Annotated in this window: 55 protein-coding genes, 1 pseudogene and 1 riboswitch (1 of these 57 only partly in view); of the genes and pseudogenes, 25 read left to right on the forward strand and 31 right to left on the reverse strand. The window is 65.6% G+C overall.

Features of this window, described 5'->3' with window-relative positions:
* Positions 1-131: 131 nt before the first annotated feature.
* On the forward strand, positions 132-923 hold the full coding sequence (locus IF803_RS30995; protein WP_461194686.1) for an MOSC domain-containing protein: 792 nt from the start codon (positions 132-134) through the stop codon (positions 921-923).
* Between the two features lie 42 nt (positions 924-965).
* Here the strand turns inward: IF803_RS30995 and IF803_RS31000 are convergent, their stop codons facing one another.
* Positions 966-1,631 (reverse strand): TIGR02594 family protein, encoded by a 666-nt coding sequence (locus IF803_RS31000; protein ID WP_461194687.1) that lies wholly within the window; start codon positions 1,629-1,631, stop codon positions 966-968.
* Positions 1,632-1,862: 231 nt separating this feature from the next.
* Between IF803_RS31000 and IF803_RS31005 the strand changes: the two genes are divergently transcribed.
* Positions 1,863-2,735, forward strand: coding sequence for an alpha/beta fold hydrolase (locus IF803_RS31005; protein ID WP_461194688.1), 873 nt, complete (start codon positions 1,863-1,865; stop codon positions 2,733-2,735).
* Between the two features lie 91 nt (positions 2,736-2,826).
* On the opposite strand, the gene metW is transcribed toward IF803_RS31005, so the two are convergent.
* Together metW and metX are read right to left on the reverse strand one after the other, a co-directional pair.
* The gene (metW, locus tag IF803_RS31010; RefSeq protein ID WP_028341893.1) at positions 2,827-3,492 is read right to left on the reverse strand and encodes a methionine biosynthesis protein MetW; all 666 of its coding nucleotides are present in this window, start codon (positions 3,490-3,492) and stop codon (positions 2,827-2,829) included.
* Entirely contained in the window at positions 3,489-4,694 is a 1,206-nt protein-coding gene (gene metX / locus IF803_RS31015) for a homoserine O-acetyltransferase MetX (RefSeq protein ID WP_461194689.1), read from the reverse strand. Before metX ends, metW begins: the two co-directional genes overlap by 4 nt.
* An 85-nt stretch (positions 4,695-4,779) precedes the next feature.
* A riboswitch (SAM riboswitch) is annotated at positions 4,780-4,859 on the reverse strand.
* 174 nt (positions 4,860-5,033) lie between these two features.
* Between metX and IF803_RS31020 the strand changes: the two genes are divergently transcribed.
* The 5 genes from IF803_RS31020 to IF803_RS31040 all read left to right on the forward strand — a co-directional run bounded on the left by IF803_RS31020 (position 5,034) and on the right by IF803_RS31040 (position 9,614).
* Positions 5,034-5,882, forward strand: coding sequence for a chorismate mutase (locus IF803_RS31020; RefSeq protein WP_038385298.1), 849 nt, complete (start codon positions 5,034-5,036; stop codon positions 5,880-5,882).
* Between the two features lie 99 nt (positions 5,883-5,981).
* Positions 5,982-7,079, forward strand: coding sequence for a histidinol-phosphate transaminase (hisC, locus tag IF803_RS31025; RefSeq protein WP_461194735.1), 1,098 nt, complete (start codon positions 5,982-5,984; stop codon positions 7,077-7,079).
* A 4-nt stretch (positions 7,080-7,083) separates the two neighbouring features.
* Positions 7,084-8,016, forward strand: coding sequence for a prephenate/arogenate dehydrogenase family protein (locus tag IF803_RS31030; RefSeq protein WP_461194690.1), 933 nt, complete (start codon positions 7,084-7,086; stop codon positions 8,014-8,016).
* 90 nt (positions 8,017-8,106) lie between these two features.
* Positions 8,107-8,541 carry a VOC family protein gene (locus IF803_RS31035; RefSeq protein ID WP_461194691.1) on the forward strand — a complete coding sequence of 145 codons (435 nt, stop codon included), beginning with the start codon at positions 8,107-8,109 and terminating at the stop codon, positions 8,539-8,541.
* A 512-nt stretch (positions 8,542-9,053) separates the two neighbouring features.
* Complete coding sequence (locus IF803_RS31040) at positions 9,054-9,614, forward strand: hypothetical protein (protein ID WP_461194693.1); 561 nt, start codon at positions 9,054-9,056, stop codon at positions 9,612-9,614.
* Positions 9,615-9,649: 35 nt separating this feature from the next.
* Here the strand turns inward: IF803_RS31040 and IF803_RS31045 are convergent, their stop codons facing one another.
* The 4 genes from IF803_RS31045 to IF803_RS31060 all read right to left on the reverse strand — a co-directional run bounded on the left by IF803_RS31045 (position 9,650) and on the right by IF803_RS31060 (position 14,713).
* The gene (locus IF803_RS31045) at positions 9,650-10,639 is read right to left on the reverse strand and encodes a Bug family tripartite tricarboxylate transporter substrate binding protein (protein ID WP_461194694.1); all 990 of its coding nucleotides are present in this window, start codon (positions 10,637-10,639) and stop codon (positions 9,650-9,652) included.
* 307 nt (positions 10,640-10,946) lie between these two features.
* The gene (locus IF803_RS31050; protein ID WP_304557215.1) at positions 10,947-11,456 is read right to left on the reverse strand and encodes a hypothetical protein; all 510 of its coding nucleotides are present in this window, start codon (positions 11,454-11,456) and stop codon (positions 10,947-10,949) included.
* A gap of 212 nt (positions 11,457-11,668) precedes the next feature.
* Positions 11,669-13,237, reverse strand: a complete 1,569-nt coding sequence (locus tag IF803_RS31055; RefSeq protein ID WP_461194696.1) for a hypothetical protein — start codon at positions 13,235-13,237, stop codon at positions 11,669-11,671.
* Between the two features lie 288 nt (positions 13,238-13,525).
* Positions 13,526-14,713: a DUF2125 domain-containing protein gene (locus IF803_RS31060; protein ID WP_461194697.1), complete on the reverse strand. Its 1,188-nt coding sequence runs from the start codon at positions 14,711-14,713 to the stop codon at positions 13,526-13,528.
* 197 nt (positions 14,714-14,910) lie between these two features.
* Between IF803_RS31060 and IF803_RS31065 the strand changes: the two genes are divergently transcribed.
* A complete protein-coding gene (locus IF803_RS31065) occupies positions 14,911-15,516 on the forward strand; it encodes a gamma-glutamylcyclotransferase (RefSeq protein ID WP_461194698.1) in 606 nt (201 codons plus the stop codon).
* An 86-nt stretch (positions 15,517-15,602) separates the two neighbouring features.
* Complete coding sequence (locus tag IF803_RS31070) at positions 15,603-17,399, forward strand: caspase family protein (protein ID WP_461194700.1); 1,797 nt, start codon at positions 15,603-15,605, stop codon at positions 17,397-17,399.
* A gap of 30 nt (positions 17,400-17,429) precedes the next feature.
* Here IF803_RS31070 and IF803_RS31075 read toward each other — a convergent pair whose 3' ends face one another.
* A complete protein-coding gene (locus IF803_RS31075; RefSeq protein WP_461194702.1) occupies positions 17,430-17,936 on the reverse strand; it encodes an AAA family ATPase in 507 nt (168 codons plus the stop codon).
* A gap of 260 nt (positions 17,937-18,196) precedes the next feature.
* On the opposite strand from IF803_RS31075, the gene IF803_RS31080 reads away from it, so the two are divergent.
* The gene (locus IF803_RS31080) at positions 18,197-21,490 is read left to right on the forward strand and encodes an efflux RND transporter permease subunit (RefSeq protein WP_461194703.1); all 3,294 of its coding nucleotides are present in this window, start codon (positions 18,197-18,199) and stop codon (positions 21,488-21,490) included.
* A 153-nt stretch (positions 21,491-21,643) separates the two neighbouring features.
* Here IF803_RS31080 and IF803_RS31085 read toward each other — a convergent pair whose 3' ends face one another.
* Entirely contained in the window at positions 21,644-22,297 is a 654-nt protein-coding gene (locus IF803_RS31085; protein ID WP_028340392.1) for a hydrolase, read from the reverse strand.
* 128 nt (positions 22,298-22,425) lie between these two features.
* Here IF803_RS31085 and IF803_RS31090 point away from each other — a divergent pair, with 128 nt between their 5' ends.
* From IF803_RS31090 to IF803_RS31105, 4 genes and pseudogenes are all read left to right on the forward strand, one after another.
* The gene (locus IF803_RS31090) at positions 22,426-23,307 is read left to right on the forward strand and encodes a LysR family transcriptional regulator (protein ID WP_028340391.1); all 882 of its coding nucleotides are present in this window, start codon (positions 22,426-22,428) and stop codon (positions 23,305-23,307) included.
* 187 nt (positions 23,308-23,494) lie between these two features.
* A pseudogene (locus IF803_RS31095) lies at positions 23,495-23,806 on the forward strand (peroxiredoxin family protein); the annotation flags it as partial.
* Positions 23,807-23,926: 120 nt separating this feature from the next.
* A complete protein-coding gene (locus tag IF803_RS31100) occupies positions 23,927-25,408 on the forward strand; it encodes an aldehyde dehydrogenase (protein ID WP_461194705.1) in 1,482 nt (493 codons plus the stop codon).
* A gap of 162 nt (positions 25,409-25,570) precedes the next feature.
* Positions 25,571-26,794: an ABC transporter substrate-binding protein gene (locus tag IF803_RS31105; protein ID WP_461194706.1), complete on the forward strand. Its 1,224-nt coding sequence runs from the start codon at positions 25,571-25,573 to the stop codon at positions 26,792-26,794.
* A gap of 42 nt (positions 26,795-26,836) precedes the next feature.
* Here IF803_RS31105 and IF803_RS31110 read toward each other — a convergent pair whose 3' ends face one another.
* From IF803_RS31110 to ftsE, 4 genes are all read right to left on the reverse strand, one after another.
* Positions 26,837-27,595 carry a lysophospholipid acyltransferase family protein gene (locus IF803_RS31110; RefSeq protein WP_461194707.1) on the reverse strand — a complete coding sequence of 253 codons (759 nt, stop codon included), beginning with the start codon at positions 27,593-27,595 and terminating at the stop codon, positions 26,837-26,839.
* Between the two features lie 13 nt (positions 27,596-27,608).
* Positions 27,609-28,322, reverse strand: a complete 714-nt coding sequence (locus tag IF803_RS31115) for a YdcF family protein (RefSeq protein WP_028340386.1) — start codon at positions 28,320-28,322, stop codon at positions 27,609-27,611.
* 178 nt (positions 28,323-28,500) lie between these two features.
* Positions 28,501-29,472 carry a cell division protein FtsX gene (locus tag IF803_RS31120; protein WP_461194709.1) on the reverse strand — a complete coding sequence of 324 codons (972 nt, stop codon included), beginning with the start codon at positions 29,470-29,472 and terminating at the stop codon, positions 28,501-28,503.
* Positions 29,465-30,124 (reverse strand): cell division ATP-binding protein FtsE, encoded by a 660-nt coding sequence (gene ftsE, locus IF803_RS31125; protein ID WP_016845305.1) that lies wholly within the window; start codon positions 30,122-30,124, stop codon positions 29,465-29,467. The genes IF803_RS31120 and ftsE overlap by 8 nt, the downstream gene beginning before the upstream one ends.
* Positions 30,125-30,305: 181 nt before the next feature.
* On the opposite strand from ftsE, the gene IF803_RS31130 reads away from it, so the two are divergent.
* Entirely contained in the window at positions 30,306-31,172 is an 867-nt protein-coding gene (locus tag IF803_RS31130) for an MJ0042-type zinc finger domain-containing protein (protein WP_461194710.1), read from the forward strand.
* Between the two features lie 37 nt (positions 31,173-31,209).
* On the forward strand, positions 31,210-31,587 hold the full coding sequence (locus tag IF803_RS31135) for a response regulator (protein ID WP_028340383.1): 378 nt from the start codon (positions 31,210-31,212) through the stop codon (positions 31,585-31,587).
* A 10-nt stretch (positions 31,588-31,597) separates the two neighbouring features.
* On the opposite strand, the gene IF803_RS31140 is transcribed toward IF803_RS31135, so the two are convergent.
* The 4 genes from IF803_RS31140 to IF803_RS31155 all read right to left on the reverse strand — a co-directional run bounded on the left by IF803_RS31140 (position 31,598) and on the right by IF803_RS31155 (position 36,728).
* Complete coding sequence (locus IF803_RS31140; protein WP_283067727.1) at positions 31,598-31,975, reverse strand: TadE/TadG family type IV pilus assembly protein; 378 nt, start codon at positions 31,973-31,975, stop codon at positions 31,598-31,600.
* Positions 31,972-32,475, reverse strand: coding sequence for a TadE/TadG family type IV pilus assembly protein (locus IF803_RS31145; protein WP_461194712.1), 504 nt, complete (start codon positions 32,473-32,475; stop codon positions 31,972-31,974). The genes IF803_RS31140 and IF803_RS31145 overlap by 4 nt, the downstream gene beginning before the upstream one ends.
* Positions 32,476-32,486: 11 nt before the next feature.
* Positions 32,487-33,800, reverse strand: coding sequence for a TadE/TadG family type IV pilus assembly protein (locus IF803_RS31150; protein WP_461194714.1), 1,314 nt, complete (start codon positions 33,798-33,800; stop codon positions 32,487-32,489).
* Between the two features lie 309 nt (positions 33,801-34,109).
* Positions 34,110-36,728: a TIGR02302 family protein gene (locus tag IF803_RS31155; protein WP_461194715.1), complete on the reverse strand. Its 2,619-nt coding sequence runs from the start codon at positions 36,726-36,728 to the stop codon at positions 34,110-34,112.
* A gap of 172 nt (positions 36,729-36,900) precedes the next feature.
* On the opposite strand from IF803_RS31155, the gene IF803_RS31160 reads away from it, so the two are divergent.
* Together IF803_RS31160 and IF803_RS31165 are read left to right on the forward strand one after the other, a co-directional pair.
* Positions 36,901-37,281, forward strand: coding sequence for a carboxymuconolactone decarboxylase family protein (locus IF803_RS31160; protein ID WP_050629459.1), 381 nt, complete (start codon positions 36,901-36,903; stop codon positions 37,279-37,281).
* A 199-nt stretch (positions 37,282-37,480) separates the two neighbouring features.
* Positions 37,481-38,392, forward strand: coding sequence for an NAD(P)-dependent oxidoreductase (locus tag IF803_RS31165; RefSeq protein WP_461194716.1), 912 nt, complete (start codon positions 37,481-37,483; stop codon positions 38,390-38,392).
* A gap of 94 nt (positions 38,393-38,486) precedes the next feature.
* On the opposite strand, the gene lysA is transcribed toward IF803_RS31165, so the two are convergent.
* The 3 genes from lysA to argH all read right to left on the reverse strand — a co-directional run bounded on the left by lysA (position 38,487) and on the right by argH (position 41,611).
* Positions 38,487-39,752 carry a diaminopimelate decarboxylase gene (lysA, locus tag IF803_RS31170; RefSeq protein WP_461194717.1) on the reverse strand — a complete coding sequence of 422 codons (1,266 nt, stop codon included), beginning with the start codon at positions 39,750-39,752 and terminating at the stop codon, positions 38,487-38,489.
* 99 nt (positions 39,753-39,851) lie between these two features.
* Positions 39,852-40,121, reverse strand: a complete 270-nt coding sequence (gene lptM, locus IF803_RS31175) for an LPS translocon maturation chaperone LptM (protein ID WP_028340375.1) — start codon at positions 40,119-40,121, stop codon at positions 39,852-39,854.
* A gap of 92 nt (positions 40,122-40,213) precedes the next feature.
* The gene (gene argH / locus IF803_RS31180) at positions 40,214-41,611 is read right to left on the reverse strand and encodes an argininosuccinate lyase (protein WP_461194718.1); all 1,398 of its coding nucleotides are present in this window, start codon (positions 41,609-41,611) and stop codon (positions 40,214-40,216) included.
* Between the two features lie 115 nt (positions 41,612-41,726).
* Here argH and tlpA point away from each other — a divergent pair, with 115 nt between their 5' ends.
* A complete protein-coding gene (tlpA, locus tag IF803_RS31185) occupies positions 41,727-42,419 on the forward strand; it encodes a thiol:disulfide interchange protein TlpA (protein WP_461194720.1) in 693 nt (230 codons plus the stop codon).
* A gap of 133 nt (positions 42,420-42,552) precedes the next feature.
* Here tlpA and IF803_RS31190 read toward each other — a convergent pair whose 3' ends face one another.
* Positions 42,553-42,741, reverse strand: a complete 189-nt coding sequence (locus IF803_RS31190) for a putative motility protein (protein ID WP_069280209.1) — start codon at positions 42,739-42,741, stop codon at positions 42,553-42,555.
* 121 nt (positions 42,742-42,862) lie between these two features.
* The gene (locus IF803_RS31195) at positions 42,863-43,720 is read right to left on the reverse strand and encodes a LysR substrate-binding domain-containing protein (protein ID WP_461194722.1); all 858 of its coding nucleotides are present in this window, start codon (positions 43,718-43,720) and stop codon (positions 42,863-42,865) included.
* 158 nt (positions 43,721-43,878) lie between these two features.
* On the opposite strand from IF803_RS31195, the gene IF803_RS31200 reads away from it, so the two are divergent.
* Positions 43,879-45,060: a pyridoxal phosphate-dependent aminotransferase gene (locus IF803_RS31200; RefSeq protein ID WP_461194736.1), complete on the forward strand. Its 1,182-nt coding sequence runs from the start codon at positions 43,879-43,881 to the stop codon at positions 45,058-45,060.
* Positions 45,057-45,182: a hypothetical protein gene (locus tag IF803_RS31205; protein ID WP_461194723.1), complete on the forward strand. Its 126-nt coding sequence runs from the start codon at positions 45,057-45,059 to the stop codon at positions 45,180-45,182. The genes IF803_RS31200 and IF803_RS31205 overlap by 4 nt, the downstream gene beginning before the upstream one ends.
* Positions 45,183-45,193: 11 nt before the next feature.
* Here the strand turns inward: IF803_RS31205 and IF803_RS31210 are convergent, their stop codons facing one another.
* The 5 genes from IF803_RS31210 to IF803_RS31230 form a co-directional block, all read right to left on the reverse strand.
* Positions 45,194-46,075 (reverse strand): 3-hydroxybutyryl-CoA dehydrogenase, encoded by an 882-nt coding sequence (locus IF803_RS31210; RefSeq protein ID WP_461194725.1) that lies wholly within the window; start codon positions 46,073-46,075, stop codon positions 45,194-45,196.
* Positions 46,076-46,322: 247 nt separating this feature from the next.
* Positions 46,323-47,273, reverse strand: coding sequence for an electron transfer flavoprotein subunit alpha/FixB family protein (locus tag IF803_RS31215; RefSeq protein ID WP_028340368.1), 951 nt, complete (start codon positions 47,271-47,273; stop codon positions 46,323-46,325).
* The gene (locus IF803_RS31220) at positions 47,273-48,022 is read right to left on the reverse strand and encodes an electron transfer flavoprotein subunit beta/FixA family protein (RefSeq protein ID WP_461194726.1); all 750 of its coding nucleotides are present in this window, start codon (positions 48,020-48,022) and stop codon (positions 47,273-47,275) included. The genes IF803_RS31215 and IF803_RS31220 overlap by 1 nt, the downstream gene beginning before the upstream one ends.
* Positions 48,023-48,139: 117 nt before the next feature.
* Positions 48,140-48,712 carry a cob(I)yrinic acid a,c-diamide adenosyltransferase gene (locus IF803_RS31225; protein WP_069280212.1) on the reverse strand — a complete coding sequence of 191 codons (573 nt, stop codon included), beginning with the start codon at positions 48,710-48,712 and terminating at the stop codon, positions 48,140-48,142.
* Positions 48,713-48,791: 79 nt separating this feature from the next.
* A complete protein-coding gene (locus IF803_RS31230) occupies positions 48,792-48,986 on the reverse strand; it encodes a twin transmembrane helix small protein (protein ID WP_028340366.1) in 195 nt (64 codons plus the stop codon).
* Between the two features lie 166 nt (positions 48,987-49,152).
* Between IF803_RS31230 and IF803_RS31235 the strand changes: the two genes are divergently transcribed.
* Positions 49,153-50,013 carry a YihY/virulence factor BrkB family protein gene (locus IF803_RS31235; RefSeq protein ID WP_155262608.1) on the forward strand — a complete coding sequence of 287 codons (861 nt, stop codon included), beginning with the start codon at positions 49,153-49,155 and terminating at the stop codon, positions 50,011-50,013.
* On the opposite strand, the gene IF803_RS31240 is transcribed toward IF803_RS31235, so the two are convergent.
* Together IF803_RS31240 and gluQRS are read right to left on the reverse strand one after the other, a co-directional pair.
* Complete coding sequence (locus tag IF803_RS31240) at positions 49,940-51,286, reverse strand: ATP-binding protein (protein WP_461194727.1); 1,347 nt, start codon at positions 51,284-51,286, stop codon at positions 49,940-49,942. The genes IF803_RS31235 and IF803_RS31240 overlap by 74 nt on opposite strands.
* Positions 51,287-51,421: 135 nt before the next feature.
* On the reverse strand, positions 51,422-52,291 hold the full coding sequence (gluQRS, locus tag IF803_RS31245) for a tRNA glutamyl-Q(34) synthetase GluQRS (protein ID WP_461194737.1): 870 nt from the start codon (positions 52,289-52,291) through the stop codon (positions 51,422-51,424).
* Positions 52,292-52,423: 132 nt separating this feature from the next.
* Here gluQRS and IF803_RS31250 point away from each other — a divergent pair, with 132 nt between their 5' ends.
* Both IF803_RS31250 and IF803_RS31255 read left to right on the forward strand, forming a co-directional pair.
* Complete coding sequence (locus tag IF803_RS31250; RefSeq protein ID WP_028333626.1) at positions 52,424-53,077, forward strand: DNA-3-methyladenine glycosylase family protein; 654 nt, start codon at positions 52,424-52,426, stop codon at positions 53,075-53,077.
* 166 nt (positions 53,078-53,243) lie between these two features.
* Positions 53,244-54,806, forward strand: coding sequence for a glycoside hydrolase family 17 protein (locus tag IF803_RS31255; protein ID WP_461194728.1), 1,563 nt, complete (start codon positions 53,244-53,246; stop codon positions 54,804-54,806).
* Between the two features lie 9 nt (positions 54,807-54,815).
* On the opposite strand, the gene IF803_RS31260 is transcribed toward IF803_RS31255, so the two are convergent.
* A complete protein-coding gene (locus IF803_RS31260; protein WP_461194729.1) occupies positions 54,816-55,703 on the reverse strand; it encodes a LysR family transcriptional regulator in 888 nt (295 codons plus the stop codon).
* A gap of 25 nt (positions 55,704-55,728) precedes the next feature.
* Complete coding sequence (locus IF803_RS31265; protein WP_461194730.1) at positions 55,729-55,869, reverse strand: hypothetical protein; 141 nt, start codon at positions 55,867-55,869, stop codon at positions 55,729-55,731.
* A gap of 13 nt (positions 55,870-55,882) precedes the next feature.
* On the opposite strand from IF803_RS31265, the gene IF803_RS31270 reads away from it, so the two are divergent.
* Positions 55,883-56,019, forward strand: partial view of an NAD(P)H-dependent flavin oxidoreductase gene (locus IF803_RS31270; RefSeq protein ID WP_461194731.1) — the 5' portion only. It continues 835 nt past the right edge of the window; only the first 137 of its 972 coding nucleotides appear in the window; the start codon lies at positions 55,883-55,885; the stop codon falls past the right edge of the window.

Below are 56,019 nucleotides of genomic sequence, written 5' to 3' on the forward strand. Positions count from 1 at the left end.
GACGCCTTCACCTCCGAGGAATGTGCCAACTACCTCAAAAATTCAGGCTATCGAACTTAATGCCATCACGCTTTAGTACCTTCCCGCGGCCGGCAGTTCTCCTCGCCCGCCAAACAGGCTAGAGCGAGCGGATGGACAACGCACAACCCTCCTCCGCCAGGATCACCGGCATCTACCGCTACCCCGTCAAGGGCCTCACGCCCGAGTCGCTGCCGCACGCAGAGCTCAAGGCCGGCGAGACGCTCCGCTCCGATCGCCGCTATGCGATCGAGAACGGCCCGAGCGGTTTCGATCCCTCCGCGCCGAAGTGGTTGCCGAAGCCGCATTTCCTGATGCTGCAGCGGGACGAGTGGCTGGCGCCGCTGCGCGCCCAGTTCGACGATGACAGCCACGTGCTGACGCTGCGCCGGGATGGCGCGATGGTGGCCCAGGGCGACCTCGAGACCGCGGAAGGCCGCGCGGCCATCGAGCGCTATTTCGCCGACCGTCACACCGGCCAGATCAAGGGACCGCCCAAGGTGCTGGTCAGCCCGGGCCACAGTTTCTCCGACGTGCCGCGCAAGGTGGTCTCGATCATCAATCTGGCCAGCCTGCGGGCGATCGAGGAGATGGTGCAGGCGCCGGTCCATCCGCTGCGCTTCCGCGCCAATCTCTATGTCGAGGGCTGGCCGGCCTGGCATGAAGCCAGCCTGCTCGACCAGACCATTGCGATCGGCAGCGCACGGGCGAGGGTGGTGAAGCGCATCACCCGCTGTGCGGCGGTCAATGTCGATCCCGATACCGGCGCACGCGACCTCTCGGTGCCGAACACGCTGATGCAGCGCTTCGGCAACAATGAATGCGGCATCTATGCCGAGATCATCAGCGATGGCGGCGCCGCCGTCGGCGACACGATTGCCGCCGAGGGACCTGTCGCGTCGTAGGCCGGGCAAGGCGCATACGCGCCCTGCCCCGCTTTCGACGAGTCAGTTGGTCGGCATCACATAGGCGTAGATCCGGCCGCGCGAGACCGGCGTCTCGCGGACGCGGTGGCCGCTGTTGCCGGAGATCATGGTCGGATTGCCCTTGGCATCGACGCCGGTGATGATGCCGACATGGCCGCCGCCGCGGCGGCTCATCACGGCAATGGCGCCGACCTGCGGTCCCGAAACGCGCGTACCGTATTTGGCGAACGAGCTCGCCATGTCGGAGCCGGTGCCGCGATGGCCGGTGTGCTGCAGCACCATGTTCATGAAGCGTGCGCACCACAGGCTGGAGCGGTCGGTCGGATTGCCGCCGAGATAGCGGCGCGCCTCGGCCACGATGCCGGACGAGCCGAAGCCACCTGCCGCGCTGACGCCGCCGGTGTTGGGCACGGGGTCAGCGCTGCCGGGCAACGGCGCTGCGTTGGTTTCGATGATCCCACCCGGCTGCGCGAGCGCGCGGCGCTCGGCGCGCGACAGCCGCGCGGCGTGCCGATAGTGATGACGGGCATAATGACGCGCGTGATGGCCGGCATGGGCCGAATGCGCGTGACGTGAGTGGTGCGGACGGGCGGATGCCGGAGCGGCGGAGATCACTGCGAGAGTGAGCGAACACAGAGCCAGCGCCAAAACACGAAGCGACCGGCGACACGCAAGCAACTGAACCATACTTCACTAGATCCTCTGTAACGCCCCCCAACTCCCCGTCGCGTTCCCGGGGGAACGCGACGGTGGTTTTGAAAATCGGGATGGCGCGAGGAAGATTTCATGCGGCGCAGCGGGAACCATTTCTGGGTCATTCCGCGATGATTCGATGACGAGAAAGGAACCGGAACTGCCGCATTGCGGCCCTGAAAATTAACTGCAAATCTGGACGCGGCCAACGAGAGGAGAATTTCAATGCCCTACGCCACGACGAAAGATCATGTCCGCCTCCATTTCGAAGAGGCCGGCAGCGGAACCCCGATCATCTTCCTGCACGAGTTTGCCGCTGATCACACCAATTGGGAGCCGCAGATGCGCTACTTCGCGCGCGGCCACCGCTGCATCGCCTATTCGGCGCGCGGCTACACGCCGTCCGACGTGCCGCCGAGCGCCGACGTCTACACCTACCAGCACTTCTATACCGACGCGCTCGCGGTGCTCGATCATCTCGGCATCGCCAAGGCGCATTTCGTCGGGCTCTCGATGGGCTCCTATTCGTCGCTACAGATCGCGCTCAACGCGCCGGAGCGCGCGCTGTCGATGACGCTGGCCGCGGTCGGCTCCGGCTCGAGCCTCGAGAATCTCGATGCCTTCCGCGCGCAGTGCCGCGCCAATGCCGAGCAATACGAGACCATCGGCGCGGTCGAGGTCGCCAAGGTGACGCGCGAGGCGCCGAGCCGGATTCCGTTCCTGGTCAAGGATCCGCGCGGCCACGCCGACTTCTACGCCGCGCTCGCCCGCCACGACGCCAGGGGCTCGGCCAATACGATGCGCAGCTTCCAGGGCGGCCGACCCTCGATCTACACCATGACCGACGCGATCAGGCGCGCCGTGACGCCGGCGCTGATCCTGTGCGGCGACGAGGACGACAATTGCATCGCCCCCAGCATGTTCCTGAAGCAGCATCTGCCGGCCGCCGGGCTTTCCTTCTTCCCGAAGTCGGGTCACGTGCTCAACCTCGAGGAGCCAGCGCTGTTCAACGAGATGGTCGAGCGCTTCATCGCGCTGGTCGAGGCCGGCCGCTGGCCGGCGCGCGATCCGCGGTCGCTGGTGGCGGCGCCGGTGTAGTCCTGTCATTCCGGGGCGATGCGCAGCATCGAACCCGGAATCTCGAGATTCCGGGTTCACGCTTCGCGTGCCCCGAAATGACGCCATGACGTCACTTCCCCTGCCCACCCCGGCTGAGCAGGAACACGCCCTGCTCGCCGAACATGTTCCACACCCACCACGGCAGGTTGAGCGGCACCGGACGGCCGTAGAGATCGAGCGCCACCGCGCGCTCCATCTTGACATTGATCTCCTCGCAGAGCTGCACGAAATCCTTGATGGTGCAGAAATGGATGTTCGAGGTGTCGTACCAGCTCGCCGGCAAATTCTCGGTGCGCGGCATGTGGCCGCCGATCAGGAGCTGCAGCCGCATCTTCCAGAACCCGAAATTCGGGAACGAGACGATGGCGCGCTGGCCGATGCGCAGCAGATTTTCCAGCACCACCTTGGGCTGTCGCGTCGCCTGCAAGGTCTGCGACAAGATCACGTAGTCGAACGCATCGTCGGGATAGTTGACGAGATCGGTGTCGGCATCGCCCTGCACCACGGCGAGTCCCTTGGCGACGCAGCCATTGACGCCCTCGCGTGACAGCTCGATTCCGCGGCCGTCGATGCCGCGGCTCTCCAACAGCTGCAGCAATTCGCCATCGCCGCAGCCGACATCGAGCACGCGCGAGCCCGGCCGCACCATGTCGGCGACCAGGAGATGATCGGTGCGATGGCCGCCGGTCCGCTCCGGCGCGATACCCGGCAAGGGCAATGTCTGCTGCATGCTCATGACTGGCCGTCGTCCTTCAGTCCGCGCGCCTTGCCTGCGGCCAGCAGGAAGGCGCGGGAGATGTCGAGGAATTCGGGCACGTCGAGCAGGAAGGCGTCGTGCCCCCTGTCGGTCTCGATCTCGGCGAACGACACCCGCGCGCTCGACGCATTCAGCGCATGCACCAGCGCGCGCGATTCCGAGGTCGGAAACAGCCAGTCGCTGGTGAACGACACCACGCAGAACCGCGTCTGGATGCCGGTGAACGCCTTCGCCAGCACGCCGTTGTGGTCGGCGGCGATGTCGAAATAGTCCATCGCGCGGGTCAGATAGAGATAGGAGTTGGCGTCGAAGCGCTCGACAAAGGACGAGCCCTGGTAGCGCAGATAGCTCTCGACCTGGAAATCCGCATCGAACGAGAAGGTCGGCAGCTCGCGGTCCTGCATCCGCCGTCCGAACTTGCGATGCAGCGCGGCGTCCGAGAGATAGGTGATGTGCGCGGCCATCCGCGCCACGGCGAGCCCGCGATGCGGATGGGTGTCCTCGTCGACATAGCGGCCGCCGCGCCAGTCCGGATCGGCCATCACGGCCTGGCGGCCGAGCTCGTGGAACGCGATGTTCTGCGCCGAGTGGCGCGTCGAGCAGGCAATCGCGAGCGTCGAGAACACGCGCTCCGGATAGGCCGCGGTCCATTGCAGCACCTGCATGCCGCCCATCGAGCCGCCGACCACGCAGAACAGCGTCGTGATGCCGAGGCGATCGATCAGCATCGCCTGCGCGCGCACCATGTCGGGGATGGTGATGATCGGGAAATCGAGTCCCCACACCTTGCCGGTCGCGGGGTTCAGCGACGCAGGGCCGGTCGAGCCCATGCAGCCGCCGATCACATTGGAGCAGATGATGAAGTATTTATCGGGATCGATCGGCCGGCCGATGCCGACCATGGTCTCCCACCAGCCGGGCTTGCCGGTGACGGGATGGATGTTGTTGACGTGCTGATCGCCGGTCAGCGCGTGGCAGACCAGGATCGCGTTGGAGCGGTCGACATTGAGCTCGCCATAGGTCTGATAGGCGATCTGGAACGGTGCGAGATCGACGCCGCAATCGAGCTTGAGCGGCTGGTCCATCCCGAATTTCGCCACCAGTGACGACGGATGGTCGGCCTCATGGGCGCGATCATCGCTCGGGGTTTGTGGGCTCGGTATCGGACGCACGTTGCTCATCTAGGCGACCCTGCCTCCGCGCGGGAGGGCTCGACGGACCTCAGGCCAATAAAAAACCCGGCCTGAACAAAGGTTCGGCCGGGAGCTGATAAGGTCCCCGGCCTGTTTAGCGAGTTGTTTAACGTGGCTGCAAGCCGGCCGGCTCAAATGACCACGGGACGCAGGGAACGTAGTCCCCACGCCCCCCGGCGTCAAGACAGCCCTGCCCACGGCCAATTGGTTAACCGAATGCGCAAGGCACGCCTGCGACGTTTCTCTTTGCTTTCGCTGCCCGTCTTTCCTAATCAGGGACCCTGTCCGACGCGGCAACGGGCCGCCCCGACGACAAGGTTTGAGAGCATGTCCAACCCACCCCCGTCGCCGCCCTCGCTGCAGGATCTGCGCAAGGAGATCGATGCGATCGACGAGCAGGTTCACCGCCTGCTGATGGCGCGCGGCGATATCATCGACCGCCTGATCCAGGTCAAGAAGACCCAGGAGGTCGGCTCGGCGTTTCGCCCGGCGCGCGAGGCCAGCATGATGCGCGAACTGGTGCGGCGTCATCGCGGCATCCTGCCGCTCGACACCATCGAGAGCATCTGGCGCGTCATCATCTCGACCTTCACCTATGTGCAGGCGCCGTTCGCGGTGCATGCCGATGTTTCGGTCGGCGAGTCGGCCATGCGCGACTCGGCGCGGTTTCACTTCGGCTTCGTGGTGCCTTACGTCTCGCATTTCAGCGCACAGGCCGCGGTCGAAGCGGTGGCGAAGTCGAAGGGCGACCTCGCGCTGGTCTCCGCGATCGCAAGCCGCACGCCGTGGTGGAATGCGCTCGAGGCCAGTGGCGCGCCGAAGATCATCGCGCGGCTGCCGTTCCTCGAACGCGCCGACCATCCCGCTGCGCTGCCGGTGTTCGTGATCTCGCGGGTCGCCGACGACGCCATGGTCACCGAAGTGCAGACCTGGAGCGTGCGCGTCTCCGGCTGGAACGCCGATGTCGCCCGGGCGCTTGCGCCGCTCGCCGAGATCGTCGCGGTCCCCGACACCGCCTTCGACGGCGCGGCGCTCCTGGTCTCGGTCACCGGCCACGATTTCGAGGCCATCAAGCTCGCCCTGATCAAGGCCGGCGCCTCAGTGCGCTCGTCGGCCCTCGTCGGCAGCCACGCAACGCGCTATACGGTGCCCTCTAACGGATCGGCCAGGACCTGAAGTAGCAGCCGGCCGCTCGTCCAGGCTTTTGTTTTGACGCGTTTTCTTCACGCGAACCGGTGTCCACTTCGCTTGAAAACGCTCTGTTCGGAGTTGATGATGTCCCGCCCCGTGCCGAACCCCGGCATCCTCGATATTGCGCCCTACACGCCCGGCAAGAGCCCGGTGCCGGAACCGGGCCGCAAGGTGTTCAAGCTGTCCGCCAACGAGACGCCGTTCGGTCCGTCTCCGAAGGCGATCGCGGCCTACGAGGCCGCGGCTGACCATCTCGAGGACTATCCGGAGGGCACCTCGCGCGTGCTGCGCGAGGCGATCGGCCGCGCCTACGGGCTCGATCCCGACCGCATCATCTGCGGCGCCGGCTCCGACGAGATCCTCAATCTCTTGGCGCACACCTATCTCGCGCCCGGCGACGAGGCGATCTCCACCACCCACGGCTTCCTGGTCTACCCGATCGCCACCATGGCGAACGGCGCCAGGAACGTGATCGCGGCCGAGACCAATTTCACCGCCGACGTCGACGCCATTCTCAAGGTGGTGACGCCGCGCACGAAACTGGTCTGGCTCGCCAACCCGAACAATCCGACCGGCACCTACATCCCGTTCGACGAGGTCAAGCGCCTGCGCGCCGCGCTGCCGTCGCATGTGCTGCTGGTGCTCGATGCCGCCTATGCCGACTACGTCTCGCGCAACGACTACGAGCTCGGCATCGAGCTGGTCGCGACCACCGACAACACGGTGGTGACGCACACCTTCTCGAAGATCCACGGCCTTGCCGCGCTGCGGATCGGCTGGATGTTCGGGCCCGCGCATATCGTCGATGCCTGCAACCGCATCCGCGGTCCGTTCAACGTCACGACACCGGCGATGCTGGCGGCGGTGGCGGCGATCGAGGACACGGCGCATGTGCAGATGTCGCGGACCCACACCGAACAATGGCGCAACTGGCTGACCGAGGAGATCGGCAAGCTCGGGCTGAAGGTGACGCCGAGCGTCGCCAATTTCGTGCTGATCCACTTCCCGACCGACAAGGGCAAGACCGCGGCGGAAGCCGACGCCTATCTCACACGGCGCGGCCTCGTGCTGCGCGCACTCAACAATTACAAGCTGCCGCATGCGCTGCGCATGACCATTGGCACCGAGGAGGCCAACCGCCTCGTGGTCGAGGGACTGCGCGACTTCCTGGCCGGAAAGTGACATCGTGACCACCGCCCCGCTCTTCAAACGCATCGCGCTGATCGGCTTCGGCCTGATCGGCGGCTCGATCGCGCGCGGCGCGCGCGCGCAAGGGCTGGTCGGCGAGATTGTGACCACCGCGCGCTCGGAGAAGACGCGTGCGCGCGTCGCCGAGCTCAGCATCGTCGATCGCGTCGTCGAGACCAATATCGAGGCGGTGAAGGATGCCGACCTCGTCATCCTCTGTATCCCGGTCGGCGCCTGCGGCCCGGTCGCCGCCGAGATCGCCGGGCATCTCAAGCCCGGCGCCATCATCTCCGACGTCGGCTCGGTGAAAGGCGCCGTCGTCAAGGACATGGCGCCGCATCTGCCTGACGGCGTCCACTTCGTCCCGGCGCATCCGGTGGCCGGCACCGAGCATTCGGGGCCGGATTCCGGCTTCGCCGAGCTGTTCATCAATCGCTGGTGCATCCTCACCCCGCCCGAAGGCACCGATCCCGCGGCGACCGACCGGCTGCGCGCGTTCTGGGCCGCGCTCGGCGCCAAGGTCGAGGTCATGACGCCCGATCATCATGACCTTGTGCTCGCGATCACCAGCCATCTGCCGCATCTGATCGCCTACACCATCGTCGGCACCGCCGACGAGCTGGCGCAGGTGACGGAATCCGAGGTCATCAAATTCTCCGCCGGAGGCTTCCGCGACTTCACCCGCATCGCGGCCTCGGACCCGACGATGTGGCGCGACGTATTCCTGGCCAACAAGGACGCCGTGCTCGAGATGCTCGGCACCTTCAACGAGGATCTGTCGAAGCTGACCCGCGCGATCCGGCGCGGCGACGGCGAAGCGCTGTTCGACCACTTCACCCGCACCCGCGCCATCCGCCGCGGCATCGTCGAGACCGGCCAGGACTCCGCCGCGCCCGACTTCGGCCGGCCGCATGCGAATTTGAAGACGTAGGCGGGGCTCGGTCCGCCTACCGGCGGACGGAGCGAGCTGGTAGCCTCCAGCAGGAAAGCCGGCGCGTCACTGATGACAGGGAGCGATCAGATGATACTCAGTCCGGATCATGTGACGATCGCAGTGGCAGATGCCGGCCCGGCGATCGCGTTCTTCGCACTGCTTGGCTTCAAGAAGACCCACGTCGCGACCATCGACGGCGGCGTTCCCGCCCGGTACATGGGCATGCCGGCCATGAGAGCGCAGCACATCACGCTCGCACTCCAAGGAGCGGATTTCGAGATCCAGCTGCTCCAGTTCGACCCGCCCCCGGGGACCGATCCGGGGGTGCACCCGACCAATCTGCGAAGGCTGGGCTTCAATCACCTCGCCTTCCGCGTCGACGACATCGAGGCGGCCACCGCGCACCTGGTGGCGAACGGTGTCACCATGCTGAGCGACGAGATGGATTACATCAGCCGGAAGCTCCGGCTGTTCGAGGGCCCGGAGGGCATCACCTTCGAGTTGGTGGAGCGGGACGCCTGAGACTACGCTGGCCAGGACCTTTTGCATTGCCCCAAGGACAACTCGCAAGCCTGCCCCGATGTCGGCTTGCCGGTACCTCGCCCCATTATCACGAGACCTCAGGCGCGCTATCATCCGGCCATTCTTTGGACAAGACTGAAGCGAGTGCTGGAGGCTGATCGCCCCTGACGGATAGCCGAGTCGGTACTCTTGGGTGACATTGCACGGAAAGGGATACGTCAATGAACTCCGCACCCACTCCGGACCCAGCTGGATCGAACGATAGCGTGAGCGCGCGCGCCGACGAAAGACTCGCGGAAGCCCACAGGCAGATTGCGCGCGCCGATGAAGAACTCACGCGCTTGAGTGAACAGCTCGCAAGAATGGAGCGCGATGCCGCGTCCCGCCCTTCGGTGCAGCCAAACCCGCCCTCGGTCGGACCTAGCCCTGCTTCTTCCGGGCCCAGCCCCTCTTCTTCCGGACCTGGCTTGCAATCGCGACCCGGAAGACCGATATTCCGAGCCCTCACCGCCTTGTCGGTGGCAGCATGTATCGTTGTCGCTGCCCTGGCTTTGCAATCGTCATATGGCGGGGAAGCCAAGCTGCTTGTCGCCCGTTGGGCGCCGCAGCTCGTTTCAACTCCAGCATTGCCGCCGGATGATCCGCAGCCTCCGGCGCAGCCCGCTCCACCTGCCGTTCAGGTCGCCGCGGCAGACACCGCTCCGCCCCAAGCGACGCCGTTGCCTCAGACCGCACCACCGCAGGACGCCGCGCCGACAGCCAACACAGCCCCTCCCGATCAGACGCAGCTGCTGCAAACGATCGCACGCGACCTCGCGAATGTTGAGCGAAATATCGAGCAACTAAAGGCGAACCAGCAACAGATGGCCCGCGAGAACTCCAAAGCCATTGAGGAACTCAAGGCGAGCCAGGAAGAAATGAAACGGGCACTCGCGAAGGTTTCCGAGCCGAAGGCCTCACCGCCTCCGACGCAGCCGGCTCCGGCCGTGCGCAAGCCCGAGCGGACGTCTATCCCGCCATACGCAAGGGCGCGACCTCGAATCCCAAGGGAGTGGTTCTACGACGAATGGTGACCGCCGATGCAGCCATCCTTCAGTTCCTGATCGCTTTAAGCCGGCGGCAGGCCGAGTGACTGCGCGGCCTCCATCCAGACCGGCAATTCGCGCTGATACAGCGCATTGCTGTCCTTGAAGCCGATCGCGGGCTCCAGCACGAAGGTCGCGAGCACCTCCTTCACCTTCGGATCGCTATTGGCGGCGACGCAAATCTCCGACAGCCGATCGACGATCGGCTGCGGCGTCGCCTTCGGCAGCGCCCAGCCCGAGAAGCCGCTCACGGTGAAGAACTTCGACGTCGCGCCCTGCTCGGGCAGCGTCCTGATCTCGGGGATCGCGTCGACCTTCTTCGAGTGAACTCCGAAGACGACGCCCCGGTTGCTCTGCAGCACGGTTTGCGCGGCGGTGTAGCTGCCCATCGCGACATCGAGCGTGCCTTCCGCAAGCCCGGTCCACATCGGCGCCTCGCCGCGATAATGGATCGGCTCGATGGTGAGGCCATACTGCTTGTTGAGCTCGTTGATCGTCATGTGCGGCGCGGAGCCCGCGCTGTAGGTGCCGAAATTCACCTTGCCGCTGCTGCGCGCATAGGCGACGAATTCCGCCAGTGTCTTGACGCCCAATTTCGGGCTCGCGACCAGCAGCAGCCCGGCGCCCGGGATCACGCTGACCAGCGTCAGATCCTTGTCCATGTCGTAGCCGGGGTTCTTCATCATAGCGCGGTTCATCACGTAAGTGGTCGAGATCGAGCACAGGATGGTGTGACCGTCAGGCGCGGCGCGCGCCACCTCGGCGGCGCCGATCGAGCCCGAGGCGCCCGCCTTGTTCTCGATGACGACGGTCTGCCCGACTTGCCTTGCGATGAATTCGCCGAAGGCTCGCGCCAGGAGATCAGTCTGCCCGCCGGCGGGGTAGCTGCAGATCATGCGGATTTGCCGCGAGGGCCAGGCGGCTTGCGCCGAGGCTCCGCGTGACAGGAAGGGCATCGCGGCGGCCGCTGATCCGGCAGCGATGACGTGACGGCGGGTGAATTTCGCTGGCATTAAAGTCCCTCCCCGATTTTTTGGTGAGGGTATCGCATCGGCCGGTCGCAGCTACGGGACAGATTGGCGCAGCAGGGAAATGTGGCAGCGGAAGGCTGCGACGCACTGGTCGAGGCAAGGCGCGCAATGGTGTCAGCCCCGTCATCCTGAGGTGCGAGCACAGCGGCGCAACTGCGCCGCTACGCGAGCCTCGAAGGATGCACGGCCGCAGCCGGGCCGCCGCCCTTCGAGGGCCGCCGAAGAGGCGGCCACCTCAGGGTGACGGAGTGAGAGCGCGATCGTTCGAATTCACTCGTCGCGACCGTGCTCACCGCCGCAACCGTTGATCCCGGATCGGCCCCGCCGATATCGCGGCGGCCTTCTGCGCCGGCCGCTGACGGCCGACGAGGCCGGCGGTCGCCAGCATGATGCCGCCACCGAACCACCAGGAGCCGATCACGAACTCCCAGGCGCGCGGCGGAATTTCGTCGAACACGATGCCGTAGACAGACACCAGCGCAGCCAGCGCGGCAAGGAAGATGCCGCCCGCGCTCATAAGCTCGACGGCATCAATGCGCCCCGTGCCGCGCATCGCGGGCTTGGGAATATCGATGCCGAGATAGAAACCGGCGGCGCCGATCACGATCGTCGTTGCGATGAAGATCAGCGTGCCGAAGACAGCGACATGGCCCTTGGCGAGCTGGGCGGCGACGAACGTGCCGGCCATGGCACCGGCCATCGCCAGGCCGGTCCGCTGCAGCACATGCGCGGCGCGGCTGACCATCATCAATTCGCGCGCGATCACGGCCCTCTGCTTCGGTCTGGTCACGATCCTCATCTGTAGCCTCCCTTTCCAGAAGCGGCATCGGTTCTGGCCGCATCGGAATCAATGTCCACCGCGCGCGAAGCCATCCTGGTCACTACCGACTTCCCCTCATCCTGAGGAGCCCGCGCTTGCGGGCGTCTCGAAGGATGCAGGCCATGGACCGGGCCTCATGGTTCGAGACGCGCTTCGCGCTCCTCACCATGAGGGTCTTGCGACACGGAGGACTAGAACGGGTAGTAGCGGATCTGGGTCATGACGATGTGGTCGTCGGTCTTCGGCGCGCCGCCGACACCCTGGAAGGCGAAGCGCTGGGTGTAGGAATATTGCGCGCCGGCCTTGATGGTGCCGTAGGAGCCCTTGAAGATCGTGTCGTAGAAGCCCGCGGTGTACTGCCTCACCTCCGAAGTGTTGCCGTTGCAGGTCGCGGCCGGCGAGTTCTCGATGTTGCAGCCGAGGTTGTTGTAGAGCGGATTGCCGTAGCCGAACGGCACCGTGCCGACATTGGAGAAGGTCGCCTTGGTCTTTTCGAGCCCGGCATAGGCGTAGAGATCGAGCGACGGCGTCGTGTGCCAGACCGAGCCGACCAGGAAGGCCGTGATCGGCAGCGGCTGGATCGAGCCGTCCTGGCGCACGGTCGCATCCGGGAATGGCGTTGCGGTGAAGCGGCCGAGCGCACCGTAAGAGGCGGAGGCCTGCACCTCGAGCAGCTTCGGCACGATCTCGGCCGAGAGATGGCCGCCGAAGCTCACCGTGTTGACGTCGTGATTGGCGAAGTTGAAGCGATCATAGAAGTCGCGGTAGAGCGCCCACGCCTCGACATGCAGCTTGTAGGGCCCGAGCCGCGGATCCCACGCGCCCTTCACGGTGAGATCCGGAACGTGGTTGAGGCTGACATTGTTCAGGCTGTTGAAGAAGCTGCCGCCCGGACCGGCGAGATTGACCAGCAGGTTCGGATTGAGCACGCCCTGCGGGCCGACAGCCGGCGTGCCGACCAGCGGGTTGTTGCCGCCGAAAAAGGACGTCTGCGGGTTCTCCGCCGAGACCGCGAGCTTGAACTCGGGCCCGATATCCTGCCAGACCCGGACGCCCGGTTGACGCGCGCCGAGGAAGCCCGGCACCAGTTCGAAATCGATCACGCCCGGCGTATCGGCGCCTCGCGGATCGATGCCCGCCTTGCTCGGCGTGTTCAGCGACCATGATTGGCCGGCGAGGACATGCAGGCCGAGATCGCTGCGGTCGATCTCGATGCTGGCCTGCCGCAGCCGCGGATTGAACGAATTGGTCGCGACCGAATTGGCGGTCTGCGCCGCGCCCTCGAAATCGAGCTCGCCATAGCCGGCGACGTGGATGTTCTCCGTGGCGTTGGCTTCGGCGAGCACCGAGAAGCGGGTCTGGCGCGCGGTGAAGCGCGACTCGCCGGTGTTGTAGTTCTTGCTCTGCGGGAACGGGATGAAGTTGTAGACCGAGCCCGAATCGGAGGCGAGGTTACGGCTGCGATAGATGCCGGTGAGATCGACCCAGCCGCCGAAGGTGAAGGTGACGCCCTTGTAGCAGAGCTTGCCCGAAGCGCAGGGATCGAACGGCACCGGCGCCTTCGCCGTCATCTGCGCGTTCTGAATTGCGCTCTGTCTTGCGGCCAGCGCCTCCTCCTTGCGCGCCTGCGTCTCCATTTTCTGCTCGAGCTGCTTCAGCCGTGCCTTCAACGCACGCAGCTCGGACGCATCGTCCTCCGCCAATACCGGACCCGCTGACAGCAGCACGCTGCCGAGCAGAATTCCCCCGAGAATTCGCATCGCTTCCTCCACACGAGGTTGTTTCCTCAGGCGAGAGAGAGCGGTATTCGGGGAGTGATATTCGCGCCGGGGCGCATTATTCCGGTCACGTTTTTCTCATCGCGGCGCCGGGAATAGATTGCCGCGACGGACGATATCGCGCGCGAGGAGATAGTGAGCGGCCTTACCGGTAAGCTCTGTCATTGCGAGCGAAGCGAAGCAATCCATCGCGCGGCATATGCGGAGCCATGGATTGCTTCGTCGCTATCGCTCCTCGCAATGACGGATGTTTCCGCAGCGTCCATCCGCTCAGAACAGCGGCGGAATCTGCGCGACTTTCAGCGGCCCCAGGAACACCGCGCCGTCGGCGAAGCGCAGCGGGAAGCTGCGCGCCTTCTTGCCTTCGAGCGTGGCCTCGGTGCCGAGCGAATTGATGCCGGCGGAAATGCCGGCATTGGCGTTCTGCTTGATCACCTTGCCGAGGCCGGGGATGGCGCGATCCAGCGCGCCGAACAGATTGCTGAGGTCCTGGCTCTTCACACCCGGCGCGACGCGGTCGAGCGTCGACTGCGGCACGCCCTCCTCCAGCATCTTGTCGATGCCGAGCGCGGGGATGACGCGCTCGAGACCGGCGACCGTCATCTGCAATTCGCCCTCGATGCGACCCTGCGCGTTGAGGCGCAGCGTGCCGGCCGCGACCGACAGCACATCGCCCTGCTCGATCCGCGACTGCTGGATTTCGACGCTGCCGCCGGCGGCCTGGATCTCGCGGAAGCGATCCGGCCACGGCTTCGGCGAGAAATCCTTCAGGCCGTTGAGCCGCGCATGGATGTCGGCGTTGAACGGCTGGGCGAGCAGCGGATGCACGTCCTGCAAGGTGCCGCCGGCAATCTGCAGCACGGTCTCGATCGCGGGACTGTCCGGCGCCGAGCCGTCGACCTGCCTGCCGTGCAGCTCGATGTGATTGACCCGCGCCAGCGGCGCCGGCGCGGCGCCGCCGGTGCGGTCGATGGCGAGATCGTCGAACACCAGCGAGGCGCGCTGCGGCACCGCCGGCAGGCCGACGACGCTGCTGCGTCCCTTGCTCCAGCCCACCGACAGCGTCGGCTGCGCGCCGCGCTCGGCGATCGTGGCCGGGCCCTTGAATTCGGCGATCACGAGCTTGGGATCGTAGACCTGCGCCACGACCAGGATCTCGGCGAGCCGCGCCACGAACGCCATCTGCGGCGAGGCGGTCTGCGAGACCAGCATCACGCTCGGATCGGTGCAGCGGACCTCGAACCGGAACGGGTAGCCCGCCACCGAACGATCGCCGCAATCATAGACCCGGCCGGCCTTCGCCTCCTGCGCGCGCCAGGCATCGGCCTGCACGCCGACCTGCGAGGCGGCGAAGAACCAGAAGCCGCTCCACGCGACCGCGGCGATCAGGACCGCGACGGGGACGGCATAGAGGCCGAAGCGCGAGCGGCGGCGGGGGGCGGAGGTCTGATCCGACATGCAGGTCCTTTGGCGGGCGAATTTGTCAAAATCTAAGCGGCCGCGAGCCTTGAACAAGCCCCGAGCAACCCTTGAGCGAGCCTTCAGCAAGCCTTGAGCAAGCCTTGAGCAAGCCTTGAGCAAGCCTTGAGCAAGCCTTGGAAACATCACGGAATCCGCTTCGCTTCGACGGCCCGTTCTGCTAGCCCATCAGCGCGATGTCAGCAAATCCTCCCCATTCCGAAACCGACGGCGACCTCTGGGTGTTCGGCTATGGCTCGCTGATGTGGAAGCCGGGCTTCGAGTTCCTGGAACAGCTGCCGGCGCGGCTGATCGGCGAGCATCGCGCGCTCTGCGTCTATTCGTTCGACCACCGCGGCACGCCGGAGAAGCCGGGCCTGGTGCTCGGGCTCGACCGCGGCGGCGCCTGCCGCGGCATCGCGTTCCGCGTCGCCGCCCGCCTGCGCCACGACACCATCGCCTATTTGCGCGGACGCGAGCAGACCACCAACGTCTATCGCGAGGTGATGCGCTCGGTGTGGCTGGAGAATGCGGCGCGCGAGCGCGTCTCTGCGCTGGCCTATGTGGTCGATCGCGGCCATGTGCAATATGCCGGGCGGCTGTCGCTCGCCGAGCAGCAGCGCCTGGTGCTGCAGGGCCATGGCCGCTCCGGCAACAACCGCGACTATGTGCTCTCGACCGTGGCCTCGATCGAGAAGCAGGGCTTTCGCGACACGCAGCTGCACCAGCTGGCGACAACGCTGCACGATGCGGGCACGCTGCATCGCGATGCGCGCGCGGCTGACAGGCTCGATCCGGGCTGAGGCGCGGAACCTCGCTCGCGAATTTTTGCCACGGCGCGAACAACATTGTGGTCTCAATTTCCGGTCGCTGGAATGGAATGACCGGAATGCGCCTCTCATTGCCCAAGCTCGCCGCAATCGGCCTGCTGTTGCTGCTGAATTCCCCATCTTATGCAGGTCTGAGAGAGGATGGCGCGGCGTGCGACGCCAGGGATCCGCACCCCGAGCTCGCGATCCCCGCCTGCACCCGCCTGATCGCGGCCAATCCCAGGGGACGCGACCTTTCGATCACCTATTACAACCGCGCGCTCGCCTGGCATAACAAGGGCGATCTGGAGAAAGCCAAGGCGGACTACGATCAGTCGATCGCGATCAATCCGTCGTTTGCGCCATCCTATGGCCAGCGGGCCAAGGTCTTCCTGCAGAACCAGGACTATGACCGCGCGCTGAGCGACTTCGATCAGGCGATCCGGCTGAAGCCTGCCGGCCCGTTCAGCGCCGGCTGGTTCAACAATCGCGCCGAGCTGTTCGTCGCTACCGGGGACTACGATCGCGCGCTCGCCGACTACGGCAGATCGATCGAGCTCGATCCGAGCTCGTGGTACGCCTATGTCAATCGCGCATTGGTCTACGATTTCCGCGGCAAGGACCGGCTCGCGGCGCTGCATTGCCAGGATGCGATCAAGGTCGCACCGCGCGCAGGCGGCCCCTATTATTGCCGGGCGGTGGTCGAGATCAGCGCCGGCGACATCGACAATGCGTCGCGGGATATCGAACGCGCGATCGCCATCCAGGACGGGCAATCCGAGTTCTATTCGCTGCGCGGCCTGACGCTGGCCAGCAAAGGCGAGCTCGATCAGGCCGTGCGCGATTACGATCGCGCCACTCAACTCAATGCACAGGGCGCGCTGAATTACGCACGCCGAGGCCTCGCCGACGAGAAGAAGGGCGATATCGAAGGTGCGCGCGCCGACTTCCGCCATGCGCTCGACGTCATCGGCCTCGATCAGCTCGACCGGACGCAGGGCCAGCGCGTCGCCAGGGACGGCCTGCAACGGCTGGACAAGGTCGCCACCACGGACAAGAGCGTGATCGTGGATCACGGTGCGGCCAAGCCACCCCCCGCGGTCGCCGCGGCTGTGCCGATCGCGCCGATCGGCGTGGGTCAGAAGGCAGCAATTCCGGAGCGGCGCGTCGCGCTGGTCGTGGGCAATTCCAGATATCGCTCCGTGCCGGTGCTGCCGAACCCCGGCCAGGACGCGGCGGCGATTGCCGATACGCTGCGCGCCGTCGGCTTTCAGGATGTCCGCCTCGTGAACGACGCCACGCGGGACAGCCTGGTCGAGGCGCTGAAGTCGTTCGCCAACGCGGCCGACGGCGCGGACTGGGCGGTGATCTACTATGCCGGGCACGGCATGGAGATGGCGGGCGAGAACTATCTGGTGCCGGTCGACGCGAAACTCGCCACCGACCGCGATGTGCCGTTCGAGGCGGTTGCCCTGACCCAGGTGCTGGGCGCGACCGAAGGTGCGCGCAAGCTGCATCTCGTCATCCTCGATGCCTGTCGCGACAATCCCTTCGCCAACCAGATCAAGCGCACCGTCGCGTCGCGCTCCATCGGCAGGGGACTGGCCCAGGTCGAGCCCGACAGCGGCACGCTGGTCGTCTACGCCGCCAAGCACGGCCAGGTCGCGCTCGACGGCGACGGTGGTCACAGCCCGTTCGTGACCGCCCTGATCAAGCGCATGCAGACGCCGCGGATCGAGATCCGCAAGCTGTTCGACTTGGTGCGCGACGACGTCATGGCGGCGACGGATCGGCGGCAACAGCCCTTCAGCTATGGTTCGGTGCCGGGAAGCGAGGATTTCTACTTCGTCGGCGCGAGCCAGAATGCGGCGAAATAGTCCGCATGCGGCGCCCGCGGCCCGGCGCGCCTATCTGCCCAGCAGCGCAAACGCCTCGTCGACGCAGGCCTCAAGGCTGCGATGCGCCGTGTCGACGATGAGCCGATCGCGATCCCAGGCATCGTAAGCGCGGCGCGCGACAGCATCCCAATCCGGCAGAGCGAGCCCCGCGATGTCGCTCGTTCTCGTCTCGACCCGCCGACGATGCTCGGCCGGATCGCTGCACACGATCTCCAGCCATTTCACGTCGGCGCCGGCCCGTTGCGCCGCCGCCTCCCATCCTTCGCGCGACGCCTGGCAATCGTTGACGCAGTCCGCGAGGACGTCGAAGCCGAGCGCGAGATTGTCGGTGGCGACGGCCTGCGCCGCGCGGTAGGTCCAGTCGGCGAGATCGCGCGGCGCGGAGGGCGATGCCCAGATCGCCTGGTCCATCGAATCGATCCGCAGCCACATCGCGCCGATGCGCGGCGCCAGCTGCCGCGCAATGCCGGATTTGCCGGCGCCGGGCAGCCCGGCCAGTGCGATCAGTCGTGCCATTGCACCCTCGCCCCCTTGCGATCATCAGGGCCGAAAACTAGCTCAGTTCCACCCGCGTTCCCACGCACCGTGACGCGCACCGCACCGGATTCGAGCGCATTGATCGACAACCACACGATCGAGAATACGGCCGCCGTCGGGCGCTGTGTTGCGGTCAGACACATCGCGGCGGCGGTATGGCGCCGCCCTGTGACATTTAGGCTTTTGCATCCCGGCGCGGACGGATAGAAGCTCTTCCGCAAACAGCGCTCGCAAATTCGATGAACCTCTCCGCCCCCTTTGTCCGACGGCCGGTCGGCACCACGCTGCTGTCGCTTGGCCTCGTGGTGGCGGGCATCATTGCGTTCTTCAAGCTGCCGGTGTCGCCGCTGCCCGACGTCGACATCCCGACCATCATGGTGCAGGCGACGCTGCCCGGCGCGAGCCCTGCCGACGTCGCCTCCACGGTGGCAAGCCCGCTCGAGCGCCATCTCGGGCAGATCGCCAGCGTCACCGAAATGACCTCGGTGTCCTCGCTGGGCTCCGCCCGCATCACGCTGCAGTTCGACATCGACCGCGACATCAACGGCGCCGCGCGCGACGTGCAGGCGGCGATCAACGCGGCGCGCGCCGACCTGCCGACCAACCTGCGCGCCAACCCGACCTACCGCAAGTTCAACCCGGCCTCGGCGCCGATCCTGATCTACACCTTGACCTCGGACACGCTGACGCCGGCCGAGCTTTATGACGCCGCCTCCACCGTGCTGGCGCAGAAGCTGTCGCAGGTCGAGGGCGTCGGCGAAGTCTCGGTCGGCGGCGGCTCGCTGCCCGCCGTGCGCGTCGAGCTGATCCCGCCGGCGCTCTACAAATACGGCATCGGGCTCGAGGACGTCCGCGCCGCGCTCTCGAGCGCCAATGCGCACAGCCCGAAGGGCGGCATCGACGTCGGCAACCAGCGCTACCAGATCTACGCCAACGATCAGGCCCGCAAGGCGGCCGACTACAGGCCGCTGGTCGTCGCCTACCGCAACGGCGCGGCGGTGCGCCTGACCGACGTCGGCGACGTGATCGATTCCGTCGAGAATGTCCGCACGCTCGGCGTTTCCAATGGCAAGCCGGCCGTCGTGATGATCGTGTACCGGCAGCCGGGCGCCAACATCATCAAGATGGTCGACAGCGTCAAAGGGCTGATGCCGCAGCTGAAGGCCTCGGTCTCGCCCGCGGTCGACATCACCCTCGCAATGGACCGCTCGAAGACGATCCGGGCCTCGCTGCACGACGTCGAGATCACGCTGTTGATCGCGGTGGCCCTGGTGATCCTGGTGGTGTTCGCCTTCCTGCGCAATGCGCGGGCGACGCTGGTCCCGGTGGTGGCGGTCGGCGTGTCGCTGATCGCGACCTTCGCCGTGATGTATCTGCTCGGCTACACGCTCGACATCTTCTCGCTGATGGCGCTGACGGTGGCGACCGGCTTCGTGGTCGACGACGCCATCGTGGTGCTGGAGAACATCACCCGCCACATGGATGCCGGGCTGTCGCGGCTCGAGGCCACGCTGGTCGGCACCCGCGAGGTCGGCTTCACCGTGCTGTCGATGAGCGTGTCGCTGATCGCGGTGTTCGTGCCGATCCTGCTGATGGGCGGCCTGGTCGGCCGCCTGTTCCGCGAATTCGCCATGACCATCACGATCGCGATCGTGATCTCGCTGGTGGTCTCGCTGACCACGACGCCGATGATGTGCGCGGTGCTGCTGCGCAAGGAGGAGGGCCAGCCGCACGGCCGGATTTACCGGATCAGCGAGCGCATCTTCGAGCTGATGCTGCACGGCTACCGGGCGACGCTCGGCCTCGCGCTGCGCCATCCGCTCCTGGTGATGCTGATCCTCGGCTCGACGCTCTATTTGAACTTCCATCTCTACAAGGTGGTGCCCAAGGGCTTCGTGCCGCAGCAGGACACCGGATTGCTGATCGGCTCGATCCAGGCCGACCAGAGCACCTCGTTCCAGCTGATGCAGCAGAAGCTGATCCAGTTCATCGACATCGTGAAGTCGGATCCGGCGGTCGACACCGCGGTCGGCTTCACCGGCGGCGGCGGCGTGGGTCCCGGCGGCACCAACACCGGCACCGTGTTCGCCTCGCTGAAGCCGATGGACGAGCGCCGGCTGCGCGCCGACAAGGTGATCGAGCGGCTGCGCGAACCGTTGGCGAGCGTCGCGGGCGCCACCCTGTTCCTGCAATCGATCGGCGACCTCGGCGCCGGCGGGCGCTCGGGCAACGCGGCGTATCAGTACACGCTGAAGGGCTCGACCTTCGAGGAACTGAACGAGTGGACGCCAAAGCTCGTCGCGGCATTGCAGAAGGAGCCGACACTTGCCGACGTCAACAGCGACCAGCAGAACAAGGCGCTGCAGGCCAATCTCGTCATCGATCGCGACGCCGCCTCCCGGCTCGGCATCACCGTCAGCCAGCTCGACAACACGCTCTATGACGCGTTCGGGCAGCGCCAGGTCTCGACAATCTTCGTCGCGCGCAACCAGTATCACGTGATCATGGAGGTCGCGCCGCGCTTCTCGCAGGACCCGCAGACCCTGAAGGAGGTTTATATCTCGACCTCGGGCGGCTCGGCGAGCGGCACGCAGAGCACCAACGCGGTGGCCGGCACGGTGGCCTCGTCCTCGCAAAAAAGCTCGGTCAGCGCGGTCGCCGCCAATGTGGTGCGCAACCAGGCCACCAACTCGATCGGCGCCACCGGCAAGGGCGTCGCATCGACCGGAACCGCGGTCTCCACCAGCGCGGAAACCATGATCCCGCTGTCCAGTATCGCGCGCTTCGAGCACGGCGAGACGCCGCTCTCGGTCAACCACCAGGATCTCCTCGTCTCCAGCACCATCTCGTTCAACCTGCCGCCGGGCGTCTCGCTGAGCACGGCGACCACCACGATCGAGAACGCGATGCACGCGCTCGGCATGCCCGCGGGCATTTCCGGCGGGTTTGCAGGCTCCGCGAAGATCTTCCAGCAGGCGCTGGCGAACGAGTTGTTCCTGATCCTCGCCGCGCTGGCGACGATCTACATCTCGCTCGGCATGCTCTACGAGAGCTACATCCACCCGCTGACCATCCTCTCGACGCTGCCCTCGGCCGGCGTCGGCGCGGTGGCCGCGCTTATGCTGTCGCATACCGATTTCGACATCATCGGCATGATCGGGGTGATCCTCCTGGTCGGCATCGTGAAGAAGAACGCCATCATGATGATCGACTTCGCGCTCGATGCCGAGCGCCAGCGCGGGCTGTCGTCGCGCGATGCGATCTACGAAGCCTGCCTGATGCGGTTCCGCCCGATCATGATGACGACCCTCGCCGCCTTGTTCGGCGCGGTGCCGCTGATGATCGGCCTCGGCGAAGGCAGCGAGCTGCGTCAGCCGCTTGGCATCGCCATCTTCGGCGGGCTGATCCTGAGCCAGATCCTGACGCTCTACACGACACCGGTGGTCTATCTCTATCTCGACCGCGCCAGGCTCTGGACCCAGCGCCGCCGCGCGGCGCGCCGCGCACGCCGGGCCGCAGCACGCGCGTCCTGACTAGGCGACGAAGGTGCCGCAATCGAGCCCACGGATCGGGCCTCGCCCACTTTCCAGGCGTGGACGACTCTCATAGGGAGGGGAATGACGAGGCTCGACAAACGGTGAGCTCTCGCGGCGCATCGCTCGTGGCTCTCGTCATCCCCGGTTAGATCAGTCTCGAGTGCTCGGCACGGGCGTGTTGAGCAACTGTTGCTCCCACAGAAACGCGATGCCGCTGCCGCCGGCATGCTGCGTGACCACCTCCGTCAGTTTGGCGGCCTGTTCGGTCCGGGCCCAGTCGCGCTGCCATTCTGCCGCCACCGCCAGCCAGGTCATCACGTTAGCGCCAGCCGCGATCATGCGCTGGATGGCGACCTCGTGCGCCTCGACCGACACGGCGCCCGACGCATCGGTGACCACCGTCACGTCCCAGCCTTCGCCGAGTGCCTGGATCACCGGCATCGCGACACACACCTCGGTCCACAGGCCCGCGATGACAAGCTGCTTGCGGCCGGTCGCCTTGACCGCATCCACCACCTTCCGGTCCTGCCAGGTGTTGATGAACGTACGGTCGATCACCTTCTGGCCGGGAAACACATCCGTAATCTGGGGGAAGAGCAGTCCGCCTCGTTCCGCCACCACGCTCGTCAGGATCGTGGGGACATTGAAGGCCTTGGCGGCCTTCGCCAAGCCCGCCGTATTGTTGATCACCATCTGCGGTTCGTGGCTGTTCACGTTCGCAAGCTGGTAAGGCTGATGGTCGATCAGAACGAGCACCGAGTCTTCAGGGCGAAGAAGCGAAGCAAGCCCATTACGAAAGCTCATGAATACATCCTCTGTTGTGGTGAGACATGCGCCGCCTGCGGCGCCGTGCCCGGACACTTGTCATTCCCCTTTGTGATACGATAGCGCCCTATTCCGCCAAGCTGTGTCGCAAAATGGGGAACGCTGATTTGGACATCGAAGACGTGATTGCATTCGTCGAAGTTGCCGATGCTGGCGGCGTCTCGGCCGCCGCGCGCCGGCTTGGCGTTTCGAAGTCGATCGTCAGCCGGCGGCTGATCCGGCTTGAGGCGGAACTAGGCGTCCAACTTCTTGCAAGAACCACCCGTGGCGCTGCTCTCACAGAAGCCGGCAACACATTTCGAGATCATGCAGCCAGAGTCCGCGCAGAAATCGATGCAGCCAAGGAAACAATCCTGCCTGGCGGAGAACTAAGTGGCCGCTTGCGAATTGCTGTGCCGCTTTCTTTCGGACCCACCCACTTCGCCCCCATACTCGCGGAAATGGCGCGACGCTACCCGCAGCTTCACATCTATACCGCCTACAGCGATCGCTTCGTCGATCTTATTGCCGAAGGATTCGATTGCGCCATCCGGGTTGGTTATCTTCCAGACTCCAACCTGATCGCGAGACGCGTCGGACCGATCTACGGGAAGCTTGTCGCGAGCCCGGACTATATCGAGGCGCACGGTGCCCCCGAGACGCTCGACGAACTCATCGCCCATGAAGCGCTGATGCAGGGTACCGAAACCTGGCAACTCATGGATGGCGACGAAATCGTCACGGTTCATCCGCGGGGGCGCTTCAAGGCCGACAACGGCACAGCTCTCGCCGTCGCCGCGGCGGCAGGGCTCGGCGTCGCCTGGCTCCCCGATTGCGTCATCCATGACTACTTGGCATCCGGAGCGCTGGTTCCGGTGATGACACGCCATCCACCACCTTCGGCAGGTGCATACGTCGTTCGCCCGCCGGGCCAACATCCCTCACGGAAGGTACGGGCCCTCACTGAATTGTTGATCGAGCGTCTCGAAGAAAATCCGCCCCTTGCGTGAGCCGCTCCTGTCCGAATGATCCATCGATCACGAAAGAGACGACGTATGCCGAGCGGGCTTGGGCCGCAGAGGACACGCGGTCCGGAAACCGCTTCGCACTTTTCCGGGTCATGCTTCGCCGGTCGTTGACAGACCCGCGCCGATCTTGCCACCCTGCCGCAAGGTGACAGACGCAAGGAACCCAGCTGTGACTCTCGCACCTGATATCGCCGCGTCGCGCTGGTTCAACACCAGCGAACCCCTGACCCTGGCCGCGCTGCGCGGCCGCCCGGTCCTGCTGCACGCGTTCCAGATGCTGTGCCCCGGCTGCGTCGCGCACGGCACGCCGCAGACCCAGCGCGCGTTCGAGCTGTTCAAGCATTCGGATCTGCAGGTGATCGGGCTGCACACCGTATTCGAGCACCACGCGGCGATGACGGAGGTGTCGCTGGAAGCCTTCATCCACGAGTACCGGCTGACCTTCCCGATCGGCGTCGACGAGGCCGGCGAAGGCACGCCGCATAGCCGATAGCGGCCCCGCCCCGGCTGCAACCCGGCTCACGCGACTGCGTTATGACGGCGTCGCGCATTGCGTGATAGCGTTCCGCCAACCAGAACCATCGCCTTGCGGGAGGATGTCATGAAAACCTATCAGCTCTACATCAACGGCCAGTATGTCGACCCCGCCAATGGCGAATGGTTCGACAGCATCGATCCCTATCGCGGCGAGACCTGGGCGAAGATCCCGCGCGGCACAGCCGCCGACGCCGACAAGGCGGTGAAATCAGCCAATGAGGCGATGTGGCGCGGCCCCTGGGCGAAGATGACGGCCTCCGCACGCGGCAAGGCGATGCGCAAGCTCGGCGACCTCGTCGCGGCCAATGCCGAGCGCCTTGCCGAGATCGAGGTGCGCGACAACGGCAAGCTGATGGCCGAGATGCTGGGCCAGCTGCGCTACCATCCGGAGTGGTGGTGGTATTTCGGCGGGCTCGTCGACAAGCTTGAGGGCGGCCTGGTGCCGATCGACAAGGCGGACACCTTCGCCTACACGACGCATGAGCCGGTCGGCGTGGTCGCGGCGCTGACCGCCTGGAATTCGCCGCTGCTGTTCGTCGCCTGGAAATGCGCCGCCGCGCTCGCCGCCGGCTGCGCTGTGGTCGTCAAGCCGTCGGAATTCACCTCGGCCAGCACGCTGGAATTCGCCGCGCTGACCAAGGAGGCCGGAATTCCCGACGGCATCTTCAATGTGGTGACCGGCTTCGGTCCCGAGGCGGGCTCCGCGCTGATCGCCCATCCCGGCGTCGCCAAGATCACCTTCACCGGATCGGACACGACCGGCGCAAAGGTCTACGAGACCGCGGCCAAGAGCCTGAAGCGCGTCTCGCTCGAGCTCGGCGGCAAGTCGCCCAACATCGTGTTCGAGGACGCCGACCTCACCGCCGCCGCGGCCGGCGCGATCTCCGGCATTTTCGCCGCGACGGGGCAGACCTGCATCGCCGGATCGCGCCTTCTGGTGCAGAGCTCGATCAAGGAGAAATTCGTCGCGCGGGTGCTGGAGCTGGCGAAGTCCGCCAAGATCGGCGATCCCATGCAGTCAGACACCAATGTCGGCCCGATCACGACGCCGGCGCAATACAAGAAGGTGCTCGACTACATCGATATCGCGAAAGCCGAGGGCGCGCGCTGCCTGCTCGGCGGCAAGCCGGCCTCCGGCGACGGCATCAAGGGCGGCCAGTTCGTCGAGCCGACCATCTTCACCGATGTCGACAACACCATGCGAATCGCGCGCGAGGAAGTGTTCGGCCCGGTGCTGTCGATCATCTCCTTCGACACCGAGGAAGACGCCATCCGGATCGCCAACGACACGATCTACGGCCTTGCCGCCGGCATCTGGACCAAGGATCTCGCACGCGCCATCCGCGTGCCGAAGCAACTGCGCGCCGGCACCGTGTGGGTGAACACCTACCGGGCCATCAGCTACATGATGCCGTTCGGCGGCATGAAGCACTCCGGCGTCGGCCGCGAAAGCGGCATCGACGCGGTCCGCGAATATCAGGAGACCAAGAGTGTCTGGATCTCGACCGCGACGGACGTGCCGGCGAACCCGTTCGTGATGCGGTAAGCTTTCCGCACTGACGTCGCTTGCTTTACCTCTTTCGGACGGACAGAGGTACGACGGCACCCGCGCGCCAAGCGGCCGCACTTGACGTGCAGCGCGGAGCAGCGATCATGAGTGCCTACGGCATACACCGAAGAGTGTGGCCGATATTTGGGGAGATTCGCCATGACGCTTCGTTACTCAGGCGCATTGTTCTGCGCGCTCACACTTGCCGCCGCCCAACCGGCGTTCGCCGACAAGAAATACGGCCCCGGCGTCACCGACACCGAAGTGAAGATCGGCCAGACCATGCCCTACAGCGGTCCAGCGTCCGCCTACGGCACCCAGGGGCGCATGGAAGAGGCCTACTACGCGATGATCAACGCGAAGGGCGGCGTCAATGGCCGAAAGATCAAGCTGATTTCACTGGACGACGCCTATTCGCCGCCGAAGACCGTGGAGCAGACGCGACGTCTCGTGGAACAGGACGAGGTGCTGGCAATCATCGGCACCATCGGCACGCCGACCAATTCAGCGATCCAGAAGTATCTCAACCAGAAGAAGGTCCCGCAGATCTTCATTTCGACCGGCGCGGCCAAATGGGACGACCCGAAGAACTTCCCATGGACCACGCAGCTCTATCCGCCCTACCAGATGGAGGGCATGATCTTCGCCAAATACCTGTTGAAGAACAAGCCCGACGCGAAGCTCGGCGTGTTCTCCCAGAACGACGATGCCGGAAAGGATTACGTCAAGGGGCTGAAGGATGGCCTCGGCGACAAGGCGAAGACGATGATCGTCAAGGAGGTGACCTACGAGGTCTCCGATCCCACCGTCGACTCGCAGATCGTCTCCCTGAAGGCATCCGGCGCCGACACGCTGTTCACGATGGCGACGCCCAAGTTCGGCGCGCAGGCGATCCGCAAGGTCTACGAGCTCGGATGGAAACCGCTGAATTACGTGGTCAGCGTCTCCTCATCGATCAAGGGCGTCATGGAGCCGGCCGGCGTCGAAGCCTCGAAGGGATTATTGACCGCACTGGCGTTCAAGACGCCCACTGATCCGAGCTGGGAGAACGCGGCCGATGTGAAGGAGTTCAAGGATTTCCTGGCGAAGTGGTATCCGCAAGGCGACATCGCCGACGGCAGCAACGTCACCGGCTACATCTCGGCCTATATGACAGTGAAGATCATCGAGATGTGCGGCGACGATCTGACGCGCGAGAACCTGCTGAAGCAGGCGACCAACCTCAACAAGGTCGTCGCGCCGCTGCTCCTGCCCGGCATCGCCATCTCGACACGGCCGGACCGCTATGCGCCGTTCACGCAGATGCAGATCGCGACGTTCGACGGGAAGAGCTGGGTGCCGCAAGGCGAGACCTTCAACACCGACGCGGCGGCCGGTCAGTGATGGCGACGCCATTCGCGATACGGTAACTCACCGCATCGCGGCCTACCCTTTCGCGTTCGGCACACCGCCGAACAGTTTCGCCTGCTCGGCGCGGCCGGCCTCGACGAGGCGGGTGGTGGCGGTTTCGATCTGGTCGCGCAGGCGGGTCATGAACTCATCGCGCGGCAATCCCGGCGGCAGCGGATCGAGGAATTCGACCACCAGCGTGCCGGGATAGCGCATGAAGGTGCGGCGCGGCCAGAACAGCCCGGAATTGAGCGCGATCGGCAGGCACGGCACGCCGCTCTCGGCATAGATCTGCGCGACGCCGGCCTTGTAGTTCGGCGCCGCACCGGGCGCGGTGCGGGTGCCTTCGGGGAAGATCACAAGCTGGCGGCCGAGCTTCACCTCGGCCGCCGCGCGCTTCAGCGTCTTGATCAGCGAACGCGGACCACCGCCGCGCTCGACCGAGATCATGCCGACCTTCTTGAGGTACCAGCCGAACACCGGGATCATCATCAGCTCGCGCTTCAGGATGAACAGCGGATGCTCGAAGAAGCGCACCAGCGCGAACGTCTCCCAGAACGACTGGTGCTTCGAGGCGACCACCAGCGGCCCGCTCGGAATCTTCTCGACCCCGCGAAACTCGATCCTGATGTTGCAGATCACGCGCATCAGGAACAGGCTGATGTTGGCCCACGCGGCCTCGATCGCCATCAGCGCGCCGCGCGGCAGCAGCAGCGCCGGCAGCGCGATGATGCAGAGCGCCACCAGCACCAGATAGAACAGCACGTTGAAGATCAGCGAACGCAGGAAGATCATCTAAGTCCCAGTACTAATTCGCCAGCGCCGTAGCCGGGCGGGGTGGCGGCGTTGCCGGCTGCTCGGCGAGATCGGAGGTCAGGTCGAGGCCGAGATCGGCCAGCCGCACCCGCATCTCCGCGGCGACATATTTGGCATATTCCGATAGCAAGAGACGGAACGTTCCGCCACTCGTCCACCACGGCTCGTCGCGCCATTTGTCGCCGACCACGGCGAACGGGATCAGCGTGACATCGGGCATCGCATGTGACAGTTCCACGAGCGCCCGCGGCATGTGGTAGTTCGAGGTCACCACGATCAGCGACTTGAAGCCGCGCTCGCGCGCCCAGCGCCGCGTCTCCGCCGCATTGCTGCGGGTGTTGACCGCCGAGCGGTCGAGATCGACGCAGCAGCGCATCAGCCCCTGACTGTCCGGAACCGAGCGGGAAATGTCGTGGGCGTCGTTGGTCGGATGCACGCCCGAGATCAGCAGGCGCTTGCCGTAGCCCGCGGCCAGCAACTCCATCGCGTCGGACACCCGCGACGAGCCGCCGGTCAGCACCACGATGCCGTCGGCGTTGTGCGGCGGATCGGTCTCGACGCCGCGCAATTGCGAGAGGAAGCCGACAAAGCCGACCGCCGCGGCGACGAAGGCAAGCGCCAGCGGCGCGACGATGGCGGCGCGCAGCCAGCCACGCGGGCGCGCGGCAAGGCCATTCGGCGACGTATCGTCGGACTGCAAACTCATGTGATGCGGTTATCCTTCCCCCCGGGGGATTTTAAAGCATGATCCGGAAAAGTGGAAACCGGTTTTCCCCTCCGCCAGGGCCGCATGCATGCGCGCGAAATCACACCTGGGCGACGAAATGCGGGCGACGAAATGCAATCACGAGGCGGCGCCATGATTTCGAGTTTTCGCGGCGCCGTCAGTCGATGTCGTCGAGCGTGGCAAACAGGGTGCGCCGCGATGCCCACGCGGTGATCGCCGCGATCAGCACCGCCTGCATCGCCAGCACGAGATAACCCGACGGACGCAGCGAGAACGTGCCGAGCAAGGCCGCGAACTGGTCGCCCACCGGCGTGCCGGAGAACCAGTTGGCGATCGATTCGGAGAAGCCGAACGCCAGCATCGCCGCGCCGCCGCCGATCAGCCCGCCTTGGAGGCCGAGCCGAAGGAAATGCCGCAGGAAGCGGTTGGCGATGAAGCTGTCGCCGGCGCCGACGAAATGCAGCACCTCGACGATCGGGCGGTTGGCAGCCATCGCGCCGCGGGTCGCGAACGACACCGAGATGATGGTGGCGATAATCACGAGGATGAGGATGCCGACACCGGCGAACATCGTGGCGCCGGTCATCGAGCGCATGCGCTCGATCCAGGCGCGGTGATCGTCGACGCTTGCGGTCGGCGCCACCTGCGTCACCCGCGCGCGCAAGCCGGTGAGATCGAGCGTGGTGCCGGGCTGCACCCGCGCCACGATGACGCGCGGCACCGGCAGTTCGTCGATCGAGAGCCCGCTGCCGAGCCACGGCTCCAGCAGCTTGGCGGATTCCTCCTTGCTGAACGGACGGACCTCGAGAATGCCGGGCTGCGCCCGCATCGCCTCCACCGCGGCCTGCGCGTCGCGATCGAGGTCGCGGCCCGGCGAGGGGCGCACCTGGATGGTGATCTCGCTCGACACTTCCGACTGCCATTCAGCGGCCGACGCGCTGACCAGCAGCACGGTGCCTGTCGTCAGCGAGGCAAGGAAGGTCATGATCGCGACGACCGCGACCAGCGCACGGCCCGAAATCGACGCCCGCGGCACGATCGGCGACATGTTGCGCGCGGTGGCCGGGACCTGCGGGCGTTCGCGCCCGAGATCGACCAACGACACTTTCTCGTCGCCGCTCCTATTCATAGATGTGCAGCCGTCCCTGATGCAGCACCAGCCGCCGCGCCTCGTATTGATCCATCAGCGTGATGTCGTGGGTCGCGATGATGACCGCGGTGCCGGATTTGTTGAGCTCGATGAACAGCCGCAGCAGGCGGCGCCCGAGCGTCGGATCGACGCTGCCGGTCGGCTCGTCCGCCAACAGCAGCTGCGGCCGCGAGATCACCGCGCGCGCGATCGCGGCGCGCTGCTTCTCGCCGCCCGACAGGATCGGCGGCAGCGCATCCATGCGCTCGCCGAGGCCGACCCATTTCAAGAGGTCGATCACCTCTCGGCGATAGCTCGATTCCTCGCGGCCCATCACGCGGAACGGCAGCGCGACGTTCTCATAGGTGGTCATATGATCGAGCAGGCGAAAATCCTGCAGCACGATGCCGATGCGCTTGCGCAGGTCGGCGACCTGGTCCTTGCTCAGCAGCGAGACGTCCTTGCCGAACAGATTGACCAGCCCGCGGGTCGGCCGCAACGACAGGAACAAGAGCCGCAGCAGCGAGGTCTTGCCCGCGCCCGACGGCCCGGTGAGGAACTGGAACGAGTGCGCCGGGATCATGAACGAGAGGTCGCGCAAAATCTCCGGGCCGAGCCCGTAGCGCAGACCGACATTTTCGAACCGAACCAATGCGCTAGCTCCGTTCGAGAGGGCCGATGGCCCAATACCCCACACCGACGGCGAAGACGGCCCGAACTTCGGCCGAGCGTCCGCGAACCGCACAGAAAGCTTGTGCTTCGGTTATGGTTTCCGATTCGTTAACGGTCGCTAAGTAGCATCCGGGCATCCACACGGTGGAGATTCGGCCTCCATGCATATTGTTTGCCCGCATTGTACAACATCCTACGCCATCAATCCGGCCACCTTGGGCGAGGCCGGACGTACCGTCCGTTGTTCCCGCTGCCGGGAGGTCTGGCTGGCCCGGCCGGAGGACGCCATCGGGGCGACCGCGCCCACCCTGGCCTATCAGTCCGCCGGTTCCGATCTCGCCGCCGAATGGGAGGCCTTGGGCCGGGAGGAAGCTGACGCGACCCCGGTGGTCGAGAGCCCCTCGATTTCGGCCGATTTGCCCGCCGAGGGCAGCGACGCAGCCTCGGAATGGCCGGCGCTGGCCGAGGCGGATGCCGCAGCCCATGCCGACGCCGGGGACGCCGGAACCAGGGGGCGCCTCCGCCTGCCCCGGCTTCCCCGCCTGTTCCGCCTGCCCGCCCTGCCCCGAATTCCGTTCATGCCCGTGATCGGCGCCCTGCCGACCACCTGTGGCGCCATGGCCGCGCTGGTCGTCGCGCTGTTCGTCTGGCGCAACGACGTGGTGCGGCTGCTGCCGCAGACCGCGTTGTTCTACAAGATGGCCGGGCTCGACGTGAATTTGCGCGGGCTCGCCTTCAAGGATCTCAAGATCACCAACGAGACCGTGGACGGCAAGCCGGTACTGGTGATCGAGGGCATGATCGTCGGCCAGACCAGGAAGCCGGTCGAATTGCCGCGGCTGCGCTTCTCGGTCCGCGACGCGCAGGGCGCCGAAATCTATGCCTGGAACGCCGTGCTGGAGCAGCCGGTGCTCAATCCCGGCGAGCGGGCCTTCTTCAAGTCGCGCCTCGCCTCGCCGCCGCCCGAAGGCCGCAATATCGACGTACGCTTCTTCAACAAGCGTGATCTCACCGGCAGCCGCGCGTGAGCCGCCGGTCAACTCCATCGGGAACCGACCAATCACCATGACGCGTGTTCTGATCGCCGACGACGAAGACTCGATGCGCTCGCTGGTGGCGCGCGCCATCGCCATGGACGGCCACGAAACCGTGACCGCGCAGGACGGCGCCGAGGCGCTGGAGGTGCTGACGCGCGACGAAGGCGCGTTCGACCTTCTGCTCACCGACATCCAGATGCCCGTGATGGACGGCATCGCACTGGCGCTGACCGCGGCGCGCGACTTCCCTGCGTTGAAGATCCTGCTGATGACCGGCTTCGCCCATCAGCGCGAGCGCGCCTCCGGCCTCGAGGCGATCGTGCATGACGTGGTGACGAAACCGTTCTCGGTGGCCGATATCCGCACCGCAGTCGCGGACGCGCTGGCGGCGCGGAAGGCCAGCTAGGGTTACGAGCTCAACTCGGAAAGCATGCTCGGGCGGTCAGCGTCACCGGCGACAAATTGAGAAATTGTGCAAATTGAAATGCATAACTCGCACTGACCACGTTGCCGCAGGCTGACGTGGAATAGGTGAATGTCTGCGCCGGCAGCGTAAGGCCGAACGCCTGCTGCGCGGCGTAATTCGTGATGGCGCTGCCGCTTGGACAGAGCGTGCTGTTGACGGTCGCGCAACGCGCCGCCATTTCAGTGCCGTGCTGCAGCCCGAGCTGGGTCCAGAACAGCAGCCCGAATTCGACGATGCCAAATATGAACAGGAAGAACACGGGAGCGGTCAGGGCGAATTCCAGCGCCGAGGCCCCGCGATTGTCCTGCCATAGCGTTGTGAGTTTCACTGCAGCCTCGCAGTGGACTGGGCGCTATAGGTGTATGAGGCCGCCACGATCTGATAATTGATCAGCGTGTAATACGTCCCTTGCGCCGAAACCATGGCATATGTTCCGGCCTGCGCGCCGCTGGGGCAGACCGCACCACAACTGACGGTGCTGACCCCCGAGCTCGTCGGGCATCCGCAAAACTGGTACGGCTTGGGCGAAGCGTTGATGGCTGTGGAATTCGTGGCGGCTGTCACGGCGCCGGTAACGCCAGTCTCGTCAAAGCCGCGCACAATCGCGTATTGCGCTCCCGCCTGCGCGGCATTTTCGACCTGCATCTTGCGATAGAGTGCAAGCCCGATGTCGGTTACCGAGACGACCATCAGGGACAGCAACGGGATCATGATGCCGAATTCGATGGCCGCGACGCCGCGTCTGTCGTGAACGGCGGCGCTCACGCGCTGTGTCAGAGAGCAAAGCAACCCGCCGTGGCTCGTGGGTGAGGATTTCTGGATTTGCATCGGGGCCAACCTCATTCGATGAGTTGCGCGGTCTGCGAGCCGATCGTCGCGGTGCCGAGCGCCGAACAATTGACCTGAACGCTCGACGTGCCGGTGAACGTCAGGGTATCTGCGATGATCTTGGTGCAGGATGTGCTGGTGCCGTTACCACCACTGAAGCTGAGGTTGACCTTTGGCAGGTAGATGGCGCCGCCGAAGTTCTGGGTGCCGCCACCCGTGAGATTAAATGCAGTCCCGGCCGGCATGTTGCGGTCGCCATACATGACGATGCCCTTCGTGGAGCCCGAGGTCGGCGCCGTCAGATCGATGATCGCGTTGCTGCCGATCGAAGCCGTGCCCCACTTGCTTCCCGAGCCGGTGAAGACCAGGGTCACGCCGCTGCCCGTGATGGTGGCGTTTCCCGCGACGCTCAGATTGGCGCCGTCCAGGTAATAGATGCCCGGATCGAGGTTCAGCGTTGCGCCGGCATTGACCGTAATGCTGCCGGAGTAGCAGCCGGGGCTGAGCGAGTTCGTCTTTCCGTTGGAATTGACCGTAATCTTGGCATTCGTGCAGCTCGGCTTCGACGGCGGAGAGACGTTCGCATACGGGTCAGCCATTGGCTTCACATGCGTCTTGACGCCGTTGGTGGCGGTGATGTTGCTGGTGCCGGAGACGTCGCCGACGACGCCGACCTGATTCGCAGAGACGGTCGCGCTGCCGGCCACGTTGAGCGATGGGCTTGCACCCGAGTTGCTGTAAAGGTTGCACTTGATCAGGTTGAGCTGGTTGCCGCCGCTCACGTTGACCGCGGGACTGGCGCTGGCGTTGAGCGCAAGCACGCAGCCCGTCCCGGAATTCGGCAGGGCGACCGCGCGCGCGGTGACCGGCACGGGGGCCGAGCCGAACAAGGCCGACAGCAACCGCTGTTGCGGTTGGCTCACGATGACTTCGATCGCCTGCAGGTTCGACGTCTGACTGCCGGTTTTCGGCGGTTGATTGACCGTGACCGTGACGTTGTTCGCCCCGTTCGCGTAACCGTAGTTTGCCGTAACCGCGTTGGCTTCGGACAAAAGGTCGGCGCCTGCACTTGCCGCCGTTGCGGCGCTGACCGCGCCGGAGTCGGCGGCGCTCTGCATGTTCTTGTGTTTGTAGTACCACCATCCCACTTCGGTACCGAGCCCTGCCGTGCCGACCAGGACCGGCATGAGCAGCGCTGAAATAATGACATAGCTGCCCGACTGGTCTCGAACGAAGTGTCGAAACAGGCTGGTCTTCCGTTGGTGCCGGCGAGTAATACCCAATGGCCGGTATGACGATGCAATGAATAAACGGCTGTGCCTCATGTGCTCTCCTGAGACGCTTGCCAATTTTCCGAAGTACGGTGAAGCAAGCGACTTAAATGCGCGCCAACGGGAACCCTGCAATTTTAATGAAATTGTGCGAAACCGGCGGACCCGATCGCACCGATTGCAACGCGAGGTGCGTCGCCAGCGGAAGCTGACGTCTGCCGGCTTACGGCCGTCGTGCAGATTTCGCGTCATGCTCGCGAAAGCGCGGCATCCAGCTTGCCACGGCCGTTCGATTCAGGCGTTGATGTCTCTTGAATGCTGTCACCCGCTTTCGCGGCGACAGTCGAGGACGAGGCGCGGGCCTCAATAATCCTTCAGCAGCCGCTCGATGTAGTCGAGCTCGATCTGCGGCCGCGACGGATCGGCGAGGCGGCGGCGCAGCTCTTCGAGGATGCGGCGGACGCGCTGCACGTCGATCTCGCCGGGGATCTTCACCGTGTAGTCGTCGCCGAATTCGCGGCCATGCAACGGACGGCCGAGCGGATCGGTCTGGTTGCCGCCGCTCTGCTGGCGGCCGGCGCGGTTGCCGGGGCTGTCGCCCGGCTGGTCGCCATCACCCTGCTGCATCGCGTCGGCAAGGCTCTGGGCGCCCTTGCGCAGCGCATCGAGCGCGCGGCCCTGCGAATCCACCGCACCGTCGGCATTGCCCTCGCCGAGCCGCCCGGAGGCATCGCCCATCGCGGAATCGGCCTGGTCGAGCCCATCATCGCCGTCATCGCCCTGGTCGCCGCCTTGATCGCCCTGCTGCGCCTGGTCGCCCTTCTGACCCTGACCTTTCTGGCCCTTCTGGCCGCGCTGGTCCGGTCCCATGCCGCGCTTGGCGAGCTCTTCCTGCAGCTTCTTCAGGCGATCGCGCAGCGCCTGCTGGTCCTGCTGCAGGTCGCCCATCGACTGCTCGCCCTGCTTGCCGCGCATGCGATCGCGGCGGGAATCCTGACCCTGCTTGAAGGTCTTGTCGCGCAATTGCTGCTGCTTGCGGATCATGTCGCCGAGCTCGTTGAGCGACTGCTGCATGTCGTCGTCGCCCTGATTGGGCTGCGCCATCTGCAGGTTTTCCAGCATCTGCTGCATCTGCTCGAGCAGCTGCCGCGCCGCATCCTTGTCGCCGGAGCGTGACAGCCGCTCCATGCGATCGAGCATGTTCTTGAGATCCTGCTGGCTCAGCACCTTGGCGTTGGGATCGAGCGGCCGGGCGAGCTGCTGCGGATTGTTGCGGAACTGCTCGACCATCTGGCGCAGGAAATTGTCCAGTGCCGCGCGCAGATTGTCGGTGAGCTTCTTGATCTCCTCGTCGGTCGCGCCGCGCTCCAGCGCCTGCTTGAGCGCGTCCTGCGCCGCGCGCAGCGCTTTGTCGACGTCCGAGATGTTGCCGTCCTCGATGGTGACGGCGAGCGACCACAGGCTGGCGACGACCTCGCGCAATTGGTCGTCGGTGCGCGCCGCCTCGAGCTGCCGGCTCACGGTGTGGAGACCAAGGTAATGGCCGGTCTCCGGCATGAACATTTCCGGCGCGATCATCAGCGCCTCGAGCGCGGCGAACACCTGGCCGTTCTGGTTGGCGTCGAGCGCCAGGATACGGCGCTGCTCGATCAGCGCGCGCGCCAACGGCTTGGTGAACAGGCGCTCCGGCAGCCGCATGTTGAACGGCTCGCTCTTGCCTTCATTGCCGGCCTCGTCCTTCGCCGTCAGCGTCAAGGTCACGTCGGCGCCGGCATAGGGGTCTTCACTGAGGTCCTTCACGGTCTGGCCGACGCCGTTGCGGGTGCGCGCGTTGGGCAGCACCAGCGCGAATTGCGGCGGCTCGAACAGCGGCCGCGGCTGCGCCGCCTTGCCGTCGGCATCCTTCTTGCCGTCGGCATCCTTCGGCGCATCGGTCGGCCGCGCCGCGAATTGCGCGCGCGCTTCGCTGACGCCGTAATCGTCCTCGAGCCGGTAGGACATCTGCAGCGCGCCGCGCGCCTGCCGCTCCGGATCCTTGGCGAGCGCAATCGACGGCGGACGGTCCGGCGTCGCGGTGAATTTCCACTGCGGCTGGCCGGTCGGCGCACGGACATGCGCGGTGCCGTCGCCGGTGATCTTGAAATGCCGCTCGTTGGTACCCTTGGGCGCCTGCCCGTCCGGCGCGACCTCGGTGACGCCGCCACCGACGACGACGTCGATGCTGCCGCCGCTGGAGCGCACCAGGAGCGTGCTGCCGGCCGGAACCGCGAGCGGGGTGGTGTCGGCCGCGTTGGCGTCCTTGTTGGCGTTCGACAGAATGATCGGCGGCTTGCCGGTGTAGTTGGGCGGCGTCACCCAGGCATCGACCCGGACATTGGCCGGCGCCATGATGCCGTTCCAGTCGAATGCGGAGGCGACCCGCAGGCCGCGCTCGTCGCCGGCGGCGACATAGCTCGCGACCAGCATCACGATGACCAGCGCGCGCAGCGCCCAGGGGTCGTGCAGCGAGACCCGCGGCCGCGGCAGCCCGGCGCGGATGCGCTTGATCGAGGCCAGCGTGCGCTCGCGCTGCGCTTGCCACAGCGCCAGCGCAAACGGGTCCTTGTTGGTGAGCGTGTCGGAGAGCGTGGTCGCCGGGCGATGGCGGATGCCGGCGCCGCGGTCGAGCCGGCTCAGGCCCTCCTCGCGGCTCGGCCAGCGGAAGCGCACCAGCGGCGACAGCGCCGCGAGCGCGGCAATCGCGAATAGGCCGGCGCCGGCCACGCGTGCGACAAACGGCAGCACCAGCCACAGGCCGGCCCAGGACGCGACCAGGAACAATCCTGCGACCGTCAGGAACCGCGCCAGATGCGGCCAGGCCCGTTCCCACGCAATCGCGAACCTTGCCCGCTGCAGAGCCTCTGTCAGTTTCAGCCGCGCGACCGCATCGCTGTCGCGGACGGCGCGTGACGGGTCAGAGGGATCGATGTTGGCTCCGCTCAATAAAATCTCCGGGGTAGCCGGCAGGTCAGCCTAGCACGGCGGCGGCTTTGAGGCACCCGTTCCAAGGCGTAACCCACACCGGGAAATACGCATAACACGAAGGCGTGACTGCGGCGGTTCGACCCCGTAACGTCGCGGCCGAACCATCGCATTAACGCATGAGGAACGCGATATGGACCAAAAAACGCACGACAAGGGGCTCGAAATCCGCAAGGCGGTGCTGGGCGAAGCCTATGTCAACAATGCGCTGAAGAATTCGGACAGCTTCAACAAGCCATTCCAGGAACTCGTCACCGAATATTGCTGGGGCGCGGTCTGGGGCCGTGAGGAATTGCCGCGCAAGACCCGCAGCATGCTCAACCTCGCCATGATTTCGATCCTGAACCGGCCGCACGAATTGAAGGCCCACATCAAGGGCGCGCTGACCAACGGCGTGTCCCGCGACGAAATCCGCGAGATCTTCATGCAGGTCTCGATCTATGCCGGGATCCCGGCCGGCGTCGACAGCTTCCGCATCGCGCGCGAGGTGTTCGCCGAACTCGACAAGGCGTGAGCGAACTCCACTCGTTGTCGTCCCGGCCAAGCGCAGCGCGAGCAGGGACCCATAACCACAGCTCGTTGTCGCTACGACGGCTGTGGCCCCAGCGGAACCAAACAACTTAGTCCTGGGGTTATGGGTCCCTGCTTTCGCAGGGACGACATCGAGTACGGGGTGCACGGCTCGCCACATAACGACGTAGAGGAAACGACTCATGGAAATCGGATTCATCGGCCTCGGGAAGATGGGCTTCCCGATGGCGCGCCGGCTGATCGAGGCCGGCCACAAGCTCACCGTGTTCGACACCAGCAAGGACGCGCTCGACAGACTGGTTGCGCTCGGCGCGGTGGCCGCAACCTCGCCCAAGGACATCGCCGACCGCGTCGAGACCGTGATGGCGAGCCTGCCCTCGCTGCAGGCTTCGCTCGAGGTCGCGACCGGCGCGGGCGGCGTGATCGAGGGCACGCGCGTCAAACGCTTCATTGACCTCTCCACCGTCGGCTCGCAGATGGCGGTGAAGATCCACGATCTGCTGGCCAAGAAGAACATCGTGCAGATCGACAGCCCGGTCTCCGGCGGCGTCTCCGGCGCCGAGAAGGGCACGCTCGCGGTGATGGTGTCGGGCCCGCGCGCCGATTTCGAGCTGGTGAAGGGCGCGCTCGACGTCATCGGCAAGGTGTTCTTCATCGGCACCAAGCCGGGCTCCGGCCAGACCATGAAGCTCGCCAACAACTTCCTGTCGGCGACCGCGATGGTCGCGACCTCGGAGGCGGTTGTGATGGGCGTGAAGTCCGGGCTCGATCCGGCCGTGATGATCGACGTCATCAATGCCGGCTCCGGGCTGAACACTGCAAGCCGCGACAAGTTTCCGCGCTCGGTGTTGCCGCGCAGCTTCGACTTCGGCTTCGCTACCGGGCTGATGGTGAAGGACGTGCGGCTTGCGGTCGAGGAAATGCGCTCGCTCGGGCTGTCGATGGAAGTCGCCGAAGCGGTCGGCCGGCTCTGGGAAGTCATCATCCGCGACGAGGGACCGGATTCGGACTTCACCGCGGCGATCAAGCCGATCGAGAAGGCCGCGGGCGTGATCGTCGGTGGTGGTAAAGGCGGCGCGCACGCTGCGAAGTAACGACTGCGTAGGATGGGTAGAGCGCAGCGAAACCCATCAATTGCGTCCGCGCAGCAGATGATGGGTTTCGCTGCGCTCTACCCATCCTACAAGATCACAGCCACGGCGCGGGCTTGTCCATCGCGATCAGGGCGTCGACGTCGATGCGCGGGCGGACCACGGCGTACTGGTCGTCCTTAACCAGCACTTCGGGCACCAGAGGCCGCGTGTTGTAGGTGCCCGACTGCACCGCGCCGTAAGCGCCGGCGGTCATGATCGCCAGCAGGTCGCCGGCCTTCGGCTGCGGCAGCGAGCGGTCGAGCGCGAGGTAATCGCCGGTCTCGCAGACCGGGCCGACCACGTCGGCGATCATGGTCGGAGTGCCGGGCGCAGGCTGGCGCACCGGCAGAATGTCGTGATGCGCCTCATACAGCGTCGGCCGGATCAGGTCGTTCATCGCGGCATCGATGATGACGAAGTTCTTGGCATCGCCCGGCTTCACATAGATCACGCGGGTGACGAGGATGCCGGCATTGCCGACGATCATGCGGCCCGGCTCGAACATCAGCGTGCAGCCGAGATTGTGCGTGACGCGCTTGACCATTGCGGCATAGGCGTCGGGCGCCGGCGGCGCGGCGCGATCCATGTAGTAGGGAATGCCGAGGCCGCCGCCGAAATCGATATGCGAGATGTCGTGGCCGTCGGCGCGCAGCGTCTGCACGAATTCGGCGAGCAGCCGGAAAGCGACCTCCAGCGGCCCGAGATCGGTGATCTGGCTGCCGATATGCACATCGGTGCCGGTGACCTTGATGCCCGGCAGCTTTGCCGCGCGGGCATAGACCTCGCGGGCGCGGGCGATCGGAATGCCGAACTTGTTCTCGGACTTGCCGGTCGAAATCTTGGCATGGGTGCCGGCATCGACATCGGGATTGACCCGCACCGAGATGCGGGCCGTCTTCTTCATCTCGACCGCGAGACGCGACAGCATCTCGAGCTCCGGCTCGGACTCGATATTGATGCAAAGGATGTCGGTGGCAAGCGCGGCGCGCAACTCGCCCTCGGTCTTGCCGACGCCGGAGAACACGATCTTCGAGGGCGGAATCCCGGCCGCCAGCGCCCGCTTCAATTCGCCGCCGGACACCACGTCGGCGCCGGCGCCGAGCTTGGCCAGGGTACGCAGCACCGATTGGTTGGAGTTCGCCTTCATGGCGTAGCAGACCAGCGCCTTCTCGCCGGCGAAGGCTTCGGTGAAGACGCGGTAGTGGCGCTCCAGCGTCGCGGTCGAATAGCAATAGAACGGCGTGCCGACGGCCTCCGCCAGCTCAATGAGATTGACCGCCTCGGCATGCAGCACGCCGTCGCGATAGTCGAAATGGTTCATGACACGCTAGATTGTTTGAGCATGATCTCCGCGCAAACGCCTTCCGCGTTTGTCGCGAGGGAAAACCGGTTTCCACTTTTCCGGATCATGCTCCAGATACTAATTGCCGAGCAGCGGATCGAGGATGAAGGGCCGTTTATTGCCTCGCGGCGCGGCCGGCGCGGCATCCGAGCCATAGGTCGGATTGAACACGCTGGGCTGTGCCGCCCGTTCGCTCTCGGTGTCGCTCGGTGCCGCGCCCGGCGCGACGTTCGCGGTCGGCGGCAAGTCGAGCGGTCCCTTGCGGCCGCAGCCGCCGAGCGCCAGCGCTGATACGCCCAGCACAATGATGGCCCATCCCGAGGGGGTCAGGCGGTTCTTGCTAATCACGACGAATTCCCCAATTCGGGCGGCACCATACAAACATTGGCGTGCTCTGGCGAGAGGCGGAGCGCTATGAAATCACGGCCAAATTTTCCGGTTCAGCCCAATTTTTGCTCTTTTTCCAGCCGCTTGGCCCAGGCCTTGGCCTGCGCCATCACATTCTTCGGCGCCGTGCCGCCGAACGAGGTCCGGCTCTGCACCGAGGATTCGACGCTGAGCACCTTCAGCGCGTCCGCCGTGATCTTCGGCTCGACCTCCTGCATGGCCCTGAGCGGCAGCTCGTGCAGCGCCACGCCCTGCTTCGAGGCCAGGCCGACGATGCGCCCGGTGACGTGGTGGGCGTCGCGGAACGGCATTTTCAGGGTGCGCACCAGCCAGTCGGCGAGGTCGGTCGCGGTGGCGTAGCCCTCGCCCGCGGCGGCCTTCATCTTCGCCTCGTCCGGCACCAGGTCCTCGACCATGCCGGTCATGGCGCGGATCGCCAGCGACAGCGCCTCGAAGGCCTCCATCGCGCCCTGCTTGTCCTCCTGCATGTCCTTTTGATAGGCGAGCGGCAGGCCCTTCATCACGATCAGGAGCGCGGTGAGCGCGCCGATCACGCGGCCGGTTTTGGCACGGACCAGCTCGGCCGCGTCCGGATTGCGCTTCTGCGGCATGATCGACGAGCCGGTGGTGAACTTGTCGCTGAGCTTGACGAGGCCGACCAAGGGCGAGGTCCAGATCACGATTTCCTCGGCAAAGCGCGACATGTGCACGGCGCAGATCGCGGCCACCGACAGCGTCTCCAGCACGAAATCGCGGTCGGACACCGCGTCGAGCGAATTGGCCATCGGACGGTCGAAGCCAAGCGCCTTGGCGGTCGCGGCGCGGTCGATCGGAAACGAGGTGCCGGCGAGCGCGGCCGCTCCCAGCGGCGATTCGTTCAGCCGCTTGCGTGCGTCGGCGAAGCGGCCACGGTCGCGGCCGGCCATCTCGACATAGGCCAGGAGATGATGACCGAAGGTCACGGGCTGCGCGGTCTGCAGATGGGTGAAGCCCGGCATCACCGTGCCGGCATGCTCCAGCGCGCGGGCGACCAGCGCCTGCTGGAACGCGGCCAGCGCCGCATTGGTCTCATCGATGGTGTCGCGGACATAGAGCCGGAAATCGGTCGCGACCTGGTCGTTGCGCGAGCGCGCGGTGTGCAGCCGGCCCGCCGCGGGCCCGATCAATTCGGACAGCCGCGACTCGACATTCATATGAATGTCCTCGAGCGCGCGCTTGAAATCGAAATCGCCGTTGTCGATCTCTGACAAAATCGTGTCTAGACCTTTGCCGATATTTTTCGCATCAGCTGACGTGATGATGCCCTGCGCGGCGAGCATCGCGGCGTGGGCCTTGGACGCGGCAATGTCCTGGGCATAAAGGTGACGGTCGACGTCGATCGAGACGTTGATTTCCTCCATGATCGCGTCGGGACGTTCCGAGAACCGGCCGCCCCACATCTTGTTGCTCATGACATCTCGCTCACGAATTCGTATTTCAGCCTTGCGGTTTCATGGCCGGAGGCGGCGAAACAGCACCGCAGTTCCGGTCGTATTCCCGGCACTGCTTAGCCACATCTGACCCAGGATGACAAACGATATGCCCGAGACGACCCCACCCAACCCGACCGTCAGGCCGACCGCCAAGTGGCGTATCCCGCTGGTGATCGGCGCCGTGCTGGCCGGGGCCGTGATCGGCTATGTCGGGGTCTCCAGCCTCAAGCATCCGGCGGGCGGCGATATCGCCTGCAACAGCGCGGTGGCTCTGGCGAAGAAGATCGCCCCGCTCGCCCACGGCGAGGTCGCGGCGCTGACCATGGCAACCACCCCCCTGAGGCTGCCCGACCTGACTTTCGAGGACGCCAACGGCCAGCCGAAGAAGCTCTCGGACTGGCGCGGCAAGACCGTGCTGGTCAATTTGTGGGCGACCTGGTGCGTGCCCTGCCGCAAGGAAATGCCGGCGCTCGACAGCCTGCAGACCAAGCTCGGCGGCAAGGATTTCGAGGTGGTCGCGATCAACATCGACACCCGCGACCCGGACAAGCCGAAAAACTTCCTGAAAGAGGCCAATCTGACCAGTCTCGGCTATTTTTCGGATCAGAAAGCCAAGGTTTTTCAGGATCTTAAGAACATAGGCAAGGCGCTCGGCATGCCAACCTCGGTGCTGGTCGACGGCAACGGCTGCGAGATCGCCAATATCGCCGGTCCCGCCGAATGGGCGAGCGACGACGCGATCAAGCTGGTGAAAGCCGCGCTACAGCCGGCCGCAGCCGGGTTCTAGAGATCTCAGACCCTCATGGTGAGGAGGCGCGGAGCGCCGTCTCGAACCATGCCGGCCCGTCGGTGGCCTCAATCCTTCGAGACGCCGCTGCGCGGCTCCTCAGGATGAGGACAAGCGCGCTTGGAGTGTGGGATCAGGCGACGGCGTTGAGGTTGTCGCCGATGCCGGGCGACAAATTCGCGGTGGAAGGCGTGCCGAGCAGGGTCTGAACCGCGAACTTCTCGGCGTCGAGGTTCTGCTTGGTGACGCGGGTCGCGATCTCACCCTGCAAATTGCCCTGCTGCATCGACAGGATGCTGGTGACCATGCTCATCATGTCCATGCGCGGCACTCCCAAAACTGGGGTTTGAGGTAACGCGCGAAAGTTAATGCTTGGGTAATCGATGGCCGCGTCAGGCTGACGCATTGGCCTCGAAGGTCCCGCTCGCTCGATGATCCGCGTCTCAGGCCGCGTTCGCCGCGAAGGCCGCGCCGAGGGTGCGCAGCGCCTGCCGTGTCCGCGCGTCGGACAGCCTTGAGTGCAGGACGACGTCGCGGGACGGCAGCGGCGGCAGGCCAAGCCGCGGCCCGAGGTCGACGGTATCGGCCGGCGCCACGCGCCGCGCCAGCGCCGCGACCGCAAGGCCTGCGGAGAGCGCAGCTCCGATCGTCGACAGCCCGCCGCCGACGAACGCCTCGGTCCAGGCGATGCCGGCGGCGTCGAGAACCTCGACCGCCATGGCCCGCACGCTGCATGGCTCGGCTTGCGTGGCGAGGCGCAACGGCTCGCCCGGCCGATGGTGAAAATCAGGCGCGGCCATCCAGCCGAACGATTCCTCGAACAGCACGTCGCCATCGCGGCGCTTGGCGTCGTGGCGAAGCACGATCGCAGCATCGAGCTTGCCGTCGTCGAATGCGCTGAGCACCGAATGCGACGTATCGACGTGCAGCTGAATCACCAGCGCGGGATCGGTGGTGTTCATCCGCTTCAGCAGCGAGGCGAGTTCCGATCCGACGATGTGGTGGCTGATGCCGACGACCAATCGCCGATGCTCGACGGCAAACGAGCTGATCGCCGATTGGTGCGCGGCAACCAGATTGCGCGCGGCGCCGAGGAAGGCGGCACCTTCAGCTGACAGCCGAACCAGCCGCGGCGTTCGCTCCAGCAGCCGCCGGCCGAGGCCGTCTTCCAGACGCCTGATCTTCAGGCTGACCGCGGATTGCGTGGTCTCCATCGCCTGCGCCGCGCGCGTGAAGCTGCTGAGATCGGCGACCAGCACAAAGGCCTGCACTGCCTCGATATCGAGTGCTTTCATGGCCATACATTTAAAATCACAATCATTGAAATACTATTTCATATGATTTTTCAATGATCAAGAAGCTCCTAGGTTGGGTCCAACCCGACAGGAGAACCGCCATGGCGCCCGCTTCAGCCATCCCATCCGTCTTGCCATCCGTCTTGCCATCCCTCTCGCCGCGGATGAACGGCATCAAGGCATCGCCCGCGTCGGTGCTGCGGCGCCGTGCCCGCGAACTGCGCGCGGCCGGGCGCGACATCATCGAGCTGTCGTCGGGAAATCTGGATTTCCCGACGCCGGATCACGTGATCGCGGCGGCGCATCAAGCGGCATTGCGCGGCGAAACCCGCTACACCGATGTCGACGGCACGCCGGAGCTGAAGCGGGCGGTGCGGGCCGCGCTGCTGCGCGACCATCATCTCGACTACGGGCTGGACGAGATCGTCATCACCAACGGCTCAACCCAGGCACTGTTCAACGCGCTGCTGGCGACAATGGCGCCTGACGACGAGGTGATCATCCCCGCGCCCTATTGGGCGCCCTATCTCGATCAGGTGCGGCTTGCCGGCGCGGCGCCGGCGGTGGTGCCGTGCGCACAGAACAACGGCTTCAAGCTGCGCGCAGAGGATTTGCAGGCGGCGATTTCGGCGCGAACCCGCTGGATCATCGTCAACAATCCGGTCAACCCATCCGGCGCGCTGTATTCGCGTGAGGATCTGTCCGAGATCGCCGCGGTCCTACTGCGGCATCCGGACATCTGGGTGCTGGCCGACGGGCTCTACGAGCACATCGTGTTCAACGGCGCGCCCGCGCCGACGCTTGCGGAAATCGAGCCGCGCCTCAAGCCACGGACGCTGACCGTCAGCGGCCTCGCCAAGAGCTACGCCATGATGGGATGGCGCATCGGCTATGCCGGCGGGCCATCGACGCTGATCCGCGAGATGGTCACCATCCAGTCGCAGACCACGTCCGGCGCGTCGTCGATCAGCCAGGCCGCGGCGGTTGCCGCGCTCGACGGCGCGCAGGATGTGCTGCTTGAGCGCGCCGCCATCCTGCGCGCCAAGCGCGACCGCTTTGCCGACCTGCTGAACGAATGCGCCGGGCTATCCTGCACGCCGCCGGAAGGCACGTTCTATCTGCTGGTCGCCTGCGCCGGCGTGATCGGCAAGCGCGCGCCGGATGGCAGGGTGATCCGGACCGACCGCGATTTCTCGGCCTATCTGCTCGAGGCCGCCGATGTCGCGGTGTTTCCCGGCGAGGATCTCGGGCTGTCGCCCTATATCCGCCTCAGCTTCGCCAACCCCTTATCGATCATCGAGCAAGCCGCAAAGCGGCTGCAGCGCGCGTGCGAGGCCCTGCAATGACGCCTCACGGACAGAGCCAGCGCCTCGCATTGGCGGCGCATCTGTTCGGACTTGGAACGGGTGTGACGATGATTATCGGTCTGGTGCCCGCGGCGCTTGCGCTGCTGCGGGCACTGACCTGAAGACGCAATGATTACCGCGTCGGGATCGGCTTGTCGCCGCGATAGTCGTAGAAGCCGCGCTGGCTCTTGCGTCCGAGCCAGCCGGCCTCGACATACTTCACCAGCAGCGGGCACGGCCGGTACTTGGAGTCGGCCAGCCCCTCGTGCAGCACCTGCATGATCGACAGGCAGGTGTCGAGGCCGATGAAATCGGCGAGCTCGAGCGGGCCCATCGGATGGTGCGCGCCGAGCTTCATCGCGGCGTCGATCGCCTCGACGTTACCGACGCCTTCATACAGCGTGTAGATCGCCTCGTTGATCATCGGCAACAGGATGCGGTTGACGATGAAGGCGGGGAAATCTTCCGACACCGCGACCTGCTTGCCAAGCTTGGCGACAAACGCCTTGGCGGTGTCGAAGGTCATGTCATCGGTGGCGATGCCGCGGATCAGCTCGACCAGTTCCATCGCCGGCACCGGATTCATGAAATGAATGCCGATGAATTTCTCCGGGCGGTCGGTCGAGGCAGCAAGCCTTGTGATCGAGATCGACGACGAGTTGGTCGCGACGATCGCCTCGGGCTTCAGCACCGCGCAGACCTCATGGAAGATCTTGCGCTTGGTCTCTTCCTTCTCGATCGCGGTCTCGATCACGAGATCGCAATCGGCGAGCGCGTCGAGCGACTCGGCGGAGGCGATGCGGTCGAGCGCCTGCTTGCGCTCGCTCTCGCTGATCGCCTTCTTGGCGACCTGGCGGGTCAGATTGCCGTTGATGGTCGCCAGCGCCGACTTCAGCCGGTCGCCGGACACGTCGTTGAGCACCACGTCGAAGCCGGCCAGCGCCGCCACATGGGCAATGCCATTGCCCATCTGACCCGAACCGATCACGCCGACCTTTTTGATTGCCACCGTCATCTTGTCATCCACCGGAACGGCGCGCACATCGCGCCTGCCCAATTCCAACGATACCCGAAGCGAAGCCTTCCGGGTTGCCCAATCCGCCGGAAAACGTTTCCCGGGACCATGATGTGATTACAGGTAATCGCACCCGGATCCCATTTCCCCTGTCGAGCATGATACTTTCGGAAAAACGTTTCCGGATCATTGCCTCGAAAATAATAACACCGGCCGGAGCTTACCCATCCGGCCGGTGTCTTGTCGCTTACTTTCCGAGCTTGCCGAGCGCTTCGGTGAGCTCCGGAACCGCCTGGTAGAGGTCGGCGACCAGGCCGTAATCGGCGACCTGGAAGATCGGCGCGTCCTCATCCTTGTTGATGGCGACGATCACCTTGGAGTCCTTCATGCCAGCCAGATGCTGGATCGCGCCGGAGATGCCGACCGCGACATAAAGTTCCGGAGCCACCACCTTGCCGGTCTGGCCGACCTGCCAGTCGTTCGGCGCATAGCCGGCATCGACCGCGGCGCGCGAGGCGCCGACGCCGGCACCGAGCTTGTCGGCGAGCGGCTCGATGTACTTGGCGAAGTTCTCGCGGCTCTGCATGGCGCGGCCGCCCGAGACGATGATCTTGGCCGAGGTCAGCTCCGGACGGTCGCTCTTGGCGACTTCCTCGCCGACGAACGTCGACAGGCCGGGATCGGCGGCCGATGCGGCGTTCTCGATCGCCGCGCTGCCGCCTTCGCCGGCGGCGGCGAAGGTCGAGGTGCGCACGGTGATCACCTTCTTGGCGTCCTTCGACTTCACGGTCTGGATCGCGTTGCCGGCATAGATCGGTCGCTCATAGGTGTCGGGCGCGACGACCTTGATGATCTCGGAGACCTGCATGACGTCGAGTAAGGCTGCAACGCGCGGCATCACGTTCTTGAAGCGCGAGGTCGCGGGCGCGACGAACGCGTCATAGCCGGGAGCCAGCGCGACGATCAGCGCAGCCAGCGGCTCGGCAAGGTCGTGCTCATAGGCGGGGCCTTCGGCCACCAGCACCTTGGTGACGCCGGCAAGCTTGGCGGCTGCTTCCGCCGCCGCCTTGGTGCCCTGGCCGCCACCGGCAACCAGCACATGGACATCGCCGCCGAGCTGGCTCGCCGCGGTCAGCGCCTTGTTGGTCGCGTCCTTCAGCGTCTCGTGGTCGTGTTCAGCAATCAACAGCGTCGTCATCAGAGAACCCCGGCTTCGGTCTTGAGCTTGTTCACGAGTTCGGCGACGTCCTTGACCTTGACGCCCGCCTTGCGGCCTGCCGGTTCCGCGGTCTTCAGCACTTCCAGACGCCGCGTCACATCGACGCCGTAGTCAGCGACGCTCTTGTCGTCGATCGGCTTCTTCTTCGCCTTCATGATGTTGGGCAGCGACGCATAGCGCGGCTCGTTGAGGCGCAGGTCGGTGGTGACGATCGCCGGGCCCTTGAGCTTGATGGTCTGCAGGCCGCCGTCGACTTCGCGCGTGACCTTGAAGTCGGATCCTTCGACCTCGAGCTTGGAGGCGAAGGTCGCCTGCGACCAGCCGAGCAGCGCGGCCAGCATCTGGCCGGTCTGGTTCGAGTCGTCGTCGATCGCCTGCTTGCCGAGAATGACGAGGCCGGGCTGCTCCGCCTCGACCACCGCCTTCAGGATCTTGGCAACCGCGAGCGGTTCGACATTGCCTTCAGCCTTGACCAGGATGCCGCGGTCGGCGCCCATCGCAAGTCCGGTACGAATGGTCTCGGAGGCCTGCGCGGGTCCGATCGACACCACCACCACTTCGGTCGCCTTGCCGGCTTCCTTCAGCCGCAGCGCTTCCTCGACGGCGATTTCGTCGAACGGGTTCATCGACATCTTGACGTTGGCGAGCTCCACGCCCGTCCCGTCACTCTTGACGCGGACCTTGACGTTGTAGTCGACGACCCGCTTTACCGGCACAAGAACCTTCATCGATCCTCTTTCGCTTTGATTTTATGGGTTTCGGTTGGCTGGCGCGGAACCTAAAGGTCCCGTTTCTCCCGGTCAACGCGCCAAAGCCAAAAAACCGTCCCCCGGTTTTGAACCAGTTTAGCGGTTCTGGCCCGGCACCCACAACACGTCTCCCGCGCCCTTATTGTTCTGGAAGCGGCTGGCAACGAACAGGAAATCCGACAGGCGGTTCATATACTGGATGCCAGCCTGATTGACCGGCTCATCGGGTTGGGCGGCGAGTTCCACCATCATCCGTTCCGCGCGGCGACATATCGTCCGGGCGAGATGCAGATAGGCGGAGGCGGGCGTGCCGCCGGGCAGCACGAACGAGGTCAGCGGCGCGAGCTGGTCGTTCAGGCTGTCGATATCGCGCTCCAGCCGCTCGACCTGGCTTGCCAGCATCCGCAGACGTTCGGCCTTGCCTTCGCGCTCGGGCACCGCGAGGTCGGCGCCGAGATCGAACAGATCGTTCTGGATCCGGCCGAGCATCGCATCGACCTCGGGGCTGCCGGCAAGATGCAGCCGTACCACGCCGATCGCGGCATTGGTCTCGTCGACCGTGCCATAGGCAGCAATGCGCAGATCGTATTTCGGCCGCCGCTCGCCGGAGCCGAGCGCGGTGGTGCCGTCATCGCCGGTGCGCGTGTAGATCCGATTGAGAACGACCATGGCAGGCTCCGGTGTTCGATGTTCGCGTCCACCACTCCGATCGGGAGAGGTGGAGAATGACCCGACAAATCTACCTCACCTAACGCCCCATCGCCCAGACCGCGAGCATTGCGATGACGATGGCGACGAACTGCAGCAGCACGCGCAGCCGCATCAGCTTCTGCGACGTGTTCGGCGAGCCGCCCTTCATCATATTGATGAGGCCGAGCAGGAGCACCAGCGCGACGGCGCCGACGGCGATGGGAAGAATGATCGTGCTGAGGAGAGATGTCATTTGCGGTACATAACACCGCAGGACGCGGACTTCCACACAGCCCGGCCATGCAACCAACTGGCTTTTCAGCGCGTAATATCAGATGCTGGGTCGGTTCTCGGGCCGAGCGGTTTTCGACAATGCCGGGTGGAATGTGAAGCAGCTTCGTTACGTCACCCACGTCGTGATGGATGCCTTTTACACGTTCCTCGCCGACGACGGCTGGGCGATCGCGAGCCACATCGCGCTGTCGACGCTGATGGCGCTGTTTCCGTTCCTGATCGTGCTGACCTCGGTGGCCGGCTTCTTCGGCTCCAAGCAGCTCGCCGACCAGGCGGTCGGGCTGATGCTGCAGGTCTGGCCGCAGCAGGTCGCCGAAGCGCTGTCCGGCCAGATCCACGACGTGCTGACCAACACCCGCGGCGACATCCTGACCATCGGCGCGGTGCTCGCGGTCTACTTCGCCTCCAACGGCGTCGAGGCGCTGCGGGTGGCGCTGAACCGCGCCTATGCCGTGATCGAGCCGCGGCGCTGGTACTGGCTGCGGCTGGAATCGATCGGCTACACGCTGGTCGCGGCGTTCACCTCGCTCGCGATGGCTTTCCTGATCGTGCTCGGACCGCTGATCATCGAGGCGGCGCGGCGCTATATCCCGTTCTTCGTCGAATCGAACGAGAGCCTGCTCAACACCGCCCGTTACGGCGTCACGATCCTGGCGCTGGTCGTCGCGCTCTTCATCCTGCATGCCTGGCTGCCGGCGGGCCGTCGCAGCTTCACGCAGATCCTGCCCGGCATCATCTTCACCATGGTGGCTTCGCTGCTCTCGGGCATCGGCTTCGGCATGTACCTGGCACGCTTCGCCAACAACTACGTCACGATGTATGCGGGGCTGGCCTCGGTGGTGATCGCACTGGTGTTCCTGTATTTCATCGCCGCGATCTTCGTGTTCGGCGGCGAGTTGAACGCGGCGATCATCAAGTCGCGGCTGCCGCACGGCGTGTCGCTTCATGCAGCGCAGTCGCGAGCGCCCGCGGAGACACAGGCTTGACCAGGAAGCCGTCGGCGCCGGCAGCGCGCGCCGCGGCTTCGTCCTCGGCCCGGCCGGAAATCCCGACAATCACGATACGGCCGTGCGGCGGCGGCAGCGCGCGGATGCGCTTGATCGCCTCGATGCCGCCGATGCCGGGCAGCACCATGTCCATGAGCACGGCATCGAAGGCGCCCTGCACGAGCCGGTCGGGCGCGGCCTCGCCCTGACCGACAAATTCGGCGTGGTGACCGAGCTCGGTCAGGATCGTGTTGAGCACGACGCGGCCGAACGGATTGTCCTCGACACTGAGCAGCCGCAGCCCTTGCGACATCAGCGCCGCCGCGCTCGCGCCGGAGGCGGTGCCGTCCGACCCTTCGGCAGGCGCCAGCTCCACCTTGAGCGTGAAGGTGGTGCCCCCGCCGGCGCGCCGGTCCGCGACGATGTCGCCGCCCATGGCGCGCGCGAGCTGCCTGACGGAGGACAGGCCGAGCCCGGCGCCGCCGAACCGCGCGGCGATCGAGACGTTGGCCTGCGAGAACGGCCGGAACAGGCGCTTGACCTCCGATAGCGTCAGGCCGATGCCGCTGTCGGAGATCGCGAACGCGACGCCGATCTTGTCGCTCGACCTTCCCTTGGCCGCGCCCACCGGCGCGATACGCAGCTCGATGCTGCCCTGCTCGGTGAACTTCACCGCGTTGTCGATCAGATTTTCCAGCGCCGCGCGCAGACGGACGGGATCGCCGACCGCGAAGGCAGGCAGCCGGTCGGAGACCTCGACGGAAGCCTGCAGCCCCTTGGCTGCCGCGCGGCCGGCCAGCGAATCCGCAGCGTGGCGCGCCAGCGTGCGCAGGTCGAAGAAATCCTGCCGGATCTCGAGCCCCGGCCCCTCGCTTCGGGCGGCGTCGACGAACAGGGTCGCAAGGCTCGCCAGATGCTCGGCGCCGGCCTTGATGGTATCGACCCAGCGCCGCTCGCGCTCGCCGAGATCGGATGTCGCGAGCAGATTGCTGATCGCGAGGATTCCGGTGAGCGGCGTCCGTACCTCATGGGCAAAGGCAGCAAGTGCGGTATCGACCATGCCGGGACCGGCCTTCGGGGCCGGCTTTGGCAAGGGCCGCTTGCGGCGCGGCCTGGCCGCCACCTTGGTGGCGCTGGCCTTGGCCGTTCGCGTCTTGGCGGCACCTATCTTGGCAGTTCGTGTCTTGGTAGCACGCGTTTTGCCGGCGCGCGTCTTCAGCGGCGTCCTTTTGGATGGCCGCTTGCTGCGCCGTGCGCGCGATTTTGACGCCATGGTCTCCGTGATCCCCGCCCCGCTCAACAACATGGCATGCCAGGCGTGCCGGAGTCACGGCAGCGTTTACGGCGCGTCCGCGCAAAGCGCCATGATGGTAACCGCACTCCTTTGCGATCAAACCTGGCCAAAATCTTAGGGCAAACCGACCAGGCGGCGGATATCGGTCGGACTCGCCCCCTCCGCTCGCAACTCGCGCAGTCCGGTCGCCCGGGTCGATTTCGACAGTTTTTGGCCGGCCGCATCTCGGATCAGCCGGTGGTGCCGGTAGTTCGGCACGGGCAGACCGAGCAGTTCCTGCAACAGCCGATGCACGCTGGTCGACCAGAACAGGTCAACGCCCCTGACCACGTCGGTAACGCCCTGTAGGGCGTCATCGATCACGACCGAGAGATGGTAGCTGGTCGGAGTCTCCTTGCGCGCCAGGATCACGTCGCCCCAGGCCTCTGGCCGGGCCACGACGTCTCCGCTCTCGCCAGTCGGCCCCTCACCCGCTTCCTGCCAGCGCAGCTCGCCGGCGCGCGCGCGGGCTGAGGCCGTGTCGAGCCGCAACGCGAACGGCTCGCCTTGCCCGATCAGCCGGTCGCGTGCCTCGGCCGACAGCGATTTGGCTAGCCCCGGATAAAGCGGCGCACCGTCCGGATCGCGCGGCCACGCGCCCCCGGCCTCGCGCTCCGCGACCAGCCGCGCGATCTCGGTCCGGCTTTCGAAGCTCGGGTAGACCAGCCGCTGGGCCGACAGGCGGTCGATCGCCGCGCCATAGGCGGCAAAATGTTCGGACTGCCGCCGCACCGGAGTCTCCCAGGCGATGCCGAGCCAGGCCAGATCCTCATAAATCGCCTGCTCGAATTCCGGCCGGCAGCGCGTCGCGTCGATATCCTCGATCCGCAGCAGCAGGCGTCCGCCCGACTGCCGCGCGAGGTCGTGGTTGAGCAGCGCCGAATAGGCGTGGCCGAGATGCAGGTAGCCGTTCGGACTCGGCGCGAAGCGGAAAACGGGTGGCATGGTCATCGGTCACGCGTCATTGCCGGGCTTGCCCGGCGACTCTGGTTCATGCGCCCGGACAAGACTCTGTTACGATAGGAGATCGATGCGCGGGTCAAGCCCGCGCCTGACAAGCCGATGCAGACCCCGCAAATGCTGATTCATCTCGAAACCCAGGCCGATCTCGACGACGCGATCCACAAACTGGTCGACCAGGACCGCCGCCTGCGCCCGATCCTGGAACTGACCGGCATGCCGGCGATCCGGCAGCGCGAGCCTGGATTTGCCGGGCTTGCCGCGATCATCTGCGGCCAGCAGCTCTCGACCGCGAGTGCGGCGGCGATCTGGGGGCGCGTCAGCACGGCGTTCGACCCGTTCCATCATGACGCGATCCGCAAGGCGCGGGCCGACCGGCTCGGCCGGCTCGGGCTGTCGGCGGCCAAGATCAAGACGCTGAAGCACATCGCGCGCGAACTCGCCGAGGAGCGGCTGAACCTCGACGTCCTTGCCAATGAGGAGGCCGATGCGGCGCACAACACGCTGACCGCGCTGCCCGGGATCGGCCCGTGGACCGCCGATGTCTATCTGCTGTTCTGCCTCGGCCATGGCGATGCCTGGCCCGCGGGCGACCTCGCCGTACAGGAAGCGGTCAAGGTCGGGCTCGGCTTGAAGGAGCGGCCGACGCCGAAGCAGATGGCGCCGCTTGCGGAGCCGTGGCGTCCGCTGCGCGGCGCCGCAGCGCATCTGTGGTGGGCGTATTATCGCGTGCTCAGAAATCGCGAGGGCGTGATCGCCGGTGCAAAGTAGTCGTCGAGAAAAACACACCAACTGCGTGATCGCGTGATATAGAATCAGCGGACAGATACTTTTTCAATTTGCCGGCCTCGCCCATTTAGCACGCGCAGCATGTCCTTATTGCAAGGAGACGGACCTGATTTATCTCCGTATCCCGCTGACGCTTCTCTCGGTATCCTTGGGCGCGATCGCCGCGGTGTGGTGGTGGCTCGGCATCCCGGTCAACCTGCCGCGCGCGCCGATCGATCCGAACGACAAGGTCCAGTGCATCTCGTACGCGCCGTTCCGCAACAATCAGACATCACTTTCGCCGGCGACACAGGTCTCGCCGGAACAGATCGCGGAAGACCTCGCCCAACTCGCGAAGATTTCCGACTGTATCCGCACCTATGCGACCGATCTTGGTCTCGATCAGATTCCCGCACTCGCGGCCAAGGCGGGGCTGAAGGTCATCCAGGGTATCTTCCTCGATCGGGATCGGAAGAAGAATGCAACGCAGGTCGCAACCGCGATCCGCCTCGCCAAGGAATATCCGGACACGATCATTGCACTCGTGGTCGGCAACGAAGTCTTGCTACGCAAGGAAATGTCGGCTTCCGACCTCGCCGCCACCATCCGCTCGATCAAGGCGCAGGTCTCCGTCCCGGTCACCTACGCCGACGTCTGGGAATTCTGGCTGAGCAATCGCGAACTTTCCGACGCCGTCGACTTCGTCACGGTTCATATCCTGCCGTACTGGGAAAATGTTCCAATCCGGGCGGAAGATGCCGCCGCTCACGCCGACGAGATGCGCCGGCAGATCGCGGCAGCTTTTCCGGGCAAGGAAATCTTTATCGGAGAGATCGGTTGGCCGAGCGAGGGGCGCATGCGCGAGTCCGCGCTGCCGTCCCGCATCAATCAGGCGCGAGTGGTTTCGGAGGTCCTCGACCTTGCCCGGCGCGAGCATTTCCGCGTCAACCTGTTCGAGGCCTATGATGAAGGCTGGAAGCGGGAGATCGAGGGCACGGTCGGCGGCTCCTGGGGGCTGTTCGATTCCGAGCAGCGCATGCCGAAATATCCGCCGGGCCAGCCGGTCAGCAATTTTCCGCTCTGGAAGCTGCAAATGGTCAGCGGAATGGGCCTGGCGATCCTGGTCTTCGGCGCGGCTTGGCTGACCTTGCGCCGCAAGCCGAGAAAGCCCGCATTCGCGTCATGGCTTGCAGTCGCGCTATCGGCGACCACGGCTGGAATCCTGTTTGGCGTCGCCGAGCAAAGATTGGTCTATGAAAGCTACGGAACGGGAGGCTGGCTTGTGTGGGGCTCGCTGCTGGTGGCGGCCACGGCTTCGCCGGTGTTGGGCGCCAACGCCCTGATGTCGGGCCGCGCACCGCCCAGTTTTTTCGAAGTGTTGGGTCCGAAGGGCCACCACACTGAATCGGTGCTGGTGACCATGCACGGACTGGCCTTGATGATCACCGTCGTGATCGGCACGGCGACCGCAATCGGCCTCGTGTTCGACCCTCGCTTCATTGACTTTCCCTTTGCGCCTCTGACCATGGCGGCGGTGCCCTTTGTCGCCGTGACGCTGCTCAATCCTCCCACCAAGGGAATCCGCCCACTGGCGGAGTCGATCTTTGCCGGCATTTTCGTTGCAACGGCGATCTACACAGGATTCAACGAAGGGCCGGAGAACTGGCAGTCGCTGTGGACCTGCGCTGCCTTTGTCTTGCTCGCGGTGACGCTGTTGCGGGCGCGTGCCTGACAACGCGCTCTAGCCGCGCAGCCTGACGCGGTCCTCGCGCGCGCAGTCGGTGACGAAGCCGATGACGGCGCGCACCGCGGGAAGCTCGACCAGATCGGGATGGGCGAGCAGCCAGAGATCGGAGAGGCTCGAGAGCTTTTGCGGCGCGACTCGCACCAGATCGGGGTAGTCGGCCCCGACCAGGCAGGACAGCGCGCAAATCCCGAGCCCGGCCCGCGCCGCCGCCAGCATGTCGCCCTGCGAGGAACAGCGCATCACCAGCGTGCCCTGCCGCGTGATGACGTCGCTCCAGCGCGCCAGATGCGCGTTCGAGGCCTGGTCGGCAAAACCGATCACATGGTGGCCCCGCCACTCGTCCCGCCGCTCCGGCAGCTTGCGCCCTGCCGCATAGTTGCGGGAAGCGTAGAAGCCGGTGCCGAGCCGCCCGATCTTGCGCCCGATCAGGTTCTCCTCGCCCGCATCGACCGGCCGCAGCACCACGTCGGCCTCGCGGCGGCGCACGCTGGCCGGGAACGGATGGGTGATGATCTCGAGCTGGATGTTCGCGTGATCGCGCAGGAACGGGCCGAGGCGCGGCATCAGCCAGTGCGCGGCCAGCGTCGCGCCGATCGACAGCTTCACGACGCCGCGCGCCTGCTCGCCGGTGGCGGACGCGGCCGCCTCCGCGCGGAGCGCCGCCGCGGCCATCGCTTCGGCGTGCTCGCGGAATTTGCGGCCATGCGACGTCAGCGACAGGCCGTCATTGGAACGCGCGAACAGGCGGGTCCCGAGTTGCCGCTCGAGCGCCGCGACGTTGCGACCGACGGTGGGATGGCTGATGCGCAGCCGCCGTGCCGCCCCGGCAAGGCTGCGCGTCTCCGCCACCGCGACGAATGTCTTGCAAAGCTCCCAGTCCATGCCGCTCCCCTTCCTGCGACATCGTTCATTTCTGGTCGATCCGATGTTCAATATTGAACGCCATGACGCAGCCGTCCAGCCTTATATTGCCGCGCCAAGAGAGCCGCCGCTCCAGCCACCACAATAAATCGCGATCCGCCCCGGCTGCCGGCCGGGCGACGCGCATGGAGGATCCGAAAATGTCGCTGCCCGCTTCGCTCGCCAACAAGCTTGAACTGCCGGTCGTCGGCTCCCCGCTGTTCATCGTCTCGGGGCCGGAGCTCGTGATCGCGCAGTGCAAGGCCGGCATCGTCGGCTCGTTCCCGGCGCTGAACGC

This window comes from Bradyrhizobium sp. UFLA06-06, assembly GCF_054820065.1.

Bases quoted from the DNA above. Each gene is read 5' to 3' on its own strand.
- IF803_RS31115 (WP_028340386.1), bottom strand. From the start codon at position 28,322: ATGAGTTTGCAGTCCGACGATACGTCGCCGAATGGCCTTGCCGCGCGC.
- IF803_RS31190 (WP_069280209.1), bottom strand. From the start codon at position 42,741: ATGGACATGATGAGCATGGTCACCAGCATCCTGTCGATGCAGCAGGGC.
- IF803_RS31160 (WP_050629459.1), top strand. From the start codon at position 36,901: ATGGACCAAAAAACGCACGACAAGGGGCTCGAAATCCGCAAGGCGGTG.
- IF803_RS31215 (WP_028340368.1), bottom strand. From the start codon at position 47,273: ATGACGACGCTGTTGATTGCTGAACACGACCACGAGACGCTGAAGGAC.
- IF803_RS30995 (WP_461194686.1), top strand. From the start codon at position 132: ATGGACAACGCACAACCCTCCTCCGCCAGGATCACCGGCATCTACCGC.
- IF803_RS31050 (WP_304557215.1), bottom strand. From the start codon at position 11,456: ATGAGGATCGTGACCAGACCGAAGCAGAGGGCCGTGATCGCGCGCGAA.
- IF803_RS31200 (WP_461194736.1), top strand. From the start codon at position 43,879: ATGAACGGCATCAAGGCATCGCCCGCGTCGGTGCTGCGGCGCCGTGCC.
- IF803_RS31100 (WP_461194705.1), top strand. From the start codon at position 23,927: ATGAAAACCTATCAGCTCTACATCAACGGCCAGTATGTCGACCCCGCC.
- IF803_RS31055 (WP_461194696.1), bottom strand. From the start codon at position 13,237: ATGCGAATTCTCGGGGGAATTCTGCTCGGCAGCGTGCTGCTGTCAGCG.
- IF803_RS31205 (WP_461194723.1), top strand. From the start codon at position 45,057: ATGACGCCTCACGGACAGAGCCAGCGCCTCGCATTGGCGGCGCATCTG.
- IF803_RS31260 (WP_461194729.1), bottom strand. From the start codon at position 55,703: ATGGACTGGGAGCTTTGCAAGACATTCGTCGCGGTGGCGGAGACGCGC.
- IF803_RS31065 (WP_461194698.1), top strand. From the start codon at position 14,911: ATGTCAGCAAATCCTCCCCATTCCGAAACCGACGGCGACCTCTGGGTG.
- IF803_RS31150 (WP_461194714.1), bottom strand. From the start codon at position 33,800: ATGAGGCACAGCCGTTTATTCATTGCATCGTCATACCGGCCATTGGGT.
- IF803_RS31235 (WP_155262608.1), top strand. From the start codon at position 49,153: ATGGATGCCTTTTACACGTTCCTCGCCGACGACGGCTGGGCGATCGCG.
- hisC (WP_461194735.1), top strand. From the start codon at position 5,982: ATGTCCCGCCCCGTGCCGAACCCCGGCATCCTCGATATTGCGCCCTAC.
- IF803_RS31165 (WP_461194716.1), top strand. From the start codon at position 37,481: ATGGAAATCGGATTCATCGGCCTCGGGAAGATGGGCTTCCCGATGGCG.
- IF803_RS31265 (WP_461194730.1), bottom strand. From the start codon at position 55,869: ATGCGCGTCGCCCGGCCGGCAGCCGGGGCGGATCGCGATTTATTGTGG.
- IF803_RS31210 (WP_461194725.1), bottom strand. From the start codon at position 46,075: ATGACGGTGGCAATCAAAAAGGTCGGCGTGATCGGTTCGGGTCAGATG.
- argH (WP_461194718.1), bottom strand. From the start codon at position 41,611: ATGAGCAACAAGATGTGGGGCGGCCGGTTCTCGGAACGTCCCGACGCG.
- IF803_RS31130 (WP_461194710.1), top strand. From the start codon at position 30,306: ATGCATATTGTTTGCCCGCATTGTACAACATCCTACGCCATCAATCCG.
- IF803_RS31060 (WP_461194697.1), bottom strand. From the start codon at position 14,713: ATGTCGGATCAGACCTCCGCCCCCCGCCGCCGCTCGCGCTTCGGCCTC.
- IF803_RS31195 (WP_461194722.1), bottom strand. From the start codon at position 43,720: ATGGCCATGAAAGCACTCGATATCGAGGCAGTGCAGGCCTTTGTGCTG.
- IF803_RS31240 (WP_461194727.1), bottom strand. From the start codon at position 51,286: ATGGCGTCAAAATCGCGCGCACGGCGCAGCAAGCGGCCATCCAAAAGG.
- gluQRS (WP_461194737.1), bottom strand. From the start codon at position 52,291: ATGCCACCCGTTTTCCGCTTCGCGCCGAGTCCGAACGGCTACCTGCAT.
- IF803_RS31020 (WP_038385298.1), top strand. From the start codon at position 5,034: ATGTCCAACCCACCCCCGTCGCCGCCCTCGCTGCAGGATCTGCGCAAG.
- IF803_RS31110 (WP_461194707.1), bottom strand. From the start codon at position 27,595: ATGATCTTCCTGCGTTCGCTGATCTTCAACGTGCTGTTCTATCTGGTG.
- IF803_RS31000 (WP_461194687.1), bottom strand. From the start codon at position 1,631: ATGGTTCAGTTGCTTGCGTGTCGCCGGTCGCTTCGTGTTTTGGCGCTG.
- IF803_RS31080 (WP_461194703.1), top strand. From the start codon at position 18,197: ATGAACCTCTCCGCCCCCTTTGTCCGACGGCCGGTCGGCACCACGCTG.
- IF803_RS31035 (WP_461194691.1), top strand. From the start codon at position 8,107: ATGATACTCAGTCCGGATCATGTGACGATCGCAGTGGCAGATGCCGGC.
- IF803_RS31045 (WP_461194694.1), bottom strand. From the start codon at position 10,639: ATGCCAGCGAAATTCACCCGCCGTCACGTCATCGCTGCCGGATCAGCG.
- metW (WP_028341893.1), bottom strand. From the start codon at position 3,492: ATGAGCATGCAGCAGACATTGCCCTTGCCGGGTATCGCGCCGGAGCGG.
- IF803_RS31225 (WP_069280212.1), bottom strand. From the start codon at position 48,712: ATGGTCGTTCTCAATCGGATCTACACGCGCACCGGCGATGACGGCACC.
- lysA (WP_461194717.1), bottom strand. From the start codon at position 39,752: ATGAACCATTTCGACTATCGCGACGGCGTGCTGCATGCCGAGGCGGTC.
- IF803_RS31250 (WP_028333626.1), top strand. From the start codon at position 52,424: ATGCTGATTCATCTCGAAACCCAGGCCGATCTCGACGACGCGATCCAC.
- metX (WP_461194689.1), bottom strand. From the start codon at position 4,694: ATGAGCAACGTGCGTCCGATACCGAGCCCACAAACCCCGAGCGATGAT.
- IF803_RS31230 (WP_028340366.1), bottom strand. From the start codon at position 48,986: ATGACATCTCTCCTCAGCACGATCATTCTTCCCATCGCCGTCGGCGCC.
- IF803_RS31070 (WP_461194700.1), top strand. From the start codon at position 15,603: ATGCGCCTCTCATTGCCCAAGCTCGCCGCAATCGGCCTGCTGTTGCTG.
- IF803_RS31120 (WP_461194709.1), bottom strand. From the start codon at position 29,472: ATGAATAGGAGCGGCGACGAGAAAGTGTCGTTGGTCGATCTCGGGCGC.
- IF803_RS31105 (WP_461194706.1), top strand. From the start codon at position 25,571: ATGACGCTTCGTTACTCAGGCGCATTGTTCTGCGCGCTCACACTTGCC.
- IF803_RS31145 (WP_461194712.1), bottom strand. From the start codon at position 32,475: ATGCAAATCCAGAAATCCTCACCCACGAGCCACGGCGGGTTGCTTTGC.
- IF803_RS31220 (WP_461194726.1), bottom strand. From the start codon at position 48,022: ATGAAGGTTCTTGTGCCGGTAAAGCGGGTCGTCGACTACAACGTCAAG.
- IF803_RS31085 (WP_028340392.1), bottom strand. From the start codon at position 22,297: ATGAGCTTTCGTAATGGGCTTGCTTCGCTTCTTCGCCCTGAAGACTCG.
- tlpA (WP_461194720.1), top strand. From the start codon at position 41,727: ATGACAAACGATATGCCCGAGACGACCCCACCCAACCCGACCGTCAGG.
- IF803_RS31075 (WP_461194702.1), bottom strand. From the start codon at position 17,936: ATGGCACGACTGATCGCACTGGCCGGGCTGCCCGGCGCCGGCAAATCC.
- IF803_RS31005 (WP_461194688.1), top strand. From the start codon at position 1,863: ATGCCCTACGCCACGACGAAAGATCATGTCCGCCTCCATTTCGAAGAG.
- IF803_RS31135 (WP_028340383.1), top strand. From the start codon at position 31,210: ATGACGCGTGTTCTGATCGCCGACGACGAAGACTCGATGCGCTCGCTG.